The organism is Campylobacterota bacterium (assembly GCA_040752835.1).
Taxonomy (GTDB): Bacteria; Campylobacterota; Campylobacteria; order Campylobacterales; family Sulfurimonadaceae; genus Sulfuricurvum.
Genome location: JBFMGG010000003.1, coordinates 224896 through 281783 on the forward strand (window position 1 = coordinate 224896; position 56888 = coordinate 281783).

General features: G+C 55.0%; 60 protein-coding genes and 2 tRNA genes (2 of these 62 only partly in view). 30 read left to right on the forward strand and 32 right to left on the reverse strand.

All coding sequences use genetic code 11. From position 1 onward, the window contains the following. The 10 genes from AB1763_01440 to crcB form a co-directional block, all read left to right on the forward strand. Positions 1–754, forward strand: the 3' portion of a protein-coding gene (locus AB1763_01440) for an acetate--CoA ligase family protein (GenBank protein ID MEW5831486.1). 1181 nt of this gene lie to the left of the window's left edge; the window shows 754 of its 1935 coding nt (coding positions 1182–1935); its start codon lies beyond the left edge, outside the window; its stop codon occupies positions 752–754. Between the two features lie 121 nt (positions 755–875). After that, complete coding sequence (locus AB1763_01445; GenBank protein MEW5831487.1) at positions 876–1148, forward strand: RNA-binding protein; 273 nt, start codon at positions 876–878, stop codon at positions 1146–1148. Between the two features lie 83 nt (positions 1149–1231). After that, a complete protein-coding gene (locus tag AB1763_01450; GenBank protein MEW5831488.1) occupies positions 1232–1435 on the forward strand; it encodes an RNA-binding S4 domain-containing protein in 204 nt (67 codons plus the stop codon). Between the two features lie 169 nt (positions 1436–1604). Continuing rightward, positions 1605–2927 (forward strand): S41 family peptidase, encoded by a 1323-nt coding sequence (locus AB1763_01455; protein ID MEW5831489.1) that lies wholly within the window; start codon positions 1605–1607, stop codon positions 2925–2927. A 2-nt stretch (positions 2928–2929) separates the two neighbouring features. Then, positions 2930–3640 (forward strand): phosphoribosylaminoimidazolesuccinocarboxamide synthase, encoded by a 711-nt coding sequence (gene purC / locus AB1763_01460; protein ID MEW5831490.1) that lies wholly within the window; start codon positions 2930–2932, stop codon positions 3638–3640. A 17-nt stretch (positions 3641–3657) separates the two neighbouring features. Next, entirely contained in the window at positions 3658–3900 is a 243-nt protein-coding gene (gene purS / locus AB1763_01465; GenBank protein ID MEW5831491.1) for a phosphoribosylformylglycinamidine synthase subunit PurS, read from the forward strand. Beyond that, positions 3897–4571 (forward strand): phosphoribosylformylglycinamidine synthase subunit PurQ, encoded by a 675-nt coding sequence (gene purQ, locus AB1763_01470; GenBank protein MEW5831492.1) that lies wholly within the window; start codon positions 3897–3899, stop codon positions 4569–4571. The genes purS and purQ overlap by 4 nt, the downstream gene beginning before the upstream one ends. After that, positions 4568–5728 carry a hypothetical protein gene (locus AB1763_01475; GenBank protein MEW5831493.1) on the forward strand — a complete coding sequence of 387 codons (1161 nt, stop codon included), beginning with the start codon at positions 4568–4570 and terminating at the stop codon, positions 5726–5728. The genes purQ and AB1763_01475 overlap by 4 nt, the downstream gene beginning before the upstream one ends. After that, positions 5703–6404: a lysophospholipid acyltransferase family protein gene (locus AB1763_01480; protein MEW5831494.1), complete on the forward strand. Its 702-nt coding sequence runs from the start codon at positions 5703–5705 to the stop codon at positions 6402–6404. The genes AB1763_01475 and AB1763_01480 overlap by 26 nt, the downstream gene beginning before the upstream one ends. Then, positions 6373–6759 carry a fluoride efflux transporter CrcB gene (gene crcB / locus AB1763_01485; GenBank protein ID MEW5831495.1) on the forward strand — a complete coding sequence of 129 codons (387 nt, stop codon included), beginning with the start codon at positions 6373–6375 and terminating at the stop codon, positions 6757–6759. Before AB1763_01480 ends, crcB begins: the two co-directional genes overlap by 32 nt. On the opposite strand, the gene AB1763_01490 is transcribed toward crcB, so the two are convergent. The 4 genes from AB1763_01490 to grpE form a co-directional block, all read right to left on the reverse strand. Then, the gene (locus AB1763_01490) at positions 6724–7323 is read right to left on the reverse strand and encodes an ATP-binding cassette domain-containing protein (GenBank protein MEW5831496.1); all 600 of its coding nucleotides are present in this window, start codon (positions 7321–7323) and stop codon (positions 6724–6726) included. The two genes, crcB and AB1763_01490, sit on opposite strands and share 36 nt — an antisense overlap. Beyond that, complete coding sequence (locus tag AB1763_01495) at positions 7320–8552, reverse strand: glutamate-5-semialdehyde dehydrogenase (GenBank protein ID MEW5831497.1); 1233 nt, start codon at positions 8550–8552, stop codon at positions 7320–7322. Before AB1763_01495 ends, AB1763_01490 begins: the two co-directional genes overlap by 4 nt. A 90-nt stretch (positions 8553–8642) precedes the next feature. Continuing rightward, positions 8643–10520 carry a molecular chaperone DnaK gene (gene dnaK / locus AB1763_01500; GenBank protein ID MEW5831498.1) on the reverse strand — a complete coding sequence of 626 codons (1878 nt, stop codon included), beginning with the start codon at positions 10518–10520 and terminating at the stop codon, positions 8643–8645. A gap of 31 nt (positions 10521–10551) precedes the next feature. Further along, positions 10552–11091, reverse strand: a complete 540-nt coding sequence (grpE, locus tag AB1763_01505; GenBank protein ID MEW5831499.1) for a nucleotide exchange factor GrpE — start codon at positions 11089–11091, stop codon at positions 10552–10554. A gap of 165 nt (positions 11092–11256) precedes the next feature. On the opposite strand from grpE, the gene AB1763_01510 reads away from it, so the two are divergent. Genes AB1763_01510 through AB1763_01520 form a run of 3 tightly spaced genes read left to right on the forward strand, consistent with a single transcriptional unit; the run spans position 11257 to position 15436 of the window. Beyond that, a complete protein-coding gene (locus AB1763_01510; GenBank protein ID MEW5831500.1) occupies positions 11257–12654 on the forward strand; it encodes a DASS family sodium-coupled anion symporter in 1398 nt (465 codons plus the stop codon). After that, a complete protein-coding gene (locus AB1763_01515) occupies positions 12651–13898 on the forward strand; it encodes a hypothetical protein (GenBank protein MEW5831501.1) in 1248 nt (415 codons plus the stop codon). The genes AB1763_01510 and AB1763_01515 overlap by 4 nt, the downstream gene beginning before the upstream one ends. A 47-nt stretch (positions 13899–13945) precedes the next feature. After that, a complete protein-coding gene (locus AB1763_01520; GenBank protein ID MEW5831502.1) occupies positions 13946–15436 on the forward strand; it encodes a SagB/ThcOx family dehydrogenase in 1491 nt (496 codons plus the stop codon). On the opposite strand, the gene AB1763_01525 is transcribed toward AB1763_01520, so the two are convergent. The 6 genes from AB1763_01525 to rpmB all read right to left on the reverse strand — a co-directional run bounded on the left by AB1763_01525 (position 15437) and on the right by rpmB (position 21412). Next, positions 15437–16012: a phosphoribosyltransferase family protein gene (locus AB1763_01525; protein ID MEW5831503.1), complete on the reverse strand. Its 576-nt coding sequence runs from the start codon at positions 16010–16012 to the stop codon at positions 15437–15439. 1 nt (position 16013) lies between these two features. Then, complete coding sequence (gene lepA, locus AB1763_01530) at positions 16014–17804, reverse strand: translation elongation factor 4 (GenBank protein ID MEW5831504.1); 1791 nt, start codon at positions 17802–17804, stop codon at positions 16014–16016. Positions 17805–17891: 87 nt separating this feature from the next. Then, complete coding sequence (locus AB1763_01535) at positions 17892–18821, reverse strand: ribose-phosphate pyrophosphokinase (GenBank protein ID MEW5831505.1); 930 nt, start codon at positions 18819–18821, stop codon at positions 17892–17894. 64 nt (positions 18822–18885) lie between these two features. Continuing rightward, positions 18886–20073, reverse strand: coding sequence for a bifunctional glutamate N-acetyltransferase/amino-acid acetyltransferase ArgJ (gene argJ / locus AB1763_01540; GenBank protein ID MEW5831506.1), 1188 nt, complete (start codon positions 20071–20073; stop codon positions 18886–18888). Then, complete coding sequence (locus tag AB1763_01545; GenBank protein MEW5831507.1) at positions 20066–21202, reverse strand: potassium channel protein; 1137 nt, start codon at positions 21200–21202, stop codon at positions 20066–20068. Before AB1763_01545 ends, argJ begins: the two co-directional genes overlap by 8 nt. Before the next feature lie 21 nt (positions 21203–21223). Then, complete coding sequence (gene rpmB / locus AB1763_01550; GenBank protein MEW5831508.1) at positions 21224–21412, reverse strand: 50S ribosomal protein L28; 189 nt, start codon at positions 21410–21412, stop codon at positions 21224–21226. Positions 21413–21600: 188 nt separating this feature from the next. Between rpmB and AB1763_01555 the strand changes: the two genes are divergently transcribed. The 5 genes from AB1763_01555 (at position 21601) to AB1763_01575 (ending at position 25921) form a co-directional block, all read left to right on the forward strand. Then, on the forward strand, positions 21601–22416 hold the full coding sequence (locus tag AB1763_01555) for an HDOD domain-containing protein (protein MEW5831509.1): 816 nt from the start codon (positions 21601–21603) through the stop codon (positions 22414–22416). Then, on the forward strand, positions 22400–23791 hold the full coding sequence (locus tag AB1763_01560) for a chemotaxis protein CheX (GenBank protein ID MEW5831510.1): 1392 nt from the start codon (positions 22400–22402) through the stop codon (positions 23789–23791). Before AB1763_01555 ends, AB1763_01560 begins: the two co-directional genes overlap by 17 nt. 110 nt (positions 23792–23901) lie before the next feature. Next, positions 23902–24543, forward strand: coding sequence for a ribulose-phosphate 3-epimerase (rpe, locus tag AB1763_01565; GenBank protein MEW5831511.1), 642 nt, complete (start codon positions 23902–23904; stop codon positions 24541–24543). Positions 24544–24545: 2 nt separating this feature from the next. Further along, positions 24546–25133 carry a phosphoribosylanthranilate isomerase gene (locus AB1763_01570; GenBank protein MEW5831512.1) on the forward strand — a complete coding sequence of 196 codons (588 nt, stop codon included), beginning with the start codon at positions 24546–24548 and terminating at the stop codon, positions 25131–25133. Next, positions 25130–25921, forward strand: a complete 792-nt coding sequence (locus AB1763_01575; GenBank protein MEW5831513.1) for a 3'-5' exonuclease — start codon at positions 25130–25132, stop codon at positions 25919–25921. Before AB1763_01570 ends, AB1763_01575 begins: the two co-directional genes overlap by 4 nt. 57 nt (positions 25922–25978) lie before the next feature. On the opposite strand, the gene accA is transcribed toward AB1763_01575, so the two are convergent. The 5 genes from accA to gpmI form a co-directional block, all read right to left on the reverse strand. Beyond that, on the reverse strand, positions 25979–26914 hold the full coding sequence (gene accA / locus AB1763_01580; protein MEW5831514.1) for an acetyl-CoA carboxylase carboxyl transferase subunit alpha: 936 nt from the start codon (positions 26912–26914) through the stop codon (positions 25979–25981). A gap of 12 nt (positions 26915–26926) precedes the next feature. Further along, positions 26927–28144, reverse strand: coding sequence for a beta-ketoacyl-ACP synthase II (locus AB1763_01585; GenBank protein MEW5831515.1), 1218 nt, complete (start codon positions 28142–28144; stop codon positions 26927–26929). Positions 28145–28252: 108 nt separating this feature from the next. Next, positions 28253–28483, reverse strand: a complete 231-nt coding sequence (acpP, locus tag AB1763_01590) for an acyl carrier protein (GenBank protein MEW5831516.1) — start codon at positions 28481–28483, stop codon at positions 28253–28255. A 70-nt stretch (positions 28484–28553) separates the two neighbouring features. Further along, positions 28554–29297, reverse strand: a complete 744-nt coding sequence (gene fabG / locus AB1763_01595) for a 3-oxoacyl-ACP reductase FabG (GenBank protein MEW5831517.1) — start codon at positions 29295–29297, stop codon at positions 28554–28556. Between the two features lie 90 nt (positions 29298–29387). Beyond that, on the reverse strand, positions 29388–30863 hold the full coding sequence (gene gpmI / locus AB1763_01600; GenBank protein MEW5831518.1) for a 2,3-bisphosphoglycerate-independent phosphoglycerate mutase: 1476 nt from the start codon (positions 30861–30863) through the stop codon (positions 29388–29390). A gap of 97 nt (positions 30864–30960) precedes the next feature. Here gpmI and mraY point away from each other — a divergent pair, with 97 nt between their 5' ends. The 4 genes from mraY to AB1763_01620 all read left to right on the forward strand — a co-directional run bounded on the left by mraY (position 30961) and on the right by AB1763_01620 (position 33987). Then, a complete protein-coding gene (gene mraY / locus AB1763_01605; GenBank protein MEW5831519.1) occupies positions 30961–32019 on the forward strand; it encodes a phospho-N-acetylmuramoyl-pentapeptide-transferase in 1059 nt (352 codons plus the stop codon). Between the two features lie 10 nt (positions 32020–32029). Continuing rightward, the gene (gene murD, locus AB1763_01610; protein MEW5831520.1) at positions 32030–33238 is read left to right on the forward strand and encodes a UDP-N-acetylmuramoyl-L-alanine--D-glutamate ligase; all 1209 of its coding nucleotides are present in this window, start codon (positions 32030–32032) and stop codon (positions 33236–33238) included. 63 nt (positions 33239–33301) lie between these two features. Continuing rightward, positions 33302–33377 (forward strand) — tRNA-Phe (locus AB1763_01615). Between the two features lie 181 nt (positions 33378–33558). Continuing rightward, on the forward strand, positions 33559–33987 hold the full coding sequence (locus AB1763_01620) for an Hsp20/alpha crystallin family protein (GenBank protein ID MEW5831521.1): 429 nt from the start codon (positions 33559–33561) through the stop codon (positions 33985–33987). A 16-nt stretch (positions 33988–34003) separates the two neighbouring features. Here the strand turns inward: AB1763_01620 and AB1763_01625 are convergent, their stop codons facing one another. Further along, positions 34004–34222: a hypothetical protein gene (locus tag AB1763_01625; protein MEW5831522.1), complete on the reverse strand. Its 219-nt coding sequence runs from the start codon at positions 34220–34222 to the stop codon at positions 34004–34006. A gap of 43 nt (positions 34223–34265) precedes the next feature. Next, on the reverse strand, positions 34266–34907 hold the full coding sequence (locus tag AB1763_01630) for a ParA family protein (protein ID MEW5831523.1): 642 nt from the start codon (positions 34905–34907) through the stop codon (positions 34266–34268). 129 nt (positions 34908–35036) lie between these two features. Between AB1763_01630 and AB1763_01635 the strand changes: the two genes are divergently transcribed. Further along, positions 35037–35810 carry a hypothetical protein gene (locus tag AB1763_01635; GenBank protein MEW5831524.1) on the forward strand — a complete coding sequence of 258 codons (774 nt, stop codon included), beginning with the start codon at positions 35037–35039 and terminating at the stop codon, positions 35808–35810. Here AB1763_01635 and zupT read toward each other — a convergent pair. Continuing rightward, a complete protein-coding gene (gene zupT / locus AB1763_01640) occupies positions 35797–36633 on the reverse strand; it encodes a zinc transporter ZupT (GenBank protein ID MEW5831525.1) in 837 nt (278 codons plus the stop codon). The genes AB1763_01635 and zupT overlap by 14 nt on opposite strands. A 92-nt stretch (positions 36634–36725) precedes the next feature. Between zupT and AB1763_01645 the strand changes: the two genes are divergently transcribed. Beyond that, on the forward strand, positions 36726–37145 hold the full coding sequence (locus tag AB1763_01645; protein MEW5831526.1) for a hypothetical protein: 420 nt from the start codon (positions 36726–36728) through the stop codon (positions 37143–37145). Continuing rightward, positions 37138–37455, forward strand: coding sequence for a hypothetical protein (locus AB1763_01650; GenBank protein ID MEW5831527.1), 318 nt, complete (start codon positions 37138–37140; stop codon positions 37453–37455). The genes AB1763_01645 and AB1763_01650 overlap by 8 nt, the downstream gene beginning before the upstream one ends. On the opposite strand, the gene AB1763_01655 is transcribed toward AB1763_01650, so the two are convergent. Then, positions 37456–38523, reverse strand: coding sequence for an AI-2E family transporter (locus tag AB1763_01655; GenBank protein MEW5831528.1), 1068 nt, complete (start codon positions 38521–38523; stop codon positions 37456–37458). 8 nt (positions 38524–38531) lie between these two features. After that, positions 38532–40295 (reverse strand): ABC transporter ATP-binding protein, encoded by a 1764-nt coding sequence (locus AB1763_01660; GenBank protein MEW5831529.1) that lies wholly within the window; start codon positions 40293–40295, stop codon positions 38532–38534. A 59-nt stretch (positions 40296–40354) separates the two neighbouring features. Here AB1763_01660 and AB1763_01665 point away from each other — a divergent pair, with 59 nt between their 5' ends. From AB1763_01665 to fetB, 4 genes are all read left to right on the forward strand, one after another. Beyond that, a complete protein-coding gene (locus AB1763_01665) occupies positions 40355–40711 on the forward strand; it encodes a hypothetical protein (GenBank protein ID MEW5831530.1) in 357 nt (118 codons plus the stop codon). Between the two features lie 102 nt (positions 40712–40813). After that, a complete protein-coding gene (metE, locus tag AB1763_01670) occupies positions 40814–43036 on the forward strand; it encodes a 5-methyltetrahydropteroyltriglutamate--homocysteine S-methyltransferase (GenBank protein MEW5831531.1) in 2223 nt (740 codons plus the stop codon). Between the two features lie 149 nt (positions 43037–43185). Beyond that, the gene (locus tag AB1763_01675; protein MEW5831532.1) at positions 43186–43782 is read left to right on the forward strand and encodes a peroxiredoxin; all 597 of its coding nucleotides are present in this window, start codon (positions 43186–43188) and stop codon (positions 43780–43782) included. 60 nt (positions 43783–43842) lie between these two features. After that, a complete protein-coding gene (fetB, locus tag AB1763_01680) occupies positions 43843–44586 on the forward strand; it encodes an iron export ABC transporter permease subunit FetB (protein ID MEW5831533.1) in 744 nt (247 codons plus the stop codon). Here the strand turns inward: fetB and AB1763_01685 are convergent. Genes AB1763_01685 through AB1763_01700 form a run of 4 tightly spaced genes read right to left on the reverse strand, consistent with a single transcriptional unit; the run spans position 44570 to position 49107 of the window. Continuing rightward, the gene (locus tag AB1763_01685; GenBank protein MEW5831534.1) at positions 44570–45808 is read right to left on the reverse strand and encodes an AAA family ATPase; all 1239 of its coding nucleotides are present in this window, start codon (positions 45806–45808) and stop codon (positions 44570–44572) included. The two genes, fetB and AB1763_01685, sit on opposite strands and share 17 nt — an antisense overlap. Next, positions 45801–46877: a VWA-like domain-containing protein gene (locus AB1763_01690; GenBank protein ID MEW5831535.1), complete on the reverse strand. Its 1077-nt coding sequence runs from the start codon at positions 46875–46877 to the stop codon at positions 45801–45803. Before AB1763_01690 ends, AB1763_01685 begins: the two co-directional genes overlap by 8 nt. Next, positions 46874–47866: a MoxR family ATPase gene (locus tag AB1763_01695; protein MEW5831536.1), complete on the reverse strand. Its 993-nt coding sequence runs from the start codon at positions 47864–47866 to the stop codon at positions 46874–46876. The genes AB1763_01690 and AB1763_01695 overlap by 4 nt, the downstream gene beginning before the upstream one ends. Further along, on the reverse strand, positions 47866–49107 hold the full coding sequence (locus AB1763_01700) for a hypothetical protein (GenBank protein ID MEW5831537.1): 1242 nt from the start codon (positions 49105–49107) through the stop codon (positions 47866–47868). The genes AB1763_01695 and AB1763_01700 overlap by 1 nt, the downstream gene beginning before the upstream one ends. A gap of 74 nt (positions 49108–49181) precedes the next feature. On the opposite strand from AB1763_01700, the gene AB1763_01705 reads away from it, so the two are divergent. Further along, the gene (locus tag AB1763_01705) at positions 49182–49442 is read left to right on the forward strand and encodes a hypothetical protein (protein ID MEW5831538.1); all 261 of its coding nucleotides are present in this window, start codon (positions 49182–49184) and stop codon (positions 49440–49442) included. Here AB1763_01705 and AB1763_01710 read toward each other — a convergent pair. The 8 genes from AB1763_01710 to lptD all read right to left on the reverse strand — a co-directional run. Beyond that, the gene (locus AB1763_01710; GenBank protein MEW5831539.1) at positions 49439–50185 is read right to left on the reverse strand and encodes a 3'-5' exonuclease; all 747 of its coding nucleotides are present in this window, start codon (positions 50183–50185) and stop codon (positions 49439–49441) included. The two genes, AB1763_01705 and AB1763_01710, sit on opposite strands and share 4 nt — an antisense overlap. Continuing rightward, complete coding sequence (locus AB1763_01715) at positions 50185–50541, reverse strand: hypothetical protein (protein MEW5831540.1); 357 nt, start codon at positions 50539–50541, stop codon at positions 50185–50187. The genes AB1763_01710 and AB1763_01715 overlap by 1 nt, the downstream gene beginning before the upstream one ends. Positions 50542–50718: 177 nt before the next feature. Then, positions 50719–50803 (reverse strand) — tRNA-Leu (locus tag AB1763_01720). Positions 50804–50854: 51 nt separating this feature from the next. Then, complete coding sequence (locus AB1763_01725) at positions 50855–51169, reverse strand: F0F1 ATP synthase subunit C (GenBank protein MEW5831541.1); 315 nt, start codon at positions 51167–51169, stop codon at positions 50855–50857. Between the two features lie 94 nt (positions 51170–51263). After that, the gene (locus AB1763_01730) at positions 51264–53441 is read right to left on the reverse strand and encodes a polyribonucleotide nucleotidyltransferase (protein ID MEW5831542.1); all 2178 of its coding nucleotides are present in this window, start codon (positions 53439–53441) and stop codon (positions 51264–51266) included. Next, on the reverse strand, positions 53431–54087 hold the full coding sequence (locus AB1763_01735; GenBank protein MEW5831543.1) for a phosphoribosyltransferase: 657 nt from the start codon (positions 54085–54087) through the stop codon (positions 53431–53433). The genes AB1763_01730 and AB1763_01735 overlap by 11 nt, the downstream gene beginning before the upstream one ends. Positions 54088–54095: 8 nt before the next feature. Next, positions 54096–55496: an MlaD family protein gene (locus AB1763_01740; protein MEW5831544.1), complete on the reverse strand. Its 1401-nt coding sequence runs from the start codon at positions 55494–55496 to the stop codon at positions 54096–54098. A gap of 16 nt (positions 55497–55512) precedes the next feature. Continuing rightward, positions 55513–56888, reverse strand: partial view of an LPS assembly protein LptD gene (gene lptD / locus AB1763_01745; GenBank protein MEW5831545.1) — the 3' portion only. The gene runs 760 nt beyond the window's last position; only the last 1376 of its 2136 coding nucleotides appear in the window; its start codon lies beyond the right edge, outside the window; it ends in the stop codon at positions 55513–55515.

The following is a 56888-nucleotide window of genomic DNA, read 5'->3' on the forward strand; positions in this document are numbered from 1 at the left end:
TTCCCATATCCTCTCCACCGGAAATATGGCCGACATGGGCTTTGCCGAAATCATCGCGATGCTCGACGACTCCCCCGAATGCGAAACGATCTCCGTCTATGCCGAAGGGATTCGGGAGGGCAAAGCGTTTCTCGAAGCGCTGCGCCGGTGCACCAAACCCGTACGGATCTACAAAGCGGGGAAAAGTCCCGAAGCCCGCAAAGCGGCCTTTTCCCACACCGGGAACCTCAGCGGCGATTACCCGATGTTCAAAGGGCTGCTCGAAAGCGCCGGGGTCAAGACGGTCGACACGATCGAAGCGCTCCTCAACCCGATTTCAGCCGACGCCTGGGGAATTGCGATCATCACCAACGCCGGAGGCCCCGGAACGATTCTGACCGATTACGTCATCGACAAAGGCAAAAACCTTTACCCCCTCGGCGAAGACGACATCGCCGCGCTCGACGACGTCCTCCCTTCCAACTGGTCGCGGAACAATCCCATCGACATCATCGGCGATGCCCGCAGTGACCGCTTCGCCGCCGCACTCGAACGGGTCGAGGCGATGGAAGGGGTCGGGATGATCTACCTCCTCATTACCCCCCAGACCATGACCGATACCCTCGAAATCGTCCGGCTCTGCGAACGTCCCCGGCCAAAACCGCTCTATCCGATCCTCCTCGGCGGGGAAATGATGCGCGACGCGCTCCTTTACCTGCGGGAACGCCGTATCTGCGCCTTTACGACACTACAGGACGCGACGTCGTTCCTCTAGCGGGACACGATTTTCGCGTTCACGAAAATCACACTTTTTTTAACATTCGCGTAAGATTGGAATCGATACAATGTGTGTAGGATTATGCTAGGTATAGTTCGATTTTTTCACGGAGCACAATGTGATACAAATTTATGTCGGGAACATTCCCTACAGCAAAAACGAAGACGATCTCAAAGATCTTTTCGGACAATACGGTGAAGTCAGTTCAGTCAAATTCGTTAACGATAAAGAAACGGGCCGCTTCCGCGGTTTCGGATTTGTTGAAATGGCAAACAAAGATGAAGCTGACAAAGCGATCTCTGCCCTCGAAGGCAACGATTTCGGCGGGCGCACCCTTCGTGTCAACGAAGCACGTCCCCGCGCTCCGCGCCCTCCGCGCGAACGCTGGTAATACCCGCGGAACCCTCCGGGGTTCTCCCATACTTTCCATTTCCCATATCCCTTATCCGTAAACGATAATTTTAAAGTACCAACGTGACCTATACCCTAACCGAAGAAACCATCGAACTGTACAAGCTCATTAAAGTTCTCGATCTCGTCGATACCGGCGGACAGGCGAAGCTCCTGATCGAGAACGGGCACGTTCTGCGCAACGGCACGGTCGAAACGCGCAAACGGGCCAAAATCGCCAAAGGCGAAACGATCACGATCGGCGACGTCACAATCCGCGTCGAGTAAACGTTTCCATTGTTATTTAATGGAGTTTTCACTATAATTTCGTCAATCGTTTGTGAACATTTTAGTCCCCTGGAAGCTCCGCGAGCGCAAGGGTTCAAGATCACATCGTCCGAATGTGACTAGCTTTGATCGATCTATGCGTTAAAAGCACCAAAGAGATATGTACACCATGAAAAATACCAAAATGATGGTTTTCGGTTTTGCCAGCGCCGTGGCGATCAGCATCGCCCTCTCCACCTCCTTGCTTGCCAAAAGCGACCCGGCCGCTCCGGCAGAGCCCTCCATCGAAGCCTCCCGTCTCCAGTCGTTGGCGAAATTCACCAAAGTTCTCAGCATCGTCGAGCAATACAATGTTGACAACCTGACCATCGATCAGCTGATCGACAAATCGCTGCAGGGGATGCTCTCCAACCTCGACGCCCACTCGACCTATCTGGACAAAAAAAGCTACGACAACCTCAAAACGCAGACCGACGGCGAATTCGGCGGGCTTGGAATCACCGTCGGGATGCGCGACAATGCCCTCACCGTCATCTCCCCGATCGAAGGGACTCCCGCAGACAAAGCGGGGATCAAGGCGGGCGACGTCATCCTCAAGATCAACGACAAAGCGACGCTGGACATGACGATCGACGATGCCGTCGCCCTGATGCGCGGTACCCCGAAAACACCCATCGACCTGACCATCGTTCGCAAAGGGTCGGCTGAACCGCTGAAGTTTCACATCATCCGAGACATCATCACCGTCGAATCGGTCTATACCCGCACGATCGGCAAAGAGGTCCTCTACATCCGCGTCACGAATTTCGATAAAAAAGTGGCGGCCGACGTCAAGACGGCCATCAAAAAACACGCCAAAACGTCCAAGGGGATCATCCTTGATCTGCGGAACAATCCCGGCGGACTCCTCGATCAGGCGGTCGAACTGACCGACCTCTTCGTCGACGAGGGAACGATCGTTTCCCAAAAAGGGCGCAACAAAGCCGACGACGTCAGTTACAGCGCCACCAAAAGCAACACGATCACCCATCTGCCGCTGGTCGTTTTGGTCAACGAAGGTTCGGCCAGCGCCTCGGAAATTGTCAGCGGGGCGATCCAGGATCTTAAACGTGGCGTCATCATCGGCGAAAAAACGTTCGGAAAAGGTTCGGTCCAGGTCGTGATGCCCATCACCGACTCCGAAGCGGTCAAACTGACGGTCGCGCGCTACTATCTCCCTAGCGGACGCACGATCCAGGCCGTCGGCGTAACGCCGGACATCGAAGTCACCTCCGGCGAGATCAAAAGCCACGACAAGTCGTTCAATATTAAAGAAGCCGACCTCAAAAAGCACCTTCAAAACGAGCTCGAAAAAGAGGGCGGTATGGTCGACGTGACCGAAGCGGGTACCGGCAATAAAACGACCATCACCGCCGAGCAGATGAACAAAGACCTCCAGCTCAAAGAAGCGGTCGACATTATCAAAGCATTAATCATAGTCAAAGGAAAATAATTATGGAAAAACGCGAACTACTCTACGAAGGAAAAGCCAAACGTCTTTTCAGCACCGACGATGCGAACCTCGTCATTGCCGAATTCAAAGACGATCTGACTGCTTTCAACGGAGCCAAAAAAGCCAGTGAAGCGGGTAAAGGGGCACTGAACAACCGCATTTCGACCGAGCTTTTCAAAATGCTCGCTTCCAAAGGCGTCGAGTCCCATTTCGTCGAGATGCTCGACGAAAACCACATGCTGTGCAAAAAAGTCGACATCATCCTCATCGAAGTGATCGTCCGCAACATCGCGACGGGCAGTCTGAGCAAAAACCTCGGTATTCCCGACGGCAAAGTACTCCCCTTCACACTGGTGGAATTCGATTACAAAAACGATGAGCTCGGCGATCCGAAGCTCAACGACCAGCACTGCCTCATCCTCGAACTGGTGAAAAACGAAGCCGAACTCGACCAGCTGCGCGCGATGGCACGTCAGGTCAACGACATCCTCCGCCCTTATTTCGCCGAAAAAGGGCTCAATCTCGTCGATTTCAAACTCGAGTTCGGCCGCGACAAGGATGGCAAAATCATCCTGGCTGATGAGATCAGTCCCGACAACTGCCGTTTCTGGGATCTGGCGACGGGAGAAAAAATGGACAAAGACCGTTTCCGTCAGGGTCTCGGCGGCCTGAAAGTCGCGTACGAAGAAGTACTGAACCGTATTCTCGGATAAATTTTAGAAGGAACAGCATGAAAGCAATCGTCAACGTATTTTTGAAAAACGGAGTCCTTGACTCTCAGGGCAAAGCGGTACAGCACGCCCTTGCCCATCACGGATTCGAAAGCGTGCGCGACGTCCGCGTCGGCAAACAGATCATTATCGAAATGAACGAGAGCGATGCGGCTTCCGCCAAGGAAAAAGTCGCCCACATGTGCGAAGAACTGCTCGCCAACACCGTTATCGAAGATTACGAGATCGAGATCCAAGCATGAAAGTAGGCATTATCCAGTTCCCGGGAACCAACTGCGAATACGATACGCAGTACGCCTTCAACGCGCTGGGATGCGAAACGCAGATTCTGTGGCACAAAGACGAAGCGATCCCCGAGGGGACCGACCTTGTCGTTGTCGCGGGAGGCTTCAGCTACGGCGACTACCTCCGCAGCGGAGCGATCGCGAAAATGTCACCGATCATGAAGGCGCTCAAACGGTATGCGGACAACGGCGGAAAAGTTCTGGGGATCTGTAACGGATTCCAGGTACTGACCGAAACGGGACTGCTGCCGGGCGCTCTCAAACGCAATGAAGGGCTCCATTTCATTTCCCGTCACCACCATCTCAAAGTCCTCAGCAACGCCAATACCTTCCTTCGTCGCTGCAATGTCGGGGATGTCGTGAACATCCCCATCGCCCACCACGACGGGAATTATTACATCGACGAAGCGGGTCTCAAAGAGCTTTACGCCAACGATCAGGTACTGCTTCAATATACCGACGCACAAGGCAACATCGACAACCCCAACGGTTCGGTCGATTCGATCGCCGGTGTCTGCAACAAGGCCAAAAACGTATTCGGACTCATGCCGCACCCCGAGCGGGCAATGGAAGCGCTGCTCGGATCCGGCGACGGCAAAGCGATGCTTGAAGGGTTTTTGAACGCTTGAAAACGCTAGCTTTCTTTCTCCTGATTGCGGTTGCCCTACCGTTTGCGTTCGCCGAGCCCTCCGTGCTCAACGACCCTGCCGCCGCGCAGGAGAACGCTTCTTCCGAAGAGGCGGCGACGCCTTCGGAGACGGGAGGGGACATCAACGCCCTCTTCGACGGCGTGAACGCCGCACTGAATGTTCAGTTCACCGACCTTCCCAGCCGTGCGTACATCGGCGAGATCGTCTCCGTAACGGTCAAGCTCACTCCCGTCGACGTCGCTTCGGGCAACATCGAGTATACGATCCAAAACGAAGAGGGGCTTCGCATCTTCAGCGATACCCCCCGCCGCAAAGTCAAGGAAGACGGGGTATACGACACGTTTTATTTCCTCGTCCAGTCCGCATCCGTGCGTCTTCCCGACATTACCGCCACGGTCACCTCGACGGGATCGGTCTCGCCGACGCTCAGCGGTTCGACCCTGAGCGCTTCCTCGCTCACTCCCCCATCGTCGTTCGCAAACGTCCTTGCCGAGCGGTTTGAAATCGTCAACTACAAAACGACGCCTTACAATAACGAAAGCAACGTCGTCATCTTCACCGCCAAAGCTCAGCGGTGCGATATCGGAAGTTTCCGCCTCCCCAATGCCATCAAACAGGGCTTCGAGTCAAAAATCTCGAACGTCGGCGAATCGCAGATGACGTTCTACGCCATCATTCCCAATACCGAAGAGACGCTGAATTTTTCGTATTTCAACCTCTCCAAACAACGTTACGAATCGCTCGTGATCCCCATCATCGTCGATGACGATACGGTCTCCACCCAAAGCGATCTCTCCCCGACCGACGCCCGCCATACCGAGCTCAAAGTCACCGCTTCGGTCATCACCGTCGCCGTCTTGTTCGCGCTCTTTTACTGGAGACGCCAGAAATGGTATCTTTACCTCTCTGCACTGCCCATGTTTTACGTCATTTACGTCCTTCTTCCCAATCCGGACGTCTGTGTCAAAAAAGGAGCCCCGATCTACCTGCTGCCGATCAAACACGGCACCATCTTCGAAATGACGATGCAGGAAGAGCATTTCGAAGCGGAAAAAACGGTCGGAGAATTCACCAAGGTACATCTGCCGAACGACCATATCGGATGGGTTCATGAACGCGATCTTTGCTCGAATTAGATGGCTTTACGCCCTCATCGTCATCTTTACCGGGATGACGTTGATGATCGCCATTTTCCACTTCGTTCCCAACCCCTATGCCCAGAAGATCAGCGCATGGTTCATCCGGCTGCTCGTTTTTATCCCCGTACGGGTCAAGGGGACTCCCGATCCTGACGCACAGATGTTTTTGCTCAACCACCAAAGTGACATCGATATCGGGATCATGGAGACGATCACCCCAAAAGACCTCGCCTGGGTTGCCAAAAAAGAACTCTTCGACGTTCCGTTTTTCGGGCTCGTCGTCAAGCTTCCCAAGGACATCGCACTCGAACGCGAAAGCAAAACCGCACTGGTGAAACTGATCAAAGAGTGCAAAGACCGCCTCGATCGAGGCCGCGTCATTACGATTTTCCCCGAAGGAACGCGCACCGAGACGGGCAAAATGAAACCGTTCAAAGCGGGGGCGAAAATGGTCGCCGACAAATACGCCCTGAAAGTCCAACCCGTCGTTTTGATCGCGACGGCCTGGCATTTCAGCAACAAGCGCAAAGATTTCCGCCCCGGCACCGTCACCGCGATCTACATGGATTCCTTCGTAGCCGACAAGGAAGATCCGCAGTGGCTGAACCAGCTTCAGGAAAAGATGCAAAAGGTCTACGACGATGAGCTTTCAAACCATCCTCGCTATCGGTAGCGGTGCTTTCATCGGCGCGGTATTGCGCGCCTATCTGGGCGGCGTCGTCAACCACCACGTCCCCCATGCCCTCCCTTTCGGCACGCTCTCGGTCAATCTCATCGGCAGCTTCATCATAGGGGCCCTGTTCGCCTATTTCAGCTATACGACTTTTTTGAGCGTACAAATGAAATCGTTTCTCACGACCGGTTTTCTGGGGGGGCTGACCACCTATTCGACGTTTGCGATCGAAACCTTTTTTCTCCTCAGCGGCGGTCATTTGCTCCTTGCCGCCGCCAACATGGCGCTCAATACGTTCGGAACCGTTCTCATGGCCGCGTCAGGCTATTATCTCTTCCGCCACTGGCTCTCCTAATACCACAATCTCATCGGCGCACCACCGGGCGAGATCGGCATCGTGGGTAATCAGCAGCACCCCGCGTTCACCCAGATTTTCCACGATCAGTTTCATGATATCGACCTGGTTGAGGTTGTCCAGCGCCGATGTGGGTTCATCCAGCAGCAGCACGCCGGGGTTCATCAGCAGCGAGCGCAGTATCGAGCAACGCTGGAGCTGCCCGCCCGAGAGGCGGTGCGGCAGAGAATCGAGATGATGCGGACTCAATCCCATTTTTCCCATCAGCGTCTCTATCCCCTCCACCGACGCTACCTCGCGGATCTGCTCGCGTATCGTATAGGTAGGATGAAACGAGCTGTAGGGATCTTGAAAGACCTGCGACAGGGATGCCGAGCGAATGCTCCCCGAAAAGGGCTTCAATTCACCCAGAATCAAGGAAAACAGCGTCGATTTTCCGATGCCGCTGGGACCCACGATCGCTTTGATCTCGCCCGCACGGAGGGAAAGGGAGAAGTTTTCAAACAAAAGCGTATTTTTTGTATATCCAAAAGATATATTTTGGATATCTAATACGTTATTCAACGGGTTTGACCCTTGCCGTAGATTTTGTATTTGTACGTCGTCAGCCCCTCCACTCCCATCGGGCCTCTGGCGTGGAGTTTGTTTGTACTGATCCCCACTTCGGCACCGAAACCGAATGCTCCGCCGTCGGTAAAGCGGGTCGAGGCGTTCACGTACACCGCCGCCGCATCGACCGCATCGAGGAAACGCTCGGACGTCGTGATGTTTTCGGTGATGATCGCTTCGGAATGGCCCGAACCGAACCGTACGATATGGCTGATCGCACCCTCTACCCCGTCGACCACCCGAATGTTCAGGATGTTCGCAAGGTATTCAGTATCGAAGTCCTCTTCGCTCGCCTTTTCCACCTCGATCCATTCACGGGTCTGGTCGCATCCTTTGAGGCGGGTGTGGGCACGTTCGAACGCCTCTTTGAACAACGGCAAAACGTTTGGGGCGATGCTTCGGTCCACCAGCAGCGTCTCCATCGAATTGCAGACGCCGGGGCGCTGCACTTTTGCATTCAAAGCAATCGCAAGCGCGTTTTCGATGTTTGCGTCGCGGTCGATGTAGGTATGGCACAGCCCCTTATCGTGTTTGACGACGGGAACGGTCGCATTTTCGCTCACGTAGCGGATCAATCCTTCGCCGCCGCGCGGGACGATCAGATCGACGTATTTGTCCATACGGATCAGCTTCGTTACCCCTTCGCGCGACGAATCGGGCAGCAACGCAACCAGCTCGGCGGGGAGAGTGTTACGCAGTAATACCCCCTGCAAAGCCTGTGCGATGGCGCGGTTGGACGCTTCGGCCTCCTTGCCCCCCTTGAGCACACAGCCGTTGGCGCTTTTGAAGCAGAGCGCCGCCGTATCGGAGGTGACGTTGGGGCGCGATTCGTAGATGATACCGATCACCCCGATGGGGATCGAGACTTTCTCGATTTTCAGTCCCGCCTCGGTAACCCACCCTTCGATCACTTTGCCGACAGGGTCTTTGAGCGCGGCGATCTCTTCAATCGCAACGGCCATCGCCTCGATCCGTTTCTCATCGAGAAAGAGCCGTTCTTTCATTGAATCGGACAGTCCCGCCTCGTGGGAGTTGCGCATGTCGATCGCGTTGGCTTCAATGATGTTCATCGTGTTGGAGCGAAGGGATTCGGCCATTTCGCGCAGGATTCGGTTACGTTCGCTGCCGCTCATCGTCGCAAGGACGCGACTGGCATTTTTGGCTTTTTCTAAAAACTGTTCCATTTGAATTTCCCAAATAATATGGGGTAATTATAACAAGGAAGGGGAAGAATGAGAAAGGATTTCCCGCCGAAGCGGGAGAGAAGAGAGAAATTATTCGATTTCGGCGTCGATGACGTCGTCGTCTTTTTTCGCGCTCGAAGCGGCGGGTTCGCCGCCCTCTTGCTGTTTGTACATCTGTTCGGCCATTTTGTGGCTCGCATCGGCCAGCTTTTTCGTGGCCGCTTCGATCTCTTCTTTGGTCGCATCGGTATTTTTGAGTACCGCTTTGAGCTCTTCGAGAGCGCTTTCGATGGCCGCTTTTTCGCTTGCGTCGATTTTGTCTTCCATCTCTTTGAGCGATTTTTCGGTCTGGCTCGCCAGTGCATCGGCCTGGTTACGAAGGTCTACGACCTCTTTGCGTGCCGCGTCTTCGGCTTTGTGCTTCTCGGCATCCTGGACCATTTTGTTGATCTCTTCTTCGGAAAGCCCCGAGCTACCGGTAATTTTGATCTCCTGGACTTTTCCGGTCCCTTTGTCCATCGCCGATACGGTCAGGATACCGTTGGCGTCGATGTCGAAGGTGACTTCGATCTGCGGTACGCCGCGCGGTGCGGCCGGGATGCCGGTCAGTTCGAACAGTCCGAGCGCTTTATTGTCCCGAGCGAATTCACGTTCACCCTGAACGACATTGATGCTCACCGCCGGCTGGTTGTCTTCGGCCGTCGAGAAGACCTGCGATTTTTTGACCGGAATCGTCGTCCCTTTTTCGATGATTTTCGTCGCTACGCCGCCGAGAGTTTCAATCCCGAGTGAAAGCGGAGTAACGTCGAGGAGCAGAACGTCTTTGACGTCACCGCGCAATACCCCGCCCTGGATCGCGGCACCGGCTGCGACGACCTCATCGGGGTTGACCCCTTTGTTGAGCGTTTTGCCGCCGAACTCGTCGGAGACCATTTTCTGCGCCAGAGGAACGCGGGTAGACCCCCCGACCATGATGATCTCGTTGATCTCGTTTTTCGAGAGTCCCGCTTCTTTCATCGCCGTTTTGATGTGGCTGATCGTCTCTTTGATCAGATCGTCGATCATCCCCTCGAATTTCGCACGGGTCAGTTTGATGACGAGGTGTTTCGGCCCTGTCGCGTCCGCCGTGATGAAGGGGAGGTTGATCTCGGTCTCTTCAGCGGAAGAGAGCTCTTTTTTCGCGTTTTCGGCCGCGTCTTTCAGACGCTGAAGCGCCATTTTGTCGGCTTTGAGATCGATGCCGTGGTCGCTTTTGAACTCGGCCGCAAGGAAATCGACGATCTTGTTGTCGAAGTCGTCGCCGCCGAGGAATGCGTTCCCGTCCGTAGAGAGAACTTCAAACGTCCCCTCGCTGATTTCGAGGACCGTAACGTCGAACGTTCCGCCCCCCAGGTCGTAGACGAGAACTTTTTCGTCCCCTTTGGAATCAAGGCCGTAGGCCAAAGCCGACGCCGTCGGCTCGTTGATGATACGAAGGACGTTCAGGCCCGCAATCGTTCCGGCTTCTTTGGTCGCTTTACGCTGCGCGTCATTGAAGTACGCGGGGACGGTGATGACCGCGTCGGTGACCGTTTGGCCGAGGTAAGATTCCGCATCGGCTTTGAGTTTCGAAAGGATTTTCGCCGAAATTTCCTGCGGCGTATACACTTTCCCCGCCACGTCAACCGCGGCCATACCGTTTTTGTCGACGATTTTATAGGTAACTTTGTCGTGCGCTTCTTTGGCTTTCTCCTCGTTCATCATCAGACCCATGATCCGTTTGACCGAGTAGATCGTTTTGTCCGGGTTGGTGATTGCCTGGCGTTTGGCCGGATCACCGACGAGGATTTCCCCTTTATCCGTAAATGCAACTACCGAAGGAGTCGTATTTTTACCCTCTTTGTTGGGGATGATTTTCGCTTCGCCGCCTTCATAGACAGCAACACATGAGTTGGTGGTTCCAAGGTCGATACCGATTACTTTAGACATGGTGTTTTCCTTTTATCGTAAATTCGTAGGTTTAATTGGCAATAACGACCATCGCATCGCGCAATGTCCGTTCTTTGTAGCGATACCCTTTTTGGAAGGTATTCACAATCGCGCCGCTTTCGTGATCCGGGCTGTCCACGCGCTGAACCGCGTTGTGGACGTTCGGATCGAACGGCTCGGATTCATCCACCGGAGTGACGCCGTGTTTTTCAAGCACGCCCAGAAGCTGCTTCATCGTGAGTTCAACACCTTCTTTAAGTTTTTCGAGCAACACCGCGGGTTCCGCTTCGATCTCTGCCGCACCGATCGCCATTCCCAGCGAATCGACCACCGGGATCAAATCTTTGGCAAATTTTTCGTTCGCGTATTCGAGCGCCTGATATTTCTCACGCTCGAGCCGTTTCTTAATATTATCAAAATCCGCATGAACTCTCGCATAGGTATCTTTCAATGCGGCGAATTCCGCCCGTAAAGTTTCCAGTTCGTTTGCCCCTTCAGCGACGTTTTCGGCACTCTCCGAGAGGGTGCTTTGTTCGTTGCTCAGGGTCTCTTCTTTCGTTTCGGTTGACATGATCTCAAAAGACTCCTTTGTTGAAATCCGGCGATATTATAATGCATTGAGTCAACCATTGTCAAGAGCTGCATTATTTTTTTTATGCAACAAACTTTAGTCTTCTTCTATCAAGTATGTCATCCGGCGGGACATGGTATAATAACTTCAAAAAAGAGAGTCGCCATGGCCGCCAACCGGTATCTGATGATCGCTGTCCTTGTAGGGATGGCGGGGATCGCGTACACCCTCACTCCTCCGCTGGGGATTTCCCAACAGACGTGGGGGCTTTTCGTCATCTTCATCACCGCCATCGGCGCCATCCTTTTCAATCTTCTCCCCATTCTGACCGCATCACTGATTGCCCTGGCGACGGCGGTACTGGGGGGAGTGATCGATCCTTCCCGAGCCTATGCGGGATTTTCGGAAAGTTTCATTCTCCTCATCGTCGCCGCCTTTCTCGTCTCCCACGCCGTCCATAAATCGGGGTTGGGAAAACGGCTCTCGCTCCACATCGTCCGCCGCTTCGGCCATTCCACCCTGGGGCTGGGGTACAGCGTCGTGGCGACCGATATCCTCATCGCCCCGGCATTTCCGAGCAATACCGCCCGTTCGGGGGTCTTGTACCCGATCGTCTACGGTCTGGCCCACGACTGCGGATCGCGTGTCGGCGACGGCACCCATAAAAGGGCCGGGAGCTACCTGATGATGACCTCGATGGCGGGACTGACGATCTCATCGGGACTGTGGCTCACCGCCATGGCCGTCAATCCGGTCGGCGTCGAAATCGCCGCCAAAATGGGAATCCATATCTCGTTTGTCCAGTGGCTTCTCTACGCCCTTCTTCCCACTGCCGTGGCGTTCGGACTGATTCCTTGGGTCCTGTACAAAATCTATCCCCCCGAACTCAAGGAGACTCCCGAAGCTCCGGCCAAGGCGCTTGATGCCCTGCATAAAATGGGCCCTCTGAGCCGGAATGAATGGATTACGGGAGCCGTTTTTACCTCGATGCTGCTGCTCTGGTCGCTTTCGGGAATGTTCCCCATCGACAAAGCCGCAGTGGCGTTCGGAGGGCTTGGGATCTTGATGGCGACCCGCGTTTTTGGGATTGAGGATTTCAAAAGCCAAGGAGAAGCGCTCGGGACGCTCATCTGGTTCGCGATCCTCTTTGGGCTCTCGACCGAGCTAGCCGAGCAGGGGTTTATGCGCGCGATCGCCGAATACTTCACCGCCTACCTGGACGGAATGGGATGGTGGAACGTTTACGTCCTTTTGATTCTGGTGTACGTACTGATCCATTATCTTTTCGTCTCCCAAAGCGCCCATCTGCTGGCCCTTTTCGGTATTTTCCTCTCGGTCGGCGTTGCGGCCGGAGTTCCGGGGGTACTGATGGCCATGATGCTCCTGTTCGCGACGAATTTCAACGCGACGATCGCCCCGCAGGGTTCGTCATGCAACGCCATCTACCTCAGCAGCGGCTACGTCAATGCCCGTGACATCTACCTCTATGGAGGGAGTATCACTCTGCTTAATTTCGTCGTCTTCATCCTGATCGGTACCCCATGGATACTGGCCCTCTCATGAGACACCTCCGCGCATTCCGTTCGTCGAAAACTTTTCGTATCCTGCTGATATTCCTTTCGTCGCTGGGATCGCTATACCTGCTGCTGTTCAGCTTTCCGGGGAACCGCCTCCTCTCCCCCCTTCTCGAAACGGCCCTCTCTTCGGGATTTTCGACCCCCATAACGCTGGAGAGGTTCTCCCTGACACACAACCGTTTCGATCTGCGCTTCCATGACCGTGCGGGAAACGTGCTCAGCGCGCAGGGCGGCTTTTCGCTGCTGACCCTGCGTCTCTACGCCCATTACCGGATCGCCGCCGCTGCCGCGGGGGGGATCAATCGGCTGGAAATGCCGTTCAAAACCGAAGGTTCCCTCAGCGGAGGGATCGCTTCGTTCGACATCCGCGGCAATGCCCGGCTGCTGGGAGGAAACCTCCTCTATCGCCTGCAACTGCACCGATTCGCTCTCGCGTCGCTCTACGTCTCCGCCGAACGCATCGCGTATGCGGGACTCATGCACCGGATCGAATACCCTTCCGATACCGACACCCTCCTCTCCGGAACCATCGACCTCAAAGGATTCGATATCCGGTTTGTCGAAGGCTCGGTCCGTCTGGCGACCCGGACGATGCGATTTGAGCCCACAGAGGTCGTTCCGGATGGGGACGAACCCTTCAGCCTCCGTTCGCTCCTCGCCGATGAAGAGGGGGGCGTCCGCCCCTTTGACGTGAACATTACGTTCGAAGCGTCGGTTCAGCATCTGGGAATCCTCGAACAGTTTACCCCGATGCGTCTTTACGGCCCCGTGACGCTCGTTTCGACTCTGCGGGGGGATGAAAAGCAGCTCCTCTTGAGCGGCCGGGGGAGCGTCGCGCGCGGCGATACGACTTTCAGTGCCCAGATTGACGCCCTCGAACCGCAAAAAATCGATCTACAGATGACGCACGCGGACGTCGCCGAACTCTTCGCATTGACCGGGGCGGAGGCTCCTCTCGCGGGCAGTGCCGACATCCGGGGAACCCTCACCCCCCGCCAGGGGTATTTCGACGTCCGCCTGAGCCGTGCGTCCACCGTCCCCGCCGTTTTGAAACGCGACTACAACCTCACCCAGCCCTTCATCCGTTTCGACGCATCCCTCACCGCGGAGCTGGGCAGCCAAGGGGTCCGATACCGCGGCACGGCCCGCTCTGATCTCGCCCGTCTGGAGTTCGCCGATTCGGTACCGCAGGACCGAATGCTTCGGGAACTATTAAAAACTTTGCGTTAGCCCTTTTCCAAAGGGGTGTTTTACCCCCTTTCGTCCACAATGGCTCCATGAAAAATACTTCCGCCGCCTACGAATATCACGACCGTACCAAACACCGTCCCAGCCGTTATGCCCCCAGCCTGGGGTATATGGACTGGGCCATACAGCCCGATCCCTTCCGAACCTATCCGGGTACACCCCGGGTCCCCCTCGTCCATGACAAAACGACCCCCCCTTTTCATCTGCTGTTTGCTCCGGATATCCTTCCGCGTGCACCGCTCTGCCGCGAATCACTCTCGCAGCTCCTGCGCTATTCGCTCGGACTCGCCGCGATCAAACGCCACGGCGGGTCGGAATGGGCCCTGCGGTGCAACGCCAGCAGCGGAAACCTCCACCCCAGCGAATGTTACGTCGTCTCGCCGCCGCTTGAGGGGATCAGCGGAGGGTGCACCCTGTCGCACTACGCTCCCCGCGAACATGCGCTCGAAATCTTGCATACCTACGACACCTCCGTCATCGAGGGAGGATTCCTGATCCTACTTAGTTCCGCAATCTGGCGGGAGATGTGGAAATACGGCGAACGCTCGTGGCGTTACGCGCAGCTCGATGCGGGGCACGCATACGCGTCGATCAAAACGGCCGCGTCAATGCTGGGATGGGAATGCGGCATTGTCCCTTCCGAGACCGCGGATCTTGCACACCGTTTCGGACTCGACCAGCCGGAGCGGTTTCACCCCGAAGAGCGCGAAAGCCCCGACCTGCTGATCCGCATCGCACAGCCGCGCTATTCGCTCCCTTCTCCTCCCCTTCTGGCCAAGGCCAGCCGTCTCAGCCCTTCCCACCATCGCTGGGATGCCGTCTGGGCGATCGACGAAGCCGCCTCCGGCCCGTATCCCCAATCCGATCCCCTGCATCAAACACGCCGACTCCCTGCCCCCTCCAAAAACGCGGGGGAAGTGATCCTCAAACGCCGAAGCGCGCAGGCGATGGACGGCTCATCCCTTACCGAAACGCAGTTTCGGCAGATTCTCGACGCCTCTTTTTTCTGTACCGAAGCACCCGACGTCGATTTTATCGTCTTCGTCCACCGCGTCGAAGGGCTCGAGAGCGGTCTTTATGCTTACGTCCGCAACCCCGAACGGCTGATCCGGCTCCGCGACGCGATGGATCCCGATTTCGACTGGCTGGAGACGGGAGAGGGGCTGTATCGGCTCAACCGGGGGGATTACCGGGGTGCGGCGCAATATTTGTCGTGTAACCAGACGATCGCACGCGACGGCGCGTTCAGTTTCGGGATGCTCTGCCGCTTTGACGAAATCCTCTCCGAATCGGGAGCCGCCGGATACAAAAACCTCTACCATCAGTGCGGCATGATCGGGCAGATGCTTTACCTCGAAGCCGCTTCGCTCAACCTGTCGGCCACCGGGATCGGATGCTTTCTCGATGACGAATTCCACACCCTACTGGGCCTTTCGGAAACCGCGTACCAGTCTCTTTACCATTTCACCGTAGGACGCGCGATCGTCGATACCCGCATCACCACACTACCGCCGTACTGATCATTTGCGTTCGGCGTCGGCAAGTGTCAGGCACAATATCACTTTTTTTCCATGCGCATGGAGCGTTTCGGCCGCTTCGGAGAGGGTGATGCCGGTCGTGACGATGTCGTCGACCAAAATCACCTCCTCCGCGTCGAAAGGCTCATAACGGAAAGCGCGCGGGTTCATAAGGCGTTCGGCAACGCTTTTCCCCGCGTATTTGTGGAGGTTTTGCGCCCGCAACCGGCCGTAAAGCGGAGTAATCAGCGACGAGCGCAGGGCGCGGTTCAAAACGGCCGTATGGCTGTATCCGTTTTTGGGGCGATCGTCGATCCCCACCGATACCACCGGCTGCGCATACTCCCATACCTTGGAAAAGGGCCTGAACGCCTGATCCGCAAGGATCGAATAGACATAGTGGCCAAGGTCCGTGTGTTTGGTGAGCAGGAGCGGTTCGATCTCGTCGTAGGGGAAAAAAGAGTAGACGGGAATGTGTCCGAGGATTTTACGCTGGTGGAGACGGGGGGAGAGAAGTGATTCGCGGCAACGGCCGCAGATGTGCGAAAGGGAAAACCGTTCGCACACCAGACAGCGCATGTCAGTCCATCTTGAGGACGGACATAAAGGCTTCCTGGGGAAGATTGACCTTCCCGATCGCCTTCATCCGCTTTTTCCCCTCTTTTTGCTTGTCGAGGAGTTTGCGTTTTCGGGAGATATCCCCCCCGTAACATTTAGCGGTAACGTTTTTGCCCATCGACTTCACCGTCTCCCGCGCAATGATCCGATTGCCGATGGAGGCCTGGATCGCGACCTCGAAGAGCTGTCTTGGGACGATCTCTTTCATGTTCTTGACCAGTTCGCGGCCCCGGTACTCGGCGGCGGAACGGGGGACGATGACGCTCAGCGCATCGACGACGTCCCCGGCCACCCGGACGTCGAGCTTGACGAGATCCCCTTCGCGGTACCCGCTGGGCTCGTAGTCGAAACTCGCATACCCTTTGGAGAGCGATTTGAGTTTATCGTAGAAATCGACGACGATCTCGTTCATGGGAACCGAATATTCCAGCATGACCCGCGTTTCGTTGAGATAATCCATCTTCTCCTGCATTCCCCGTTTTTTGGTCAGCAGCGTGATGATGTTCCCCAGATAGTCGACCGGGGTGATGACGGTGGCCTTGACGTAAGGCTCCTCGATCCGCTCGATGTTCTGGGGTTCGGGAAGTTCGCTGGGGTTTTGAACCTCGATCATCGTACCGTCGGTTTTGTAAACCTTGTAGACGACCGAAGGGGCGGTTGCGATCAGATCGAGGTTGAATTCCCGCTCCAGCCGCTCCTTGATGACCTCCATGTGCAACATCCCCAAAAATCCGACGCGAAATCCGAATCCAAGAGCGATCGACGTTTCGGGTTCGTAACTGAGGCTGCTGTCGTTGAGCTTGAGTTTGTCGAGGGCGTCGCGCAGGTCCTCGAACTGGTCGGTGTCGATCGGGTAGAGCCCCGCGAAAACAAACGCCTTGGCGGGGGCGTATTCACTGACGGGCTCAGGGGCCGGGTTTTTCGCATCGGTGATCGTATCGCCGACGCGGATGCTTCCGACATCCTTGAGTCCCAGGACGACGATCCCGATCTCCCCGGCCTTGATCGACTGCGTCTTCTGGCGGCGCAGCGGATGCGGGTACATCAGATCGAGCACCTCGTGGTTCTCGTTGTTGTGCATCAGCTTTACCTTCTGGTGCATCCGGATCTCCCCATCAAAGACCCGCACAAGGGCGAGAGCTCCCAGGTAGGAGTCGAACCACGAATCGTAGATGATCGCCTTGGTCGTCGCCTCCGGGTTCCCGACCGGGGCGGGGATCCGGTCGACGATGGCGTCGATCAGATCGCGGATTCCGATCCCCATCTTGGCCGAAATGCGCACCGCGTCGGTCGCATCGATCCCGATCGTCGTCTCGATCTCCTCGGCGACCCGGTCGGGATCGGCGGCGGGAAGGTCGATCTTGTTGATGACGGGGATGAGGGTCAGATCGTTCTCCATCGCCATGTAAACGTTGGCAATGGTTTGCGCTTCTACCCCCTGTGCCGCATCGACGATCAGCAGCGCACCGTCGCTGGAAGCGAGCGACTTGCTCACCTCGTAGCTGAAATCGACGTGGCCCGGAGTGTCGATCAGGTTCAGAATATAGTGTTTACCGTCTTTGACGTAGTCCAGACGGACGCTTTGGGCTTTGATCGTAATACCGCGCTCTTGTTCGATGTCCATCGTATCCATCATCTGCGACGTCATCTCCCGTTCGGATACGGCGCCGCATTCCTGGATGATACGGTCCGCCAGCGTGCTTTTACCGTGGTCGATATGGGCGATAATAGAGAAGTTGCGAATATTGTCCATCGTGATTGATTACTCGTATGTTTTAGTTGGGGGAATTATAGCGAAACGTTGCTTAGGGGGACGGGGGTTCCCCCGCAATGAGGGCACTTAGCTGAAGAGCGAATTGACACTTTCGTTATGATAGACGCGACGGATCACTTCGGCAAACAACGGAGCGACGCTGAGCACCTTGATCTTGTCGCTCTGCCCGCGCAGCTCCAGGGTGTTGGAGACGACCAGCTCGTCGAGCTCGCCGTTGTTGATGTTGTCGTACGCCTTGCCGCTGAGTACGCCGTGCGTGGCGCACGCCATCACCGACGTCGCCCCTTTTTTCTTGAGTGCGGCGGCGGCTTTGACCATCGTTCCGGCCGTATCGACCATATCGTCGATCATGATGACGTCTTTGCCGGCCACGTCGCCGATGATGTTCATCACTTCGCTTTCGTTCGCCTGCTCGCGGCGTTTATCGACGATAACCATATCCAAGCCCAGTTTTTCGGCGAAATAACGTGCACGGGCCACCCCGCCGATGTCGGGAGAAGCGATGATCGGGTTGGGGAGGTTTTTAGAGCGGATGTACTCCTGGAAAATGATCGAACCGTAGAGATTGTCGACGGGGATGTTGAAAAACCCCTGAATCTGCCCCGCGTGCAAATCGATCGTCACGACGCGGTCGATCCCGGCGGTGACGAACATGTCGGCAACGAGTTTGGCGGTAATGGGAACCCGGGGAGCCGCTTTGCGGTCCTGGCGCGCGTACCCGAAATAAGGGACGACGGCCGTAATCGAACTGGCTGAACTGCGACGGAGCGCATCGGTCATAATCAGCAGTTCCATCAGGTTGTCGTTGGAAGGGGCACCCGTGCTTTGGATGATAAACACGTCGCGTCCGCGGACGCTCTCACTGATCTGGACGTTGATCTCGCCGTCGCTGAAACGCTTGACCATAGCCTTGGAGAGGGGGACGTCGAGCGTCCGGCACACCTCGGCCGCAAATTCGGTACACGATGAACCGCTGAAAATTTTATATCCGCGCATGGAGTTTCCTGTTGCCAATAAATTGTCGCGATTATAGCGTTCCATCACTTAGCCGTTGCTAATACTACGTGCGATAATCGGCGTTGATTTTGACGTATTCGTGCCCCAGATCGCATCCGTAGGCAGTAAACGTACCGTCTTGGAGGCCGATGTCACAGTGGATCGTAAACGCACTCTTTTTCATTACCGCTGCGGCAAGGGGTTCGATCGTCTCGTCGAACAGCAGTTCCCCTTTACGGTAGACGCACACGTCGTCGAACCAGATGCTCAAAAACGCTTCGTCGCACATGATCCCGCTCGCGCCGACCGTCGAAGCGATCCGTCCCCAGTTGGGGTCTTCGCCGAAAAGGGCGGTCTTGACCAACAGCGAATTGGATAGGGCTTTCGCCGCAATTTCGGCTTCGTGGTGATTGACCGCACCCGTCACCTTGTAGGTAACCAGCTTCGTCGCCCCTTCGCCGTCGCGCACCATCTCTTTCGCCAGAAACAGCATGATCGCTTCGAGCGCCTCTTTGAACGCGCCTGCATGAAACGCGCCGCTCAGGCCGTTGGCCATCAGCATTACCGTATCGTTGGTCGAGGTGTCTCCGTCCACGCTCGCGGCGTTGAACGTCGTATGGGTGCATTCATCGAGCAACGATTGCATCGTCTGCTTGTCGACGGCCGCGTCGGTCGTAATAAAACAGAGCATCGTGGCCATCGCGGGATTGATCATCCCCGCCCCCTTGGCCATCGCCCCGATCCGGAAAGACGCACCGTTTTCGAGCGTCACTTCAAAAGCGATCCGTTTGGCGAACGTGTCGGTCGTCATGATCGCCTCGGATGCGGCGATCCCGTCCCGACGGGATAGGTCGAAACGTTTGGCACCCTCGATGATTTTGGCTTTGGGGAGGCGCACCCCGATCACCCCCGTCGAACTCATCACAGGGTTCTGTATCTGCGGATAGGCCTGCTGCAGCGCGCCGAGTACCTCATCGATGTCGTCGATTCCCGCCCGTCCCGTCATCGCGTTGGCGTTTTTGGAGTTGATGAGGACGAAATTGGTCTCAAACTCCCCTTTGGAGCGGAAATGACGGATAGGGGCCGCCGTCATCTTGTTCGTCGTAAAGACCGAAGCGATGGCGCACGGTTTTTCGGAATAGACGAACGCCAGGTCCTTCGCCCCTTCTTTTTTGAGGCCGATGTGGATCCCGTCGGCGTAAAATCCCTGTGCCGCGCAGACACCGCCGCTGAGTGATTCAAGTTTATACATATTTGAGTTCCTCCGGTTTCTCCTGTTTTTTCACGAGCGATTTGGTAAACAAAATCCCTTTCTGGGTACCGATGACCAACAGCTTGCTTTCGCTCATTACCAAAACGTCCCCTTTGGGCATCGGCATGAATTTCCCGTCTTTTTTCGTAATTCCGATGACGGATACGTTGGCGATGTCGCGCAAATGGGTCTCTTTGAGCTTTTTGAGGACCATCCAGCTCGTTTTGGGGACGTAAATCTCCTCCATATCCAGCGGAGTGTCGCTTTTGTAAAGAAACTGTTCCAAAAGGTTTTCCATATCGGGACGGGCCGCCATTGCGGTAATACGCTGAGCCGCGAGCTTGGTGGACGATACGACGGTGTCGGCACCCAGTTTTTTGAGTTTGTCGATCGCACCGGCGTCTTCGGTCCCGCTGATGACGTAGTAGGGAGCGGGGATATGGTGTTCTTTTTCGAACAGCCGGACCGAGGTGATGAGGGCGATATTGTCGGCGATCGAGTTCGAAAGGGTGATGACCCCTTTGGCCGAGCTCAGATGCGCTTTGAGCATTGCGGTCTCGGTATGAGGCTCGGCCTTGATGTAATAGGGGTATTTGTATTGGCGCGCGATCTCCTCGAGGTCCTCCCGGGGGTCGATGACGACGAAAGGGATGTGGTTCTCCCGCAGTTGCTTGGATACCTGAATCGCGTATTCGTTGTGGTGACAGATGACAAAGTGCTTTTTCAGCCGGGCGATCCGGTACAGCATCTTCCGCTCCTTAAAGATTCGTTTGAGGTGCCCCTGGTTGATCACGTCGACGGAGACCAGGATGACAAAGGTGAACAGCGCCGATCCGAAAATGATGAGGGTGATGGTGAAGAGTTTCCCCACCGCGGAGAACTCCCCCTCTTTCAGGGCCCCGAATCCGACCGAGGTGATGGTGTAGCCGGTCTGGTACAATCCGTCAATCAGGGAATAATCTTCGATCACGATGTAACCGAGAGTACCGATGATCATACACAGTTGTAAAAGAATTAACGGGGTTCGGAACGGGAGAAACTGGGCGTAAAGTTCGTCGTTGAGAGTGATATGGGGCTTGGGAGAAGGCTCCCAATTCAAAAATTTCTGTATCTTTCGTAGAAGATTCAACGCAGACCCTTCAGGGGACGGTTACGAATCTTTTTTCAGAGTACGAAGCTCGGAAGCAGAAATTTTGAGTTTTTTGGTGGTACCGTCTTCAAGCGTTACACGAACAGTACGAAGGTTTGGTAAAAAACGGCGCTTGGTTCTGTTTTTCGCGTGAGAAACATTGTTCCCGCTCATTGGGCCTTTACCGCTAATAGCACATCTTCTTGCCATTTTGAGGCTCCTTGCAAAATTTTAGTTGCGAATTATAGCAGAGCCAACCCAAAGCATTTCTTAAAAACTTTTCACATCGTGTTACCCTCTCGGACAGCGCGGGGTTTCTGTTTTTGCCCCCCGTATCATAAAGTTTTCTTTTAACGTATACACATTACAATTAGTCGATATTTAACAACAATGGAGTCGTGCGGAACGTGATAACCCAAGAACAGATAACCCGTTATATCCAGAGCGTCCCTGCCGCTCCCTCAATCATCCGCCAGACGCTCGAACACGTCCGCAACGGTGATCTCCCCAAAGCCGCCAAATGCGCCGATGAAGATCCCGCACTCAAACTCTATCTCAAAACGCTGATCAACCGCCCCGTTTACGGTTTCCGCAACGAGGTCAGCAGCCTCCCCCAGATTTTCGGGATACTGGGGCTCTCCAGCGCACAGCAGATCCTCTATAACTACCTGATGTCGCTCCTTGTTCCCAAGGAATGGGGCCTTTTTTCCCTGTCGCACCAGGCATTTTACGATCTTCAGGCCTCCCTCGGCCGGAAATGGGAAACGATTCTCAAACACCTCGGGCTCCTCAACCGCGACAACGAAAGCGCCATCTCACTCCTCCCCGCGAGCATCATCGTGTGCGACGCCCTGTTCAAAGAACACAAAGAGGAAGTGGCTCAGCTGCGCAGCGTCAAAGCACTCGATTACAACACGATCCTGCAGCGCCTCAGCGGCCGGAGCCTCTTCGACCTTTGCTCCGAAGTGGCCGAAAAGTGGGAGATGCCCGCCTCCATCGCCAAAACGGTCCACGCCGCATCGGGAAGCGACAAGGTGGAAGGGGAAACCGAAATCCTCGCCAAATGGATGCACCTTCTGCTCTTTTACGAGCTCTCCCAGTCCCCTTTCGTCGAAGCGGGGCTGAACGAACTCCTCGATTTCAACGTCGAATTCGTTCAGGACATTTACGAATCTTTTGCTCAGGTGGTAGGATACAATGAGACCAACGGTTAAAGGGAGAATCGCGATCTTCCAGCCCCAGGGATTTCTGGACGGCAACAACGCCCCCTCGTTTCTGACCATCGATGACATCAAGGCCACCGAAGCGCTCAACGTCGACATGCTCCTCGTTTCTCTGAAAAAAGTGATTTTTTTCAATAAGAACGGCCTTGACGTTTTCGTCCGGCTGCTCACCAACATCCGAAACAAAAACCATATCACGGTCGGATTGTGCGATTACGACCACGCCAAATTCCAGACGATCAACGCCTTTTACGGCGGCAGTCTCAATTTTTCCCTGTTTCGGAGCGAAAAAATCGCCGAGCTTTTCGCCCCGTCCAACAAAAGCGATTCGAAGACGGTTCTGATCTACAACGACGACCCCTCCCAGCGTTCGGCGATGGCGATCGAACTCTTCGATTACGGCCACAACCCGATCATCGCGCAGAGCAAAAAAGAGTTCGACGAAAAAAAGCAAAATCCGGATCTCTATTATGCGATCATCGAAGACACCTACCTGGGGCTTTTCGGGCAGAAAATCGCGACGCGGGTGACGGGGAACGCGGTCATTTATACGATTTCCAATTTCCTTGATGCCGAAGTCACCAACACCTTCAACATCGCCTACCATCTCAACTCGCTCAACGTCGGCTTCCGTCTCTTCATCTTCGACGCCTACAAAGTGGTCTCGATGAACGTCCATGCCCTGAACTTTTTCACCAAACTCGCCTCTTCCGCCGCCGAATACAATGCGACGATCTGTTTTGTGGGGCTGACGTTTGAAAAAACTCCCGAATCGTTCAAACACGACATGGAAGACGTCGGCATCCTCTTTTTCGACCAGATGGACGACATCCTCAAAAACAAAAAATTGCTCCAGGACCTGGGGGGAAGCGCCTCCTCCTCCAAACAAACCCGCTCGATTAACAAACCCCTGATCAACGAGCTTCCCAATTTCATCGAAGCGACCGTTTCGACCATCTCGATGATGACCAATGCGACCGCCGTCAAAAACTCGGTCAACATCCAGCATCTCGAAGTAACGATGGCGTACAACAAATATGCCAGTTCGATCGGCTTTTACGGGGACGTGGACGGGATCATCATCCTCATCTTCCCGAAAAAAATCGCCCAGAAAACGTGTGCGCTTCTCATCGGGGAATCGACCGAGGATGAAGAAGCGATCCTCGATTCCCTCGCCGAATTCGTCAACATCATCGGCGGACGGGCGAAAACGCTGCTCGCCGAGAAAAAAATCCGCGTCGACATCACCCTCCCCCGCACCTACCACAACGTCGACCAGTTGATGGAAATGGCCCAGAACAAAAAAGGGGTTCAGGTCAACCTCGATTTCGAAGGAAGCCAGTTCACCTTTTTTCTGACGCGCTGAACGGGTCTCCATTCCGCCTCTTTGAGGGTGAGCCGCATGCTACCCGCCCGACCAAAGCTCTCTCCAAATCTTTTTTGCTAAAATAGCGGAAAAAAAGTAAGGTGTTGCCCATGCTCGTCGCCCCGAGTGTCCTCTCCGCCGATTTCGGCAATCTTGAACGCGATGTCCGCGCCATCTGCGACGCGGGGTGCGATCTGGTCCACGTCGACGTCATGGACGGCCATTTCGTCCCGAATCTCACCATCGGACCGGTCGTGGTCAGCGCGATCGCCGCAGCCGCCACAAAACCCCTCGACATTCACCTCATGGTGCAGAACAATACTTTTTTCGTCGATCTTTTCGCCCCGCTCAAGCCCGAATACATCACCTTCCACATCGAAGAAGAAAAGCATCCCCACCGCCTCGTCCACTACATCCGTTCGCTGGGAATCAAACCGGGAATCGTCCTCAATCCCCACACCCCGGCTGAGACGGTCGAATACCTCCTCGCTGACATCGACATGGTTCTGGTGATGAGCGTCAATCCCGGTTTCGGGGGACAAAAATTCATTCCCGGCGTCATCGAGAAAATCAAACGCCTCAAAACGCTTCGCGATCGCATCAACCCCTCCTGCCTCATCGAAATCGACGGCGGCGTCGGGAACAAAAACATCGCGGAGCTCAAAGAAGCGGGCGTAGACGTATGCGTCGCCGGCAGCTACGTATTCGGCCAAAGCGACTACAAGGCCGCCATCGAAAGCTTGAAAATCTGACCATGCGCGTCAAGATCTGCGGCATTACGAACCTCGAAGACGCCCTGTACGCGATTGAAGCCGGGGCCGATGCTCTGGGCTTTGTTTTCTACCCCGAATCGCCCCGTTACGTCTCGGTCGAAACAGCCGCCGCGATCATTTCGAAGCTCCCCCCCTTTGTCGAGAAAGTCGCCCTGTTCGTCAATGAATCCCCCGAACGGATCCGTGCCGCCTGCCTCCAAAGCGGATGCACCCTTGCACAGATTCATTTCGACGTCGAAGACGATTTTTTCGCTTCCGTCGCGTATCCTGCACTGCGGGTCGTCCGCGCCCGCAAGCCCGAAGACATCACCGCCCATTCCGACGAATACCGCCTCATCGACGCCTTTTGCGAGGCGTACGGGGGGAGCGGCAAACGGCTCAACATCGAATGGTTTGAGAACGTCGACTGCTCCAAAATCATTCTCGCCGGGGGGCTGGATCCCGACAACGTCGCTTCCCTCAAACCATACGGGTTCTACGGCGTCGACGTCAGCAGCGGGGTCGAAGCTTCCTACGGTAAAAAAGACCCCCAAAAGGTTCGCCGTTTCATCGCAGAGGCGCGTGCGTGAATTCGCTCGATCCCAAGCTTCTTGCACGTCTGACCAGATACGGCATCCCTGCGGCGGAATTCGAATTGCTCGTCGGAAGCGCGGAGGAGATCGAATTGCTCAAAGCCCAGGGGCTTAATCTCCTGCTCGATAAAGACTCTTACCGCCTCCGCAGCGCGATCGATTCGGTCGATGACACCCTGTTTTGCGTCGTCGACATCGAAACGAACGGTTCCAAACCTTCCCGTGACCAGATCATCGAAATCGGCGCGGTGAAACTTCAAAACGGCCGTATTCTCGACACCTATGAGAGTCTTGTCTACTGCACCGAGATTTCCGAACAGATCAGCGAGATCACCGGTATCCGTGTCGAGCATACCCTTCAAGCCCCCCCGATGGCCAAAGTGATGCGTGAATTTCGTCTTTTTCTGGGCGATGCGGTGTTCGTCGGACACGATGCCAAATTCGACTACAACTTCGTTTCGGCGATGATGGAACGCTCTGGCCTTTCCAGACTGCTCAACCGATCCCTCTGCACGATCGATCTGGCCGAGAGGACGATCGAATCGGAGCGTTACGGCCTCGCCTATCTCAACGACCAGCTCTCACTCTACAAAGAGGCGACACATCACCGCGCCCTGTCGGATGCGATGACGACGACCAAGCTCCTTAAACGGACTCTGGCCCTCATTCCCCCCTCCATCGCCAGCGGCGAAGAGCTGATCGCCTTTTCCAAAGAGGCCAGACGGCTCAAGCGTCCGAAACCCAAACCCGAAACCGGCGATAGCGAAGAGAAAATATCCGTATAAACCCCGCATGAGGGTAAAGGAAGAAAACGAAGGTTCCGCCGGAGCGGAAAAGAGAGGTTATTCCGAAAAACGGCCCATACCGACGAGGCGGCGGTAACGTTTTTCCAGGCGCTCCGCGTCGTCCAGCGCGCGCAGGGTCTCCACCTGTTCGAGGAAATAGGTTTTCAGGGCATCGGCGGCCCCTTCTTTGTCACGGTGGGCACCGATCAGCGGTTCGTCAATGACGTCGTCGATCAGATCGAGTTCTTTGAGGTCGGCGCTGGTGATTTTAAGCGCTTTGGTCGCCGCTTCGACCTTCGCCGGATCGTTCCACAAAATCGCCGAACACCCTTCGGGAGAGATAACGCTGAAGACCGAATAACGCATCATCGCCAGCCGATCCGCAACGCCGATCGCGAGCGCCCCGCCGCTTCCCCCTTCGCCGATAACGACGGAGACGGTGATCGTATTGAGGTTCGAGAGTTCCATCAGGTTGCGGGCGATCGCTTCGCTCTGGTTACGTTCTTCCGCCCCAAGACCCGGGTATGCGCCCGGAGTGTCGATAAGCATCAGGACGGGGATGTTGAATTTCTCGGCCATTTTCGCCGCGCGGAGCGCCTTACGGTACCCTTCGGGGTGCGGCATACCGAAATTGCGCTTGAGCTTGTTCTTGGTCCCACGCCCTTTTTGTTCGCCGATCACCATGACCCGCTGGTCGCCCATGGTTCCGATATAGCAGACGATGGAGAGGTCATCGCGAAAGTGGCGGTCACCGTGAATTTCGTACTTTTTGTCGAGTATGAGGTTGATGTAGTCGAGCGCGTAAGGACGGTCCTGATGGCGCGCGAGCTGAAGTTCCTGATAGGGAGAGAGGTTCGAATAGGTTTTTTCGACTTCTCTGGCCAGATCCTGCTTTAGAATCTCGACGGCATGATGGTCGCAGCGGACCTCCGCGCTGATGATCTCTTCTTGGATCTGGCGGATGTTTTGTTCAAAATCTAGATAGGTCGCCAACGGCTTGCCCTCTTATATTTTTTTGAAAATGACGACCCCGTTGGTACCGCCAAATCCGAATGAGTTGCTCATGACAATATTGAGATCCGCTTTGCGCGCGGCATTGGGAACGATGTCCAGATCACAATTTTCGTCAGGATTGACGTAGTTGATCGTCGGAGGGATGATCCCATCACGTATCGCCATGATGCTGATAACTGCTTCGATACCGCCTGCCGCACCCAGGCAGTGGCCCGTTTGCCCTTTGGTCGAACTGACCGGCGGGCAGTTCTCTTTGCCGCCGAAAGCGATTTTCAATGCCGCCGTTTCGTTTTTATCGTTGGTCGGCGTACTGGTACCGTGGGCATTGACGTAATCGACTTTCGGATTTCCGGCCATGTTCAGCGCCGCTTTCATCGCACGCAGCGGCCCTTCAAGGCTTGGTGTAGTGATGTGGTTGGCATCGCCGCTTTCACCGAAACCGATCACTTCGGCGTAAATTCGGGCACCGCGGGCTACCGCGCTTTCGTACTCTTCCAGGACGAGGGCTGCCGCCCCTTCACCCATGACGAATCCGTCGCGCTCCGCATCGAAAGGACGTGATGCGTGTTTGGGGTCGTCGTTGCGGGTGCTGAGGGCTTTCATAGAGGCAAATCCGCCGATACCGACGCCGGTAATCGCCGATTCGGCCGCAACGACCAGCATTTGGTCCGCTCCGCCGATCATGATGGTTTTTGTCGCTTCGCTGATCGCGTGCGTTCCCGCCGCACATGCCGTGACGGCTGAGAGGTTCGGTCCTTGCAGGCCATGCTCGATCGTAACGAAGCCGCCGAGCATGTTCACCAGTGCGCCGGGGATGAAGAACGGAGAAATACGTCTTGGACCTTTTGTCTCGAGGATGATGGAGTTACGCTCGATGGAAGGAAGCCCTCCGATTCCCGATGCGGCGTCAATACCGAAACGTTCTTTGTTGAAACCTTCGGGGAAATTGGCATCGGCCATCGCTTCCTGGGCCGCTTTGATCCCGAGCTGGATGAAACGGTCCGCTTTTTTGACCTCTTTGGGGTCCATCACGGTTTCGGGGTCGAAGCCTTTGACTTCACCGGCAATCTGGGCGCCTTGATTCGAAGCGTCAAAAAGGGTGATCATATCGATGCCGCACTCACCTTCGCAAATCGCTTTAAAGGAGCTCTCTTTGTCATGACCAAGCGCATTGATCATTCCCAATCCGGTTACTACTACTCTTCTCACATTCTCTCCTGATGGTGGATGGTCTGAAACTTTAGCTCCATTGAGCCAATCTCTTAGACCATGAATTTATGGTGGGTGCTTATCAAGGCGTACGCCTCGATAAAGTTTTTAGTTTTTGCTTTCGATGTAGTTGATTACATCTTGAACAGTTTGGATTTTTTCCGCTTCGTCGTCAGGAATTTCGATATCGAATTTCTCTTCAAGAGCCATTACCAATTCTACAACGTCGAGGCTGTCCGCGCCGAGGTCTTCAACGAATTTAGAATCCTCTTTTACTTCGTCCGGGTTAACGCTCAGTTGCTCAACCACTACTTCTTTAATATCGTCCAAAAGTGCCATAATAGCTCCTGTTCTAATGAATAAAATCGCATAATTATAGCATATTTAACTTAAGAGGGGAAATCCCCCCTTACATCAGCATCCCGCCGTTGACCTTGAGGGTTTCGCCGGTGATGTAGCTCGCGTGATCGCTGAGCAAAAATGCCGTCGCTTCGGCCACCTCTTTGGCTTCGCCGAAACGGCCCATCGGGATTTTGGAGGTGAACGACGCCTTGATCTCCTCGCTGAGAACGTCCGTCATATCGGTCGCGATGAAACCCGGGGTGACGGTGTTGTAACGGATACCGCTCGAAGCGGCTTCCTGTGCGAAACTTTTCGTCATCGCGATGACTCCCCCTTTGGAAGCCGCATAGTTGGTCTGCCCCGCATTGCCCGTCTCCCCGACGATCGAAGCGATGTTGACGACGGCGCCGAATTTTTTCTTCCGCATCGCTTTGAACGATTCGCGGCAGCCGACGAAAGCTGAAAGGAGATTGGCGTTGATGACCGCCATGAAATCGTCGCTTTTCATCCGAAGCGCCAGTCCGTCTTTCGTAATCCCGGCGTTGTTGACCAGATACGAGAGCTCCCCGTCGGCATCGATGATCGTCTGGATCGCGTCGACGAATGCCGCTTCGTCGGCAACGTCGAATCCGATCACCGCCGCCGTTCCGCCCGCCGCTTCGATCTGTGCTTTCACTTCGTCCGCCGCCGCCGCGCCGCTGCGGTAATTGATCCATACTTTAAGACCGTATCCCGCCAGCACTTTTGCCACTTCCGCGCCGATTCCGCGGCTTGAACCCGTTACCAATACATTTTTACCCGTAAATTTCATGTGATTCCTTATTTTGTAATATTCTTTTCTCCCGCATCCGAAAGATGCGGACAGCCTCAGGAGATTGCAAAGGACTTGCGTTCGATGCGTTTATATCAATGCCCCGTCCATCTCTGCGGGGATCTGCAGCCCCATCAGCTTCAGTACCGTCGGTGCGACGTTGTTGAGCGCGCCCGGATGGACCTGCTCGACCCCCTCGGCCATCACGAAACACCACACTTTCCCCACCGTATGGTTGGTCAGCATGTTCCCCGCGTCGTCGCGCATCTCTTCGCAGTTGCCGTGATCGGAGGTGAGGACCATCGCATAATCGTTGCGCTTGGCGGCCTCTACGATCCGGCCGAGCTGTTCGTCGACCGCTTCGACCCCTTTGATCGCCGCTTCGAAATTCCCCGTATGGCCGACCATGTCGCCGTTGGCAAAATTGACGACGACGAAATCGATCCCTTCGTCCATCGCCCTGACCACTACGTCGCCCACTTCGGAAGCCGACATTTCAGGCTTCATATCGTAGGTTTTAACCTGCGGACTGGGGATCAGCACCCGCGTTTCGTTCTCAAAAGGTTCCTCGACCCCGCCGTTAAAGAAAAACGTGACGTGGGCGTATTTTTCGGTTTCGGCAGTGTGCAGCTGACGTAGCCCGGCTTTGGAAATCACCTCGGAAAGGACGTTTGCGGGGACTTCTTTGGGGAAAAGGACGGGATAGGGAAAGTTTTTGTCGTACTGCGTCATCGTCGCCATGTGCGTCGGTACGAACTCGCGCGCAAAGCCGCCGAACGCCGGATCGCCGATCGCGGCGGTGAGTTCGCGCATCCGGTCGCTGCGGAAATTGAGCATCAGCACCGCATCCCCGTTTTTGAAGCCGTCGTAGCCGTCGAACGCAGTGGGTGTGATGAATTCGTCGGTCTCGCCCGCGGCGTAGGCGTTTTCGATGTAGTCAAAAGCGCTCTGTTCGCTCAGGGGATGGGCCCTCACGATCGCATCGTACCCTTTTTGGACCCGTTCCCAGCGGTTGTCGCGGTCCATGGCGAAAAATCGCCCCCCCAGCGAAGCGATGCGGATATTGCTGTACGCGTGCGCCGTGACGTGGTGCAAAAAGAGTTTCGCCGACGTCGGAGCGACGTCGCGGCCGTCGGTGATCAGGTGCAGCCATACCTCTTTGCCCGCTTCGGCGGCGATTTCGGCGACTCCCATGATGTGGTCGATGTGCGAATGGACTCCGCCGTCGCTCATCAGGCCGATCAGGTGCAACCGCTTGCTCGTTTTGAGCAGTCCCGAAAAAACGGGGTTTTTGGCGAAGCTCTCTTCCTGAAGCGCCAGCGAAATTTTGACGAGATCCTGGTACAGTACCCGTCCGCTTCCGATGCTCATGTGCCCCACTTCGGAATTGCCCATCTGACCTTCGGGAAGGCCGACGCTGAGACCGAACGTGTCGATCAGCGAATGGGGAACGTCCGCAAACAGCCGCTCATACGTCGGTTTGCGGGCCGCGTGGAACGCATTGTAATCGCGTTTGGGCGAATAACCGATCCCGTCGGTGATGACCAAAACGGTTTTTTTGCTCAAGTTGGCTCCTTGATTAATCAAACTTTGTGCGGATTATATTAAAATGTCACTTTTGCATTGCTTTTGAAATCTTATCAGAAAGAAAAGAGTTAATTTAATGTTATATTGGTTTCATCAGATTCTCGGCATCAACCTCTTCCAGTACATCACCGTCCGCGCGGGTGTGGCGTTTTTCATCGGCCTGTTTCTCACCCTTTTTCTCATGCCCCGTTTCATCGCCTGGGCACAACGTTCCAGCCGCGTTCAGCCCATCAACGAATACGTCAGCGCCCACCAGGGGAAAGCAAAAACCCCGACCATGGGGGGAATCGTATTCGTCGCTTCCACGATCATCGCTTCGCTGCTGACGGTCAACCTTCTCAACCCGTTCGCCGTGGGTGCGATTCTGACCCTGATTTTCTATGCCTACATCGGTTTTACCGACGATTGGGGCAAAATTCGCGGCGGCCATAATCTGGCCGGACTCACCGCTCGCGCCAAAATGGCCCTACAGCTCATCTTCGGTGTAGCCATCGGGGCTTTTTTGATCTATTACGCGAAACTCGATACCGGATTCTACCTCCCGTTCATCAAATCCAGCCTTTTCGACATGGGGTGGTTCAGCATTGCGTTCTGGGTCCTCGTCATCATCGCCACTTCCAATGCCGTCAACCTGACCGACGGCCTTGACGGTCTGGCGACGGTCCCTTCGATTTTCGCCCTCCTTTCACTGAGCGTGATTGTCTACATCGTCGGTAACGCCGCACTCGCCCACTACCTCCTGATGCCCAAAATCCCTGCAGGGGAAGTGGTCATCATCTCGGCGGCGCTGATGGGTTCGCTGCTGGGCTTTTTGTGGTTTAACTGCCATCCGGCACAGGTCTTTATGGGGGACAGCGGTTCCCTTACGCTGGGGGCTTTCATCGCTTACATGGCCATCATCGGGAAAAGCGAAGTGCTCCTGATCCTCATCGGCCTTATCTTCGTTATCGAAACCGTTTCGGTCATCTTGCAGGTGGGAAGCTATAAACTCCGCAAAAAACGGGTTTTCCTGATGGCCCCCATCCATCACCATTTCGAGATGAAGCAATGGGCGGAGAACAAAATCATTGTCCGTTTCTGGATCATTTCGCTCCTCTCGAACATTCTCGCCCTCATCACCCTCAAAATCCGCTAAAAGAATTGCCATGAACCATCAGAATATCGCCTGCTTCGGGTACGGGAAAACAACCCGTGCCATCGCCAAACGCCTCGGCCCCTGCACTTTTTTCGACGACAAGGCGACCGAATCGTACACCGACGAGGACGGGAATCTCGTCCGCCCGGTCAGTGAGTTCGATACGACCCTCTTTACTCATGAGATCACCTCTCCGGGTATCCCCCCCTACCATCCCCTGATCCGTCAGGCATCGCATCTTATCAGCGAATACGATTTTTTCGCCCCGCAAACCCCTTTTAGCATCTGGATCAGCGGTACCAACGGAAAAACCACGACGACGCAGATGGTCGAGCACCTCCTCGCCGACCGCGGCGCGATCAGCGGCGGCAACATCGGCACCCCGCTCGCCGACATGTCCCCCGAAGCCCCCATCTGGATCCTGGAAACAAGCTCCTTTACGATGCACTACACCAACACGGCGCGCCCGAACGTCTATGCCCTCCTCCCCATCACGCCGGACCACGTCAGCTGGCACGGGAGCATGGAGGAGTACATTGCGGCGAAGCTCAAACCCCTCTCGATGATGAAAGAAGGCGAAGCGGTGATCCTCCCCAAAGCATACGCCGATACCCCGACAAACGCGTTTAAAATCCCCTACGAGACCGAGCATGACCTCGCGGAGTATTTCGGGATCGACACCTCCAAGATCAAGTTCAAGGGGGCTTTCCTGATGGACGCCCTGATCGCGATGGGGATCGACAAAATCCTCTTCGACCGTATCGACTACGACAAGATCAACGCCTTCGTCCTCGATCCGCACCGGCAGGAAGAGTTTCGTGACGTGAAGAGCCGCCTGTGGATCAACGATTCCAAGGCTACGAACATCGATGCGACCCTCGCGGCATTGCGCACCTACCACGATGAGAAAATCCACCTCATCCTCGGGGGCGACGACAAGGGGGTCGAGCTCGAAGAGCTCTTCGCCCCCCTCAAAACCTACGACGTCGCTGTCTACGCGATCGGTTCCAACGCGGAACGGCTTGAAGCGCTCTGCGCCAAGTATACGATCCCCTGCACCCTCTGCCGTACCCTCGACGTCGCGGTCGCCGAAATCGATCGGGTTCTCGACGACAAGAGCATCGCAATGCTCTCCCCCGCCGCCGCGAGCCTCGATCAGTTCACCTCGTACGCCGAACGCGGGAACCTCTTTAAAGCGCACGTCAACGCACTCGCATAAGCCGATTTACCCTTTAAGCTTGTTTTTAAGCTAACGGGGGTATAATTTCGGCCTCACAAACGTGGCCAATTAGCTCAGTTGGTAGAGCAAATGACTGAAAATCATTGTGTCCTTGGTTCGATTCCGAGATTGGCCACCACCCTTTAAAACAATTTCCCCTGATACTTCCTAAGCACTCTTTGAAATCCTAATTTTCGGTTCTTATCGCCCATTAATTTTTTCCGTGTTACATTGTTCCGCTACAGAAGCACGTTTCGCATCCATACCCTCGTAGATCATCAAGAAGCACGCTTCTGTAAATTCTCGATAAGGGGTTATCCATGTTGCTCACACGTTTCGACCCGTTTAAAGAGTTGCGTTCGCTCGAAGAACGCTTCCATACCGCTCTCTCAACCGATCCGAAAAAAGATTTTTTCGCCTCGTTCACCCCCTCGGTCAATACTCGGGAGGGGAAATACGCCTACCACATCGACGTCGATCTCCCCGGCGTGAAAAAAGAGGACATCAGCGTCAAGGTGGAGAACAACGTCCTCACCCTCAAAGGGGAACGCAAGACCAAAGAAGAGGTGAAAAAAGAGGATTATTACAAGATGGAGAGCAGTTTCGGAAGTTTTACCCGCAGTTTCACCGTCCCTGAAAACGTCGATGCCGAAAACATCCACGCGGAAAACAAAGACGGCGTTCTCGAGATCACCCTCCCCAAGAAAGAAGGAAAAAACAAATCGGCCAAAGAGATCAAAATCAAATAACGCCGTTTTGACCCTTCTAAAGGAGGCCGTCGCGCTGCATCCGCTCCTGCAAGGCGATCAGGATGTAAGCGCTGACCGTCCCGCCGTGGTAGTCGCGTATTTTCTTCTCCCATTCGATCGGGATCGTAATGAGTTTTTTCTTTTTCCCTTTCTCCGGCGTGGCCTCTTCGCGCTCGCTCATGGCGGCGGAACTTTTCACTTTTTCAATATTCTGTAGAAAACTCTTCTTTGCCATTTTATATCCTTTATATATGTTTTATATACTGTTTAAATACTTATTAAATATTCAACAACCCTTTAATCTCTTCGAACAGTTCGTCCATCTCCTGATCGGCGCGACTGAAAATCCGGTATTCCTTGATGCACTTGCCCTCTCCCACCGAATGGGCAAAATCGACCCGTTGGCGCAGTACCGATACGAGCAGTTCGAAATGCTCGGACGTGCAGATAAAATCGATCAGTTCCCCGAACCGTTTCATCGAGGGGTTGATATTGTTGAAGACAACGCGCGTTTTGATCGTCTCCCCCTGAATGTCCGAAAGGCTTTTGAGGATCTCTTCGTATTTTTGCAATCCCATCAGATCAAACGGTTTGTCGCTCACGGGGGTCAAAAGCAGATCCGAAGCGATGATCGCCACGCGGTTGAACGCGCTGTCAAATCCTCCCGAATCGATGATCGTGACGACATCGTCCGTATCCGCCGCCGCATATTCGGCGAGTTCTTCGGCATTCCCGAAATGGAGCATCTCGATCGGTTCCATCCCCTGTTCGCGCCGCAACGCATTGGTCACGGTCAAGGAACGCTGGGTATCGAGGTCGACAATCCGCGTCGGCATGATTTTCGAAAAATTGACGGCGAGGTTCCAGGCGACGGTCGATTTGCCGACTCCCCCTTTTTGATGCGACAGGGTAATAATCATAAATATACCTTCCATATCTTCTAAATATTAAAAGTATATGTTTTAGATACTTAAAGGAGACTCAAGTGACTCAAAAAACCAAAAGCCTTATTGTGATATAATGATAATTATCATTAAAAAGGGGAATAAATGGATGCAGCGTCTCTCTCGGCACGCGTGACCGGGCTGATCTCACAAAACCCCGGAAGCCGCACCTTCAGTTTTGTCGAAGGGGGAGAAAAATACTGGGTCAAACGCCCTGAAGAAGGGGAAGCAAACGGCTGGCACCAAGTCATGTACATCCTCTCTCGAGTGCTGAACAACAATTTTTTCCGCCCGACCGTCGTTACCGACCCAACGGCGTCATTAGCGTACGAAGCCGGGCGTCTGCGGCAACTTCGCGAGGGGGGCATCCGTGTCCCCGCAATCGTTCTGCAAACTCCGAACTACCTTGTGCTCGAAGACGCGGGGACTCCGCTGAGCGTCCTGCTGGGAAGCTCGGCAATGAAACCCGAAGAAAAAAAGCTGCTTGTCTCCCAGCTCTCGAACGCGCTGGCCCAGCTGCACAACCGAGGCTTTTTCCACTCCCGTCCCGCACTCCGCGACATTGCCTACAAAGAGGGGGAAATCTATTTCATGGATTTCGAGGAAAACCTCGAAAAAGCGCTGAGTACCGAAGAAGCGATCGTCCGCGACGGATTTTTGTACGCGCACACCCTTTACCGCAAACTTCGTTCCCCTGAACTCGCCGAAACGGGGCTCGACGCCTACCATCGTGCGCTACGCCCCGACCTGTGGGATAATCTGACTGAAGAGGCCCGCCGCTATCGCATGACGTATCACCTTTTGCGCCCACTGTACCGGTTCCTGGGAAAAGACGGCAAAGCGATCTGCGATACCCTTGCCTACTTCAGACGATTTTAAAGAGTAAAAGGCTGGACGACATGACCGCCATCCCTGCGACGATTCCCCCCATCGTCGTGTGGGAATTGCCGTAAATCCGCGCGGAGGGGAGAAGTTCATCCAGACAGATGTATATCATGATCCCCGCCACGAGCCCGAACGTAATCCCCAGCGTCAGTTCCCCCATCAGCGGCATCAAGACGAAAAAGCCCAATGCCGCCCCCAACGGCTCGGCAAGTCCTGAAAGCAGCGCATAGCCGAACGCTTTTTTCCGCTCCCCCGTCGCGTGATAGATGGGGAGCGACACGGCCATCCCCTCGGGTATGTTGTGAATCGCGACCGCAAGTGCGATACCGATCCCCAACGTCAAAGAATCGAGCGCCGACACAAACGCCGCGAATCCTTCCGGGAAATTGTGAATCGCGATCGCCACGGCGGTAAAAATACCCGTTCGGCGGAGGGCATGGCGCCGCTTGTCGTCGCGGTGACCCGGTTTGAGCCCGGAGAGTTCGGCATCGGTTTTGAGTTCGTGGGGGTTGATGTCGTCGGGAATGAGGCGATCGATCGCAAACGCGACGGCAAAGCCCACAAAAAAGCACGCCAACATCGACGCTTCGGCACCCACCTCGCCAAATCGCGGTACAAAGGCGGATTTTGACTTGACGAGGATTTCGGCAAAGGAGATGTAGATCATCACACCGGCCGAAAATCCCATCCCGACCGAAAGGAGCGCGGTGTTGTCACGGCGGGAAAAAAAAGCCAGCGCCGCCCCTATCCCCGTGGAGAGTCCGGCGAACAGGGTCAGAGCAAACGCGACCGCCAGTTCCGAAATCGTCAGTTCCATGCCGAGCCTTTCATCTCATCGATACTGCGATAGTAGCAAATTTTTTCAAAAGCGCGCTATAATAAACTGACTAAGCGCTGTAAAGGATCGCAATGAACGAACATGAACTGTTAACCGTTTTCGCCGGGGTTATCGCGGTATGCATGGTCTTTATCACCGCCGTGATCGTGGTAATCGGGATTATGGCGTTCAAAACGTTCCGGCGCCTCAACGAATTTATCGGCCATGTCCAGAACGAACTGAGTTTTATTTCGACCAAAGCTGCGGTGACCCTTCACGACGTCAGCGAACTGCTCGCCCATCTCAAAGACGAAACGCGCTCCATCAGCGAAAAATCGCTTCTCGCCCTCCACGAGGTGCGCGACCTTATCAGCTATATCCATTCCGAAACGCAGTCGCTCGCCCTGAAAGCCTCCAACGGCATCGCCAAAGTGACGATCGGAACACTCGCCATCGGTGCCATGTCGCAGATATTCAAGAAAAAATCGAACGAAGGATCTTCGCATGAATGACGACCACAATCTGTTGAGTTTCATCCTCGGGGCGGCGATCGGGGGAGCGGCAGCCTATTATCTGCTCAAACACCAGGACGAAATTGCCGAAAAAATCCGCGAAATCGAAGAGGGGATGAACCTGGAGGAAAACGCGCTGATCGAGCAGGCCAGAAACAAATTCGATGCCCTGGGCGAAGCGATCCGCACCACCTTCCAATCCTCTTCGGCCGATGAAGCCAAACCCTCCCCCGATGAGCTGGCCTCCATCATGGAAGAACTTGCGCGGCTGCGCGAGGAGGTTCGCGCCCTTACCCCCAAAGAGGCTTAATCAGCGGCAACGTCCGCTGCCTCTTTTGCGAACAATCCGAAGAGTCGTAATCGCAAACGCGACGATGGCCGGCCCGAAGACGAATCCCCAGAAACCGAACGTGGCCAATCCTCCGACAATGGCGAAGAAAATGACGAATTCGTTCATTTTCCGTTTCCCGTCGCTCATCGCGCGGTTGACGAAGTTCAAAATCACCAGCTTGACGATGTTGTCGATGAAAAACGCCATCACCGCCCACGAGTAGACGGCAATGACGAGTGCATTGACGATATTTCCCTCAAAATATTCGTTCAACGCGACGGGTACCCACACAAGAGCCGTTCCGACCACCGGTATGATCGCCGAAACGGCGGTCATGAATCCCAGCAAAAACGGGTTATAGCCGTCAAAAAATGCAATCAGTCCCCCGAATGCGACCCCCTGCGCGAGCATTACCCCGCCGAACGTGTAAAACACGACCGCCGTCGTCGTCACCATGTCCGAGAGAAACTCTCTCTTCGCGTCGCGCGCCAGAGGGATGATCGGCAGGAAAAACAAGGCGATGCTGCGGCCGTACCATGTCAGAAAAAAGAAAAAGACCACGATCATCGCCATTTCGCCGAGCATCGCAATAAAGGTCGTCAGTCCGCTCCCCAGCCATGAGGCCAGTGCCGTCACGATCTCGTCTTTATGCACTTTTCCCAGCGCGATGACCGAATACAAAGGCTCCTGAAGCCACGCCAGATACGGCGGGAGCATCCAGGGCAACGCGTCGATACGGTCGCCCAGGGCCCGCAAGGAGGCGATTGAACTCTCGGGGCGATCGAACAGTTCGTAAACGAACAGGGCGATGGGGACAAACATGATCAGCGACAGTCCCAGCGTAACGACGGCGGCGGCAATCGGAGACGCGACCGGTTCGAGTCCGGAAAAACGGCGCAACCGCAGTTCGACAAGACGGTGCAGCGGATAGACGACCATCGCCAGCAGCAAGGCGAAAAAAAAGCTTTTAAGAAAAGGGAAGAAAAGCCACAGGCAAAGCCCGATGGCACTGAACAATATGAAACGGACGAACAGACGGTTTTCCATGATTTTCCTCATCCTTGCTGGGAATCGACAAAGCGTTTGAAACGGCCGTCGAGATTTTCAAGCTCTTCCCGGCTCCCCTCTTCGAGAACGGCACCGTTTTCGAGGACGTAGATGTAATCGGCCTGCGTAATGGTACTCAGGCGATGGGCGATGATAATCACCGTCCGTCCGCTCAAAAATTCTTCCAACGCTTCGAACAGGGCACTTTCGGTATGGACGTCCAAAGCCGAGGTCGATTCGTCGAAAATGACGGCCCCCGGATCGGAGAGAACCATCCGTGCGATCGAAAGGCGCTGCCGCTGCCCCCCCGAGAGCCGGATTCCCAATTTTCCGACCTGCGTTTCCAACCCCTGGGGAAGGGTCCGCACAAACGGCTCGAGCTGGGCGATCCGCAGCGCATTCCAGATCACCGCATCGTCGACCGCGTCTCCCATCGTCAGGTTAAAACGGAGCGTGTCGTTAAACATCAGCGGTTGCTGCAAGACGACGAATACGTTCGCACGCACCCGTTCAAACCCGATTTCACGGACACTCAGCCCATTATACACTATGTCCCCGGCGGTGGGGGGATAAAATCCCACCAGTAATTGTGCGAGGGTGCTTTTTCCGCTGCCGCTTGACCCGATCACGGCAATCCGTCCTCCGCGCGGAACGTCGAGCGTTACCCCCCTTAATACAGGGCGGTCGGGATCGTAACCGAATACGAGTTTGTCCGTGCGGATCGCTATCCCTTTTCCTCCGAAAGGGTCCTGAACGTTTCGGTAGCGGGGTTCGGAAGGGAGCGCAAGGAGTTCGTTCACCCGTGACAGGGCATTTTTGGCATTGGCATAGCTGTATTGCAGGGACAACAGCTCCTGAACCGGCGTCATCATAAACCACAGGTAACCGAACACCCCGAACATCATCCCGATCGAGAGATCCGAATGCAACACCATGACGAGTCCCAGTGCCCGGAACACCTCGAAGCCGCTCAGAAACAGCGTGTAGGAATAACGCTCACCCGCAAGGGCACGGATACCGTAGAGGGTAGCACTCTCTTTGAGGATGCGCGCCTGCTCGGTCGCACGCGCGATGAAACGCTCTTCTTTGTTGCTGGAACGGATCTGGCCGAAAAGATCGCACATCTGGGCGAGGGTATCCGACAGCTCTCCGATGGTCCGGTTCTGCTCTTTTTTGAGTTTTCCGACGCGGCCCGATATTTTACGGGTCAGCATCATGATCAATGGCTGGAAAATAAGGATAAGGATTCCAAAGAGCGGGTTGATCCAGATCAATACGACCGCTACCCCTACCAGCGTCGCGACCGAGACGATCAGCCTGGAAAGCGCTCCCCCCATAAACTGCTCGATTGTTTCGATGTCGGTGACGAGGTTGGTGACGACCGTTCCGCTTCCGAGGCGTTCGTACGCGCTCATCGAAACGTGTTTGAGATGTTCGAGCGCACGGCGGCGAATGTCGAAACTGATCTCCTGGGAAAGGGTCACGAAAAATTTCTGGGAAACGACGCTGAGAATGAAAAACACAAACCGCAGGGCGATCGTCACCCCAAGGACGGTCCCGATATACACAAGCGGTTCGGCAGGGAACCCCGCACGCTCGATCGACGCGGTGATCCATCCCCCTTTTTCCAACAGTACCTCATCCACCAGCAGCGGGATCAACAGCGGGATCGGGATCGATACGACGGTTGCCGCCAGTGCGATCAGGTTCCCCCACAGCAGGGGAGCCTTGTAACGGCTCATTAAAGAAAGGAGGGTTCTGAAAGTAATCATGACGTCATTATATCCATACTATGGTGTATAATTCCGTCATCAATTCCGAACGAGGGACTATGGCAAAAGGGTTCGGCGGGAAATATTTCTCGCTTCAGGCAATCACCGCAACGGTCAACGCAACGACGCTGCACAACCATTTCGTGCGGACCCGGAACTGCCATAACCGCCGTTATGCCGCCTTGGATGAGAGCATCGGCGATCCCCCTCCCGACGATGCCGATCTCCTCCTCGAAACGATCGAACCCTTCACCCCGAAGGTCTCCCGCTGCCAGTGCCACTGTAACCGTTTTTTCGGCCGCCGCACGCGGTGCGTACTTTTCGTCTCGTCATTCGTCCCCAGACTCCGTTTTTTATTCCGACACTTTCATACCGATACCTCTCCGCCCCTCGAAACACCCCCTTTTTCGTTTTAATCCGCACCATTGTCCGTCATGTCATGACACCCGTTTGATGCAATAACGGAGATTTGTCCTAAAACATGACCTTACCGTTTGATATCTGTAAGGAAACGCATTATGAAAAACACCCTATCCCTCCTCGGATTTCCCCGCATCGGAGAAAACCGGGAACTCAAATTCGCCCTCGAAAATTACTGGAAAGGCTCCATCAGCCTCTATGAACTGAGTACCCTCGCCGCCGATCTGCGCCGGCGCCACTGGCTGTTGCAGCGCGATGCCGGGATCGACACCGTCGCGATCAACGATTTCAGCCTCTACGACAACATGCTCGATCTGATGGTCATCCTCGGTGCCGAACCGGAGCGCTTCGGCGATCTTTCCGATCCTCTGGAGCGCTATTTTGCGATGGCACGCGGTGATGCGACCCACACCGCCCTGGAGATGACCAAATGGTTCAACACCAACTACCACTACCTCGTCCCCGAGCTGCACGAGCGTTTTGCATTCGGCGTCGTGAACGCCGACAAAATCATCGGCGAATGTCATGAAGCCAAAGCGCTCGGACTGAATGGGACCATTCAGCTCATCGGGCCGATGACCTTTCTGGCCCTCTCCAAATGCCCCGAAGCAGTCCGCCGGGCGCTGTTCGACAAACTCCTCGCCCAGTACGCGACGCTGCTCGAAACGCTCGGAGCATTGGGGGCGACGATCGTCTTCCATGAACCCGCCCTCGTCTGCGATCCGACCCCCGAGGATCTCTCCCTCCTGAAAATCGCCTACGACCGGCTGGGAGTACTGGGAGAGATCCGCGTCGCGACCTATTTCGAACACTCCAACGAGGCGACGGCAGTACTCGTCCACACGCCGATTCGGGGTCTTGTCCTCGATTTCGTCCACGGAACCGACAACCTCGAATCGCTCCGGCGGATCGGAGAGAGCGGCAAAGAGCTCACGGTCGGGATCATCGACGGGCGTAATGTCTGGAAAAACGATCTCGCCGCCTCACTTGCGACGCTCCACACCATCGCAACGCATATCCCCAAAGAGCGGTTGAGTCTGAGTCCCTCGTGCTCGCTTCTGCACGTCCCCTACACTTTGCGTCACGAAAACGCCCTCGCTAATGAGGTCAGCTCGCTCCTGTCGTTTGCCGAAGAGAAACTCGCCGAACTCGCGGCCATTTCGTCAGCGTTTTTTGAAGGAAAACCCCTCCGGGCCGCAACAACAGGGATCAACCGTACCGACGAAGCGGTCCAGAAACGGCTAAATGCCCTCACGATTGCCCACTACAAACGCCCCTACCCCTTTGAGCTGCGCCGGGAAGCCGCGCACGACCTGTTCGATCTACCGATCCTGCCGACGACGACCATCGGTTCGTTTCCTCAAACGGCCGACATCCGCAGAATCCGTCAGGAATTCAAAAAAGGGGTTATCTCTCACGAAGTTTATGAAGACGCCATGAAAGAGGCGATCCGGGAGTGCGTCGCATTTCAGGAGTCGATCGGCCTCGACGTCCTCGTCCACGGCGAATTTGAACGCAACGACATGGTGGAGTATTTCGGCGAGAGGCTGAACGGTTTTGCGTTCAGCGCCAACGGCTGGGTCCAAAGCTACGGGAGCCGATGCGTCAAACCGCCGCTGCTCTACGCCGACGTCAGCCGCCCCGAGCCGATGACGCTGAAATGGAGCACGTTCGCGCAGAGTCTGACAAAGCGGCCGATGAAGGGGATGCTCACCGGTCCCGTGACGATTCTCAACTGGAGTTTCGTCCGTGACGACCAGCCCCGTTCGCTGAGCGCCACCCAAATCGCCCTGGCGATCCGCGACGAAGTGGACGATCTGCAGCGCGACGGGATCACAATGATCCAGGTGGACGAGGCGGCGTTCAAAGAGGGGTATCCCCTTCGCCGCTCCAAACGGGCCGCATACGAGCAATGGGCACTGGAGAGTTTTCTTCTCTCGACCGCCGTCGCCGAACGCGATACCCAGATCCACACCCACATGTGCTACAGCGAATTCACCGACATCATCAAAACGATCGAATCGATGGATGCCGACGTCATCTCGATCGAAACGTCACGCAGCGGGAATCGTCTGCTGAAAATCTTCGCGGAGGTCGGCTACGCGCAGGAGGTGGGACCGGGGATCTACGACATCCACTCGCCTCGCGTACCGAGCGTTGAAGAGATGGAAAAACAGATTTACGCATTGCTTGAGGTATTACCCGCCGACCAGCTCTGGATCAATCCCGACTGCGGGCTAAAAACCCGCGGATGGCCGGAGACAAAAGCGGCATTGGAAAATATGGTCGAAGCCGTTCATCGGGTACGCGCGACCCTCTAACCGGGCTCCCTTGCGGGGGAGACTGCAACTTTTATTCCAAATAATAAAAATTTTCCTTTAGATCAGTGAGTTACTTTTACATGGTTTAGTTGCATTAAAGTTCCTGTGTTACAATTTCTGCACGTTAAAAAAAATCCAAAGGAAATCTCATGCTCGTTACCAAAAAAGCTCCCGATTTTACCGCAACAACCGTTCTGGGGAACAATCAGATCGTCGACAATTTCAACCTGTACGAAAATCTCGGACCCAAAGGGGCCGTACTGTTTTTCTACCCGCTCGACTTTACGTTCGTATGTCCTTCTGAAATCATCGCGTTCGACCACCGTCTTGACGAGTTCACCGCCCGCGGCATCAACGTTATCGGCGTATCGGTCGACTCTCAGTTCAGCCACTTCGCGTGGAAAAACACTCCCGTAAACCAGGGCGGTATCGGACAGGTCCGTTACCCTCTCGTCGCCGACCTGAACAAACAGATTTCACGCGATTACGACGTATTGTTCGGCGATTCAGTAGCACTTCGCGGTTCATTCCTGATCGACAAAGACGGAACGATCCGTCACGCCGTTATCAACGACCTTCCACTCGGTCGTAACATCGACGAGATGCTCCGCATGATCGATGCGATGCTCTTCACCAACGAGCACGGCGAAGTGTGCCCTGCGGGATGGAACAAAGGCGACACCGGTATGAAAGCCAGCACCGAGGGTGTTGCGGAATACCTCGCTTCGCACGCGGATAGCCTTTAATCCTTCTTTCCCCTTGCGGGGAGAAGTCTCTTTTAATCCAAAACTCTCTATCCTTTCTTTATGCAATACTCTTTTTTAGCCTCATATTTACTTATCATCTTTGCCCTCTGGTATTCGCGCCGTGAAAACTTCGGTTTGGAAAAAACGATCCTGACCAACTCGATTCTTGCGATGGTGCAGCTGGGTCTGCTGGGGTACGGGCTCGTCTACCTCTTTAAAATCGAGCATCCGTCTGTGCTGTTTTTTGTCCTGCTCGGAATGGTCACCTTCGGCGCCTTCACGGCGAAAAAACGTTCGCCTCTGGGAGAGGAGAGTTTTAAAATCGCTTTTTTCACCCTCGGCGCCTCTTCGGGGATCGTATTTCTCTCGATGACGGCGTTCGGGGTGATCCACATGGTACCGCACGAGATGATCCCCATCGGCGGGATGATCATCGGCAACGCCCTCAACGTCTACACCCAAAGTACCGAGCGGTTTCGCGCCGAGGTAAAAAACACGATCGAGACGATCGAGGGGATGGTGGCACTGGGTGCCCCACTCAAAGAGGCGCTCTCTTTTGCTTCCAAAGCATCGGTCAAAGCATCGATGATACCGACGATCAACATGCTTCAAACGGTCGGAATCATCCATATCCCCGGGATTACGACGGGGATGCTCCTCGCCGGGGCCGATCCGCTTGAAGCGGTCTCGTATCAGCTTGCCGTCATGTACATGATGGTCGCCGTGGCGCTCCTCTCGGCGTTGTTCGCTACGCTGTTTTCGTACCGCGCCATTATCGGAGCGGCGTTTACAGCCCCTCGCTGAATCTTTGCGCCTTCGGATGGACAAAACAGAGTTTTTCCCACCCCCGATTCGGACGGATCAATGTCACCCGGTGCGCTGATACGGAACGCGAAAGGGCGACGTAAAACTGCGAAGGGGCGAAGATCTCGTTGGTCTCGATGACGTAATCGGCCAAACTCATCCCCTGCGATTTATGGATCGTGATCGCAAACGCCAACGTAAGAGGGAACTGGCTGAGGGTGATGAGTTTCTCTTCGCTCGCCGTACTCCCTTTTTCCACCCAACGGGTTTTAGTGGTATCGACCCGCTCCACTTTCACACTGATCCCATCGGCTTTTTTAACCCAAATCACCTCATCATCCATCGAGGTGATCCGTCCCCGCTCGCCGTTATAGTAGTTCCACGCATTGCGGGTAAAGAGGATCGGGGCACCCACTTTGAACGCCAAAATCGGCTCGATCCGGCTCTCGATCATAAAGCGCTCGACATCCCGATCCTGCATCTTTTTGTCGTGGATCGTGACATAGGTCTCCACCTCGATAATCTCGCCGTGCAGGTGATCCAACTGGGAACGGTTATGGTTTTGGGCGCTGATGTTTTTCCCAAACAGCAACGTCATCGTCGACATATCACTGTTTAACGGTTTAACCAACGCTTCGAGGGCATGATGTGCCTCTTCATCGAGACGGGCATGACGCACTTTCTCCAGCAGGCCAAGAAACTCCGCCTCGTGGGTACGATAAGACCCCTCCAAATGGAGCGTCACCAATCCGAGCCGCTCCCATGAGGGAGATTCAAAGGCAAAATAGATCGGATCATTTCCCCGCGTCACGGGGGGAAGCTGCAAAAAGTCCCCCACTACGATGACCCGACCGTTAAACTCCGCCTGCAATAACCGCAAACGGATCATATCCAGCAGCGGCGCACCCACCATCGAAATCTCATCAATCACGATGAGTTGCATGGATCGGATCAGTTTAAGGATTTTTTTCGAAGGTTCGATTTTCCCGTTCCGTTCGAGTTCCTCCAGCGAATTTGCGATCCCGAGATCGAAAAAACTGTGCAGCGTCTGCCCACCGATCAACGTCGCCGCCATCCCCGTTGAAGCAAGACGGGCAACGCTTTTGCCCTCTCTTTGGTACGCATCGATCACCGCCAGCGTCAGGGTAGTTTTCCCCGATCCCGCCCCACCGGTAATAAAGAGGTTGGAGCGTTCCAGAATGTTCAAGGCCGATTCAATCATAAGATCCTTTCAACACGATCACCCGCCCGAAAGGAACATCCGCTTCCGCAGGGGCGATCCACAACGTCTCATAGGGAGGTTCATACGCCGGAAACGACCCGTCCAGATCGGTAAAATAGAGCAGCGTTCGGGGCTGAGCGTGCCACGTTTCGATCCGCTCGAACACGGGCCGAAAATCGGTCCCCCCTCCCCCGGTCAAAACGTAACCGATGTTTTCGCCGTTTTCAAACCGCGCGTGGGAGCGGATGCGATCGTCGCATACGAGCAAATCGACGCTGTAAGAACCGAAAAGTTCGAGGATCGATTCGATCTCGGCGATGAACTGAGCCAGTAAATCCTCATCGACCGATCCGGAGCTGTCGATCGCGATTGCAATATCCAGGTGGCGGGAATGGGCACCCGGAAGATAGATCCCTTCGTAAAGGAGTTTCTTGCTGGGAGGCAGGATCGTAAAATCGCTGATGTAATGTCCGCCCACCGCATCGCGCAGTTCGCTGCGCCAGTCGATCAAACACCCGCGCTCTTTTCCTAATAGCCGCATCACGGCATTATTGAGCGGATCGTTTTTGGCGAACGCCTCGCGGACCCGCCGTTCTCTTTGGGCGCGGGACAGCTTCTCATCGGCATTCTCCCCCTCCCTCCCCTCGTCCGCGTCGCGGTCGCTGGGCTCCTGATCGAGAAATTCCAAAGCGAGTTCCGCATAGATCTCTTCGGCACTCAGCGTTCCGAAACGCTTATCGTACATCACCGCCGGCGGAACTTCGAACCCGTTGTCGACAAGGAGTGCATTGATCGCGTAATCGCAGGCCATATTCCACAGCCACGGGCTGCGGTTTCCCCGTCGAAAGGTATGGGAAAGCGCTTCATGGAGCGCCGCGTTGCTCAGTGCGAACAGTTTCTGGGCATCGTTCAATCCTTCGATGTAGCCGGCACGGTATTCAAACCGCCCCTCGCGAAAAGCGAAACTTTCAAGATTGTCATTCACGACGCTCTCCATGCCCGCGGCGATCGTCCCGAAAAATGGGTGTTCGAGAAGCAGCCGCGCTTTGAGGGGAGAAAAATCGATCATAACAGATACGCGTACGCTTCGACCCATTCCCCGAAAGCGTCCAGATGTTCCATCGCGACGCCGTGGCGCTGAAGGTCCTGAACGATGAGAACGGCAAATTCATTTTTGAGTTTCAGCGTATAGCGCAGCACGTGCGACACGGTTTTGTCCGAAGGAGATGCGAGGACCCGTCCCACCAGCGCCGAGGAGAGGGCATACAACGCCGAAAGCTCCTGCGGGGCCTCCGCATCTTCGCCCTCGACGATCGCGTCGATGTCGGGCAGGGCATCCATCACCTGCACAAATCCCAGAAAATCGACGGCGGCATCGTGTCCCACCGCGCCGCCGATCGCATCGAGCCAAAGCGGACGGGGCAGATTTGCCGATAAGATCCGATGCACCGCCTCCCAGCTTCGGGGTGTAGGGAAACTCCGTTCGTTGCGCAAGGGATCGAATCCGAACAGCGCCTCGTTTTTAAAAGCGATATAGGCCGTCACCCGCGCGTCGATCCCCTCTCCCAACGCCCAGTCGCGCCAGTCGGCCGCATTGACTTCCATTTCGACGTGAACGAAACGGTTCGCCAGTGGGCTGGGGAGGCGGTATACGACGCCGCGATCCCCTTCGCGGTTTCCCGCAGCGACTATGGCCCATCCTTCGGGAAGCGTGTATTCCCCGACTTTGCGATCGAGGATCAGCTGGTAGGCCGAAGCCTGTACCGCCGGGGCGGCCGAGTTGAGTTCATCCAGGAACAAAATTCCCTCCCCGCCCCTGGGGAGAAACGACGGCGGCGCCCACATCGCACTGTGGGAATCACGTTCGTAAAACGGAATCCCTTTGAGATCGGTCGGATCGAGCAGGGAAAGACGCAAATCGATGCATTCCACCCCTCTCTCACGGGCAATCTGTTTGATGATCGACGATTTGCCGATTCCCGGTGCTCCCCATAAAAATGCGGGAATTTTCGCCCCGATCAAAGAACGCATGGTCGTCAAAGCGTCAAGGGTTCGCATCAGTGCCATCCTATGTTGTGGGTTTGTATGTGCCTGCCGAAGGCGGGATTGGTTTTGACCGCCCTCTCGAAGCGGCGGTCGAGGGAAAGTTGATACAGAAGTTCGATCGGCGTTGCGGGGTTGGCGGCAAGATGGCCGTGAACCTTCGGATCGTCCGAGCCGTAAAGTCTTTCGAGAAATCCTCCCGGCAACGAAGGATTCGACGCCAAAAATTCATCGTATCTTCCCGCATCCATCAGTGCCGCAGCGTGCCGCAGCACGAGCGAAGGATTCGCGGCCAGTGATTGCAAAACCGCCGTATCGTCCGTGTCCATGAGGGTATCTTGCATCGCGTCGTCCAGCGAAGGGTTTGCCGCAAGCTCGGTGGCAAACGCGCCGCGAAGTTTTTCGAACAGCTCCCCCGACAGCAGGGCGTTGCGCGCGATACAATCGGGAAAACGTTCCATCAGTACCGCCCTCCCCTCCGCCGAAAGGGTCGGGTTCCGGGCAAGCAGCTCATCAACGTCCCCCCTTCCCATCAGCTCCGTTTCCAGCAGCAGCGGTTCGCGTCTGGCGAGCAAGGCGGCACGCGAAAGGAGGAGTTTTCGCAACACGTCCAAAGGGGTGCGGGGGTGAAGCGCCATCGCGTCGAGAATGCCCGCAACCGAGCGGTCAACGGGGAAGTCGAGCTCTTTGGCGATCGGCGAAAGTGCGGCAACCGCGCCGATGAGTTCGTGCGTGCCGTAACGCTCGATCAGATGGGCAAGCCCGCTCATGGCATACTGGACGTTATGATTTTTCTCCGGATCGGCGTAAAAACGTCCGATGATCGCAGCGGTCACGTCCCGATTACGGTCGTTGTCGAAAAGCCCTTCGTTTTGCCAGTCGTAGAGCCCGAGCAGCTTGAAAAAAAGCTCGTCGGTGATGTAGGGATTTGCCAAAAAATCGACCAGCCGTTCCTGATCTTTTGAGAGTTTAAGGCTCATCAGGAGGCGGTTGGGTTCGATTGAGCGGCACAGCCACGCTTCGAGGGGCTCGAGTGCTTCGACCGCTATGTTCCCCTCCGCATAGAGCCGTGCCGATTCCGCCTGCTCGTAGGGGTTCATCATCCTCCCCTCAAGCGCCAGCGCCACCTCGAAAGCCGGCATGCGTACCCACTCGATCCCGTGAAGCCTGAGAAGCCGCGTGAACTCCTCTTCACTCAGCGAACGGGTTTTTCCCAACAATAAAACCGATTTTCCGGAGAGCTCGGTGTAATCCATACGGGCATTATAATCCATCAGCCTAAAAATAGGCCCGGCCGCTATAATAACGGCAACTTTTTAAAGGATTGACGATGGAACGACTGATTGAGGGGATCAACGCCTACAACGCCGGAGAATTTTCCCGTGCATACGAAATCCTATACCCGCTGGCCCAATACGAGCGCGACGACGAAGCGCAACTGTACGTCGGAATGATGTATTTTTACGGGGAAGGACTCGAGCAAAGCGAAGAAAAAGCGATGGAATGGTGGAAAAAAGCGATGCGTTCGGGAAATCAGGATGCCGCGTATCGCCTCAGCGAGCTTAAAACCTCGACCAAAACGACGTTTTAGGCATTCCCCAAAACGACGTTGATGCTGTAGCGCATGTCTTCGTCGAGGCTTTCCATATTCCCCAGCATCCAGGAGAGATAGCCGCGGTCGCTTTCAACGATTTCGCTAAGGGTTTTCCCTTTGTATTTTCCGAATTTGAGCGGACGGGAATAAAAAACGGGGGTCTGGGTCAACTCGACGAGTTTGTCGATCGGATTGACTTCGCCGAAGCGTTCGGAAAGCCGCTTGCGCAGCTCGCTCAAAAACAGTTTCAATACCAGCACGTCCCCGATCGCATCGTGAGCCTTCACCTCGATCCCCAGCGCCTGCGCTTCGGCCTGCTCGATTTTGTACAGCCCGAGCCGATAACGGAAATATTGCAAACGGTGCGCTTCTTCATCATCAAACAGATGCTTAGCGCAGCGCAGCGTATCGATCAGCCGCATCCGCGACGTAAAATTTTCTTTTGCCAGCATCCCCAGATCAAACGGGGCATTGTGGATAATCAGGACGTTTTCGGGTTCATTGAGACCTTCGAGGACACGAAATGCCCCCGTCTGCGTACACGTCGGAAGCCCTTCGATCATCTCGGGCGTGATGCCGTGCGTTTCCATGGCCGGTATCGCGATGGGGACTTCGCTCGAACACAGGTCGTTGTAAACTTCTACGTTTTTCCCCTCAAGGACCATGAATCCCAGTTGTATGATCCGGTCGTTTTCGCCCGCTCCCGTCGTTTCGGTGTCGAGTAAGACGTATTTCGCCATCAATACTGGTCGTCGTCTTCGTCGCGGTCGAATTCGTCGTAATCGTCCTCGTCCTCGTCGTCGAAATCGTCCTCATCGTAGTACAAGTCGTCTTCGTCTTCGTCCCCTTCGCGCATTGAGGTCAGCTCGGTATAGAGCTGCTCGGCTTCCTCTTCGTCAAGCTGCCCGCTGTTGATCTCGCCGAGCAGCTCCTTATACTCGTCGCGGAGCGCCTGAAGGTCTTCGAGCTGGGCCCGTTCCTGAGGCGACGCGTCTTTTTGCGATGCGATCGATTCGAAGATATCGTCAATGTGTTCTTCCACGTCGGGGATCAACTCGTTTTGAATCAAATGTTTTAGTTGTGTCAAGTATGCCATCTTCTATTCCTTGCGGTTTGAATAATCTCATTATAGTCTAAAAACAAGAACGAGTACAGAAACGAAAGGAAAAAAAATGACGTTTTTGCAGGGCTTTTGCACAGGGAAAAAGATTGTAGAAATGATAAATCGGATCGAAAAACCGGGGATTTAAAAGGGAGTTTTTAATAAAAAGAATGGTGCGATCGGCGAGATTTGAACTCGCACACCTGTTGGCACTACCCCCTCAAGATAGCGTGTCTACCAATTCCACCACGATCGCAGTTAAAAAGAAAAAAGATCAGCCGAAGCTGACCGAGGGTCATACCCGGAATTACCCGAGGTATGGGTTCGCGTAAAGAGCGATAAGAGCGATGACCAGGGTATAGATAACCTGAGCTTCGATCATCGCAAGAGCGATGAACATAGTTGTCATCAGTTTGCCGCCGAGGCCAGGGTTACGAGCTGTACCGGCGATTGTTGCGGCAGCAGTGCTACCCATACCGATGGCACCACCGAGTGCAGCCAGACCAAGGCCGACACCCGCAGCGATCATCGAGTATGCTTTAAGCGTTTCGTTCACTACTGCTTCTTCAGCACCGAATGCTGCAGCGGCAAGAGCGATCATAAGAAAAAGAACTTTTTTCATGAGTGATCTCCGTAAATTATTCAAAGCCCGTTCGGATTACGTATCCCTACTTATCGCTTCGTGGATGGAATTATAATCCGGTGCAGCTAAAAAATTACTTAGCCCGCCCAAGCCCGATTTTGTTTCCTTTGAATTCGACGATTTCGACCGTGATCTCGTCCCCCTCTTTGACCACGTCGCTCACCCGCGATACGTGGCCGTCGGAGAGGCGGGAAATGTGGATCAGCCCGTCGACACCGCCGGGTAATTCGACAAACGCCCCGAAATCGACGATTTTTTTCACTTTTCCGGTGACGACGTCACCGAGTTTATATTCCACCTTTTCGGGTTGTACCGCGCCGCTGGCGATCCCTTCGATGTGATCGCGCGCTCCTCGCAGCCCTTCGCGGTTTTTCCCGGTCAGCTTCACCGCACCTTTTTTCTTGTCGATATCGATCGTGACGTCGAAGCGCTCGATGATCTCGCGGATCGTTTTGCCTGCCTGACCGATGATATCGGCGATCGAACCCGGATCGACATGGAACAAGTCGGTACTCGGGAGCGTCCCTTCATTCAGCTCGATTTTCGCTTCGGAAGCCAACATGATGTCGATGATATGACTACGGGCCTCTTTAGCCTGAAAGAGCGCCTCGCGCAGGACGTCCAGACGTATCCCTCCGAGTTTGATGTCCATCTGCATCGCCGTGATTCCCTCTTTGGAACCCGCCACTTTGAAATCAAGGTCGCCGTCATGGTCTTCAAGGCCCATAATGTCGGTGAGAATCGCATATTTCTCCCCTTCAGAAACCATTCCCATCGCGACCCCCGCGATCGGATCGGCCATCTCCAGATCTCCCGCACGAAGTGCCATGTAGCCGCCGCACACCGTCGCCATCGATGACGAACCGTTTGACTCAAGGATTTCGGATACGAGGCGCACCGTCTGGCCGTTTTGGACACAGGAGCCCTCGAGTGCCCGTTTGGCGAGATTTCCGTGCCCGAGTTCCCGGCGGCGAGGGGCTCCGATCGGCGAAGGTTCTCCGACGCTGAATCCGGGGAAGTTGTAGTGGACCATGAACGTTTCGTTCTGCGTCCCTTTATCGGTGAGGTTTTCAAACATCTGCGCGTCTTTGGCGCCGCCGAGCGTCAAGACGACGAGCGCCTGGGTCTGTCCTCTGGTAAAGAGTGCCGAAGCGTGGGCTCCGGGGAGAACATTCGTTTCGATGCTGATGGGGCGAACTTCGGCAAGCCCGCGTCCGTCAGCGCGGACGCGTTCATCCAGAATCTGTGCGCGTACCATTGAGCGTTTGACCGACTCGATCGCCTTTTTCAGTTCGTGTTCGTCCCACTCGGGCTTCTCTTTCATGATATTTTTACGGATCGTGCGCAGCGCGGTGCTCCGCTCCGTTTTGGCCATCTGGTTGATCCCTTTTTTCAGGTCATCGGTATGGGTGGCGCGGACGTACTCTGCCATTTCGGCGTTGATTTCGCTGATGACGCACTGCAACTCGAACGGTTCGGCCGCAAAAGGCTTGAACGCCGATTCATACGACGTGTTCGCTTTTTTCAGTTCCTCTTGGGCACGCTCCAAAACGGTGATGAGTTCATCTTCGCTCATCGCATTCGAACGGCGCACCGGCATCGTCTGCGCCATTCCCGCCGAATCGATGATCGGATCGATCATCAGTGCGTCGAGAACCTCAACTTCATCGCTTCCGATGCTTTGCATCTCGATCATCAGCATATCATCCCGGCTTCCGGCGAGGTAGAGATCCAGGGTGCTGTTCTCCATCTCTTCACGCGTCGGATTGAACACGATCTCGCCGTCGATTTTGGCGGCCCGCACCGCGGTCACCGACGTAAAGATGTCGATGTCCGATACGTAGAGTGCCGCAGACGCCGCATTCAGCGCAAGCACCTGCAAATCGGCATCGTTGTCGGCACTAAGAACCATCACCGTGATCTGGATCGGGTTGGCGAATCCTTTGGGAAAAAGCGGACGGAGCGAACGGTCGACGATCCGCGACGTCAGCGTCTCAAAATCGCTGGGTTTGGTTTCTCGTTTGATGAATCCGCCGGGAAATTTCCCGGCCGCGTAACTCTTTTCGATGTACTGCACCGTCAGCGGCAAAAAGTCCTCGTCCACGAAATCGGTTTCGTCCACGACGACGGTCGCTAGGATCACCGTGTTCCCGCATTTGAGCCACGCGGCCCCGTTTGCCTGCTTGGCTACCTGTCCGAATGCGTATGATTCGGTTTTGTTCGTCAGTTCCAGTTCTACGTTATAGTTCATCTCTTTTCTCCAAAATTGTCTCTATCGTCTCTTCCTCGACGGGGTCGAATTCCTGATAATAGCATTGCGTATCGACGTAATCGTCAATCTCATGGACGCAGAAAACGGCGTCCACGATCGGGTCGAGCGCTTCGACCACCTCCGAGGGGATCACCGGTGCGGCGACATATACCGCCTTGGCCTTTTGCGAAAACGCGGTTTTGATCGCGCACATCAGTTTGAGTCCCGTTTCGCTCCCCTCGTCGATGAGCAGGACCGTTTTTCCTTTCATCGACTCGAAATGTTCCCCTTTACGGTATCGGTAGATCGCACTGAGGATTTTCTCTTCGTGTTTGCGCGTCGCTTCGCCGTAGATATAATCCACCTGGATATCAAACGCTTCGATCAGGGGCTGCAGGATTACGATCTCTTCGGTTTCGCTCACCCGCGCGAGTTCGCATTCGCCGTTTTGGGGAGCGGTGATCGATGCCGAGAGAAGATAGTCGATGGGAAGTTTCAGGCGGGTATTGAGGGCGTCGGCAATGACAAGCCCCCCCGCAGAGACCGCGACAAGACTCCATCCTTCGTTTTTCATCCGATCAAGCGGCAGCACCTCTTTGAGCTGGACCGCCGCGTCGGAGCGGTTTTTAAACTTGATCTGCTGCATAACCGGGTTTACCGTGCCATCGATGCGGCACCGAACGTATATTTGATGTCGTTGTCGATAAAGCGCAATCCAAGCCCCAGGAAGAGGTTCTGCGATTGCGGGTTGAGGAAATTGTCCCATCCGCCGTAGAGTTCAAGATGCTTGAGCATCTGGTAGCGCAATTGCGCTTTGAGATGCGCCCGCTCGGAGCGGACGTCGTTGACGGCATTGAAATCGAACGCTTCGGCCGAAAACTTCAGGCGGTCGTGGTTCATAAAATAGTCAAACCCGATCCCCCCGGTCGATTCGATCGCCCCGAAACGGAGCAGGAGATTGTCGAAACGTTTCCCGTACTGGAGCGAATAATAGAGTTCGCTCTCTTTGTGTTTGCCCGGGGGGTTTGTCGTGTATTGCGAGTAATCGTCGGTGCTGATCAGGTCAAACATGTAGTACGTTTCGGGATTGGGAAGGTAGTTTACCCCCAGATAAACCTTGCCGTACTGATCGCGCATCATGTAATCGGTATGCATCGCCACCTGCAGCTCGCTGGTCGTAAAGTTCGAGAGCATCGAATCGACTTTCGCGAACGCCTGCTCCCCGCTTTTGAAGAAGTCCCCCGCGGAGGTGAGAGCCGTTTTGAGCGACGAGCGGTTTTCGCTCAGGATGTCGCTGACGTTGTCTTCGATTTTGACGAATTTATCGACCGCTTCGGGGAGTTTGTGCTCGAGCGCGCCGCTGATGTTGTCCATCCGCGTCGTCAGCGAATTGATCCGGGCCATGATTTCGGGCAGGTCTTTGTTTACCGTATCGGCGCTTTGGGCGAATCCGGCGCTCATCGCCCTGAAATTGGCGATCGCGGCGTGCAGGTCTTCGCGGTTTTCGACGATGACGCCATCTAGGTTGACCCCGACGTTTCGAAAAGCGATGATCGCTTCCTGGATCGCTTTGCGGTGTTCATCATCCAGCGTTTGGCGAAAATCACGCATCAGCAGTTCGAGCTCGCGGGCGGCGGCGTTGACCGAGTCGCTGGTCTGATCGAACGAGGCATAACGTTTTGCCTGCGGCAGAGTGCCCCCGCTTGCAAGCATCTGCGGTGAATCACCGACGACGATATTGAGCACTTTCGTCCCCAGCAACGACTCCTGTGCGACGATGACTGAGGAGTCGAGCGGAATTTTGACCCCTTCGTCGATGGCCAGTTCGAGACGGACCCGCTTTCCTTCGATCGCTATGTCGCTGATTTCGCCGATTTTGACCCCGTTCATCAGAACGTGCGTATGTTCCTCGATTCCCGATGCGTCGTCGACGTAGGCGTTGGCGGGATAGGTTTCACCGCCCCAGGTACCAAACGACGTCACCTGCGTCGAAAGGAACAACAAGGCCCCCAACGCCATCAGAACGAAAAGACCGATTTTAGCTTCCAGTTTCATACGCTGCCTCTTTGTATTAGTTGCCGCTGAGTTTATAGTTGAACTCAGACCCCCCGACCGGTTTGAGGACGATCGTGATAAAGATATACGAATCGTTCACCGAATCGTTTGCACTCGCGTTGGTGAGAATCGGCCGACGGTTCTGAACCAGCCGCAGACCGAAATCCAGACAACGCCGCGAATAGAGGAATCCGATTTCGCTTGTTTTCATCAAATCCTCACGGTAATCGTAGGCGACCGATCCGAATATCCGGTAATTACGGTTGTACTGGTATGCCGCATCGGCCGTCCAGTAACTCGAATAGACCGTCTGGTTGTTCAGGAGCTGGTCGGTGTAGTAGTGGTTGATTCCCGCACTTACAACCCCGTTATTATAGCGCAGTGAATTTTGCTCTTTGGTGATGCGGTTGCGGTCGTGGTGGTAAGAGGTCTGGTTGTAAAACGAAACCGCCTCGGTGATCTGCCACTCCAGCTCGTTTTGCAGCTCCCCGTAATAGCTGCCCGCTTCGTCGAAACGGAAATTCTGCGACAGCCGGTCGGCGAGAATCTGTTTGCCGTCTTCGAAAAGGTAGTTGTTCAGTCCCAGGGAGAGGGTATCGCTGGGCTCGTTGAGGGTATAGTATTCGCACGCGGCATTCGTATTCCCCGGAATACATTGCTGGCTGGAATGAAACGTTTCGTAATAACCGCTGTATCGGCGGCTTCCGGCGGCGGTATAGCTCACGCTCGGGGTAATCGCGTGAACGTACGATTCGTACGGGCGCACCAGCGTCGAGGAGAGGGCGAAAGTGTGGTCCAGCTGCGCGTAGAGCCCCTGTTCGTAACGGTTGGTATCGTCACTGTAAGGGTTGCCGTAAAAACTGATGACCCGCGATGAGGCGTTCATCGTGTAGCTGGCGTCGAGGTATTCATCGAACAGCGCCGTTTGCAATACGACCGGGACGCTGAAATCGCCCTGTATCGCCCGTTTGCCGTCGGGACGGTAATAGTGCGTTGCGGTCGCCTCCCCGTTGATGAGGAGGTGGTCTTCCATAAACGTCTGGAGATAACGGTGATAGTGCAATGTCGGAATCGTCTGGATTGTGCGGTCGTTGTTGGCCAGGTCCAGGTACTGGTAATGTTTGAAATAGGCACCGAGATAATGATCTTCGCCGTTGTAGTAGGCATTGATACGCGACATCACCTGATTCGAGGTGACGTTTTGCGTCTGATCCGATTTTTGGAGGTTCAGGTAATCGACGTCGTTCATCCACGCGCCGTCGACGTACAATCCCGATTCTCCCGGAAGCGATAAGCCGAGCCATTCGCGTAGCGGAGCTTTGTGGATGTAATCGACTTCATATCCGTAGTGTTTCTGGTTCGCAAGGTCCTGTTTCTCGGCGTAAGCGGCCT

Bases quoted from the DNA above. Each gene is read 5' to 3' on its own strand.
- AB1763_01455 (MEW5831489.1), top strand. From the start codon at position 1,605: ATGAAAAATACCAAAATGATGGTTTTCGGTTTTGCCAGCGCCGTGGCG.
- purC (MEW5831490.1), top strand. From the start codon at position 2,930: ATGGAAAAACGCGAACTACTCTACGAAGGAAAAGCCAAACGTCTTTTC.
- purS (MEW5831491.1), top strand. From the start codon at position 3,658: ATGAAAGCAATCGTCAACGTATTTTTGAAAAACGGAGTCCTTGACTCT.
- purQ (MEW5831492.1), top strand. From the start codon at position 3,897: ATGAAAGTAGGCATTATCCAGTTCCCGGGAACCAACTGCGAATACGAT.
- AB1763_01480 (MEW5831494.1), top strand. From the start codon at position 5,703: ATGAACGCGATCTTTGCTCGAATTAGATGGCTTTACGCCCTCATCGTC.
- crcB (MEW5831495.1), top strand. From the start codon at position 6,373: ATGAGCTTTCAAACCATCCTCGCTATCGGTAGCGGTGCTTTCATCGGC.
- AB1763_01495 (MEW5831497.1), bottom strand. From the start codon at position 8,552: ATGGAACAGTTTTTAGAAAAAGCCAAAAATGCCAGTCGCGTCCTTGCG.
- dnaK (MEW5831498.1), bottom strand. From the start codon at position 10,520: ATGTCTAAAGTAATCGGTATCGACCTTGGAACCACCAACTCATGTGTT.
- grpE (MEW5831499.1), bottom strand. From the start codon at position 11,091: ATGTCAACCGAAACGAAAGAAGAGACCCTGAGCAACGAACAAAGCACC.
- AB1763_01510 (MEW5831500.1), top strand. From the start codon at position 11,257: ATGGCCGCCAACCGGTATCTGATGATCGCTGTCCTTGTAGGGATGGCG.
- AB1763_01515 (MEW5831501.1), top strand. From the start codon at position 12,651: ATGAGACACCTCCGCGCATTCCGTTCGTCGAAAACTTTTCGTATCCTG.
- AB1763_01520 (MEW5831502.1), top strand. From the start codon at position 13,946: ATGAAAAATACTTCCGCCGCCTACGAATATCACGACCGTACCAAACAC.
- AB1763_01525 (MEW5831503.1), bottom strand. From the start codon at position 16,012: ATGCGCTGTCTGGTGTGCGAACGGTTTTCCCTTTCGCACATCTGCGGC.
- lepA (MEW5831504.1), bottom strand. From the start codon at position 17,804: ATGGACAATATTCGCAACTTCTCTATTATCGCCCATATCGACCACGGT.
- AB1763_01535 (MEW5831505.1), bottom strand. From the start codon at position 18,821: ATGCGCGGATATAAAATTTTCAGCGGTTCATCGTGTACCGAATTTGCG.
- argJ (MEW5831506.1), bottom strand. From the start codon at position 20,073: ATGTATAAACTTGAATCACTCAGCGGCGGTGTCTGCGCGGCACAGGGA.
- rpmB (MEW5831508.1), bottom strand. From the start codon at position 21,412: ATGGCAAGAAGATGTGCTATTAGCGGTAAAGGCCCAATGAGCGGGAAC.
- AB1763_01560 (MEW5831510.1), top strand. From the start codon at position 22,400: ATGAGACCAACGGTTAAAGGGAGAATCGCGATCTTCCAGCCCCAGGGA.
- rpe (MEW5831511.1), top strand. From the start codon at position 23,902: ATGCTCGTCGCCCCGAGTGTCCTCTCCGCCGATTTCGGCAATCTTGAA.
- AB1763_01570 (MEW5831512.1), top strand. From the start codon at position 24,546: ATGCGCGTCAAGATCTGCGGCATTACGAACCTCGAAGACGCCCTGTAC.
- acpP (MEW5831516.1), bottom strand. From the start codon at position 28,483: ATGGCACTTTTGGACGATATTAAAGAAGTAGTGGTTGAGCAACTGAGC.
- fabG (MEW5831517.1), bottom strand. From the start codon at position 29,297: ATGAAATTTACGGGTAAAAATGTATTGGTAACGGGTTCAAGCCGCGGA.
- mraY (MEW5831519.1), top strand. From the start codon at position 30,961: ATGTTATATTGGTTTCATCAGATTCTCGGCATCAACCTCTTCCAGTAC.
- murD (MEW5831520.1), top strand. From the start codon at position 32,030: ATGAACCATCAGAATATCGCCTGCTTCGGGTACGGGAAAACAACCCGT.
- AB1763_01620 (MEW5831521.1), top strand. From the start codon at position 33,559: ATGTTGCTCACACGTTTCGACCCGTTTAAAGAGTTGCGTTCGCTCGAA.
- AB1763_01625 (MEW5831522.1), bottom strand. From the start codon at position 34,222: ATGGCAAAGAAGAGTTTTCTACAGAATATTGAAAAAGTGAAAAGTTCC.
- AB1763_01630 (MEW5831523.1), bottom strand. From the start codon at position 34,907: ATGATTATTACCCTGTCGCATCAAAAAGGGGGAGTCGGCAAATCGACC.
- AB1763_01635 (MEW5831524.1), top strand. From the start codon at position 35,037: ATGGATGCAGCGTCTCTCTCGGCACGCGTGACCGGGCTGATCTCACAA.
- zupT (MEW5831525.1), bottom strand. From the start codon at position 36,633: ATGGAACTGACGATTTCGGAACTGGCGGTCGCGTTTGCTCTGACCCTG.
- AB1763_01645 (MEW5831526.1), top strand. From the start codon at position 36,726: ATGAACGAACATGAACTGTTAACCGTTTTCGCCGGGGTTATCGCGGTA.
- AB1763_01650 (MEW5831527.1), top strand. From the start codon at position 37,138: ATGAATGACGACCACAATCTGTTGAGTTTCATCCTCGGGGCGGCGATC.
- AB1763_01655 (MEW5831528.1), bottom strand. From the start codon at position 38,523: ATGGAAAACCGTCTGTTCGTCCGTTTCATATTGTTCAGTGCCATCGGG.
- AB1763_01660 (MEW5831529.1), bottom strand. From the start codon at position 40,295: ATGATTACTTTCAGAACCCTCCTTTCTTTAATGAGCCGTTACAAGGCT.
- AB1763_01665 (MEW5831530.1), top strand. From the start codon at position 40,355: ATGGCAAAAGGGTTCGGCGGGAAATATTTCTCGCTTCAGGCAATCACC.
- metE (MEW5831531.1), top strand. From the start codon at position 40,814: ATGAAAAACACCCTATCCCTCCTCGGATTTCCCCGCATCGGAGAAAAC.
- AB1763_01675 (MEW5831532.1), top strand. From the start codon at position 43,186: ATGCTCGTTACCAAAAAAGCTCCCGATTTTACCGCAACAACCGTTCTG.
- fetB (MEW5831533.1), top strand. From the start codon at position 43,843: ATGCAATACTCTTTTTTAGCCTCATATTTACTTATCATCTTTGCCCTC.
- AB1763_01685 (MEW5831534.1), bottom strand. From the start codon at position 45,808: ATGATTGAATCGGCCTTGAACATTCTGGAACGCTCCAACCTCTTTATT.
- AB1763_01690 (MEW5831535.1), bottom strand. From the start codon at position 46,877: ATGATCGATTTTTCTCCCCTCAAAGCGCGGCTGCTTCTCGAACACCCA.
- AB1763_01695 (MEW5831536.1), bottom strand. From the start codon at position 47,866: ATGCGAACCCTTGACGCTTTGACGACCATGCGTTCTTTGATCGGGGCG.
- AB1763_01700 (MEW5831537.1), bottom strand. From the start codon at position 49,107: ATGGATTACACCGAGCTCTCCGGAAAATCGGTTTTATTGTTGGGAAAA.
- AB1763_01705 (MEW5831538.1), top strand. From the start codon at position 49,182: ATGGAACGACTGATTGAGGGGATCAACGCCTACAACGCCGGAGAATTT.
- AB1763_01710 (MEW5831539.1), bottom strand. From the start codon at position 50,185: ATGGCGAAATACGTCTTACTCGACACCGAAACGACGGGAGCGGGCGAA.
- AB1763_01715 (MEW5831540.1), bottom strand. From the start codon at position 50,541: ATGGCATACTTGACACAACTAAAACATTTGATTCAAAACGAGTTGATC.
- AB1763_01725 (MEW5831541.1), bottom strand. From the start codon at position 51,169: ATGAAAAAAGTTCTTTTTCTTATGATCGCTCTTGCCGCTGCAGCATTC.
- AB1763_01730 (MEW5831542.1), bottom strand. From the start codon at position 53,441: ATGAACTATAACGTAGAACTGGAACTGACGAACAAAACCGAATCATAC.
- AB1763_01735 (MEW5831543.1), bottom strand. From the start codon at position 54,087: ATGCAGCAGATCAAGTTTAAAAACCGCTCCGACGCGGCGGTCCAGCTC.
- AB1763_01740 (MEW5831544.1), bottom strand. From the start codon at position 55,496: ATGAAACTGGAAGCTAAAATCGGTCTTTTCGTTCTGATGGCGTTGGGG.